Origin of the sequence: Arthrobacter jiangjiafuii (genome assembly GCF_018622995.1) — a bacterium.
Classification (GTDB): domain Bacteria; phylum Actinomycetota; class Actinomycetes; order Actinomycetales; family Micrococcaceae; genus Arthrobacter_B; species Arthrobacter_B jiangjiafuii.
In genome coordinates this window covers 1,812,159-1,869,829 of the sequence record NZ_CP076022.1, presented here as the reverse complement: position 1 = coordinate 1,869,829, position 57,671 = coordinate 1,812,159, and the positions used below count along the sequence as shown (strand labels likewise).

50 protein-coding genes, 1 pseudogene and 1 riboswitch (1 of these 52 only partly in view) are annotated in these 57,671 nt (G+C 65.3%); of the genes and pseudogenes, 26 read left to right on the top strand and 25 right to left on the bottom strand.

Annotated features, from left to right (window positions below; genetic code table 11):
• The 5 genes from KKR91_RS08835 to KKR91_RS08815 all read left to right on the top strand — a co-directional run.
• Nucleotides 1-172, top strand: the 3' portion of a protein-coding gene (locus tag KKR91_RS08835) for an AAA family ATPase (protein WP_210228753.1). It extends 563 nt beyond the left edge of the window; the window shows 172 of its 735 coding nt (coding positions 564-735); the start codon falls outside the window, past its left edge; the stop codon is at nt 170-172.
• A 7-nt stretch (nt 173-179) separates the two neighbouring features.
• Nucleotides 180-1,145, top strand: coding sequence for a DMT family transporter (locus KKR91_RS08830; protein ID WP_237687325.1), 966 nt, complete (start codon nt 180-182; stop codon nt 1,143-1,145).
• 53 nt (nt 1,146-1,198) lie between these two features.
• Nucleotides 1,199-2,224 (top strand): phosphotransferase, encoded by a 1,026-nt coding sequence (locus KKR91_RS08825; protein WP_210228752.1) that lies wholly within the window; start codon nt 1,199-1,201, stop codon nt 2,222-2,224.
• 55 nt (nt 2,225-2,279) lie between these two features.
• Nucleotides 2,280-3,359: a tartrate dehydrogenase gene (locus KKR91_RS08820; RefSeq protein ID WP_210228749.1), complete on the top strand. Its 1,080-nt coding sequence runs from the start codon at nt 2,280-2,282 to the stop codon at nt 3,357-3,359.
• A 130-nt stretch (nt 3,360-3,489) separates the two neighbouring features.
• Nucleotides 3,490-5,118, top strand: coding sequence for an SLC13 family permease (locus KKR91_RS08815; RefSeq protein ID WP_237687324.1), 1,629 nt, complete (start codon nt 3,490-3,492; stop codon nt 5,116-5,118).
• A 15-nt stretch (nt 5,119-5,133) separates the two neighbouring features.
• Here KKR91_RS08815 and KKR91_RS08810 read toward each other — a convergent pair whose 3' ends face one another.
• Nucleotides 5,134-6,126 carry a D-2-hydroxyacid dehydrogenase family protein gene (locus KKR91_RS08810; RefSeq protein WP_237687607.1) on the bottom strand — a complete coding sequence of 331 codons (993 nt, stop codon included), beginning with the start codon at nt 6,124-6,126 and terminating at the stop codon, nt 5,134-5,136.
• Between the two features lie 151 nt (nt 6,127-6,277).
• Between KKR91_RS08810 and KKR91_RS08805 the strand changes: the two genes are divergently transcribed.
• Nucleotides 6,278-7,120: an alpha/beta fold hydrolase gene (locus tag KKR91_RS08805; protein ID WP_210228745.1), complete on the top strand. Its 843-nt coding sequence runs from the start codon at nt 6,278-6,280 to the stop codon at nt 7,118-7,120.
• 46 nt (nt 7,121-7,166) lie between these two features.
• Here KKR91_RS08805 and KKR91_RS08800 read toward each other — a convergent pair whose 3' ends face one another.
• The gene (locus KKR91_RS08800; protein WP_210228743.1) at nt 7,167-7,982 is read right to left on the bottom strand and encodes a lysophospholipid acyltransferase family protein; all 816 of its coding nucleotides are present in this window, start codon (nt 7,980-7,982) and stop codon (nt 7,167-7,169) included.
• Nucleotides 7,983-8,120: 138 nt separating this feature from the next.
• Between KKR91_RS08800 and KKR91_RS08795 the strand changes: the two genes are divergently transcribed.
• The gene (locus tag KKR91_RS08795) at nt 8,121-9,092 is read left to right on the top strand and encodes an alpha/beta fold hydrolase (RefSeq protein WP_210228741.1); all 972 of its coding nucleotides are present in this window, start codon (nt 8,121-8,123) and stop codon (nt 9,090-9,092) included.
• On the opposite strand, the gene KKR91_RS08790 is transcribed toward KKR91_RS08795, so the two are convergent.
• Nucleotides 9,052-9,810, bottom strand: coding sequence for a glycosyltransferase family 2 protein (locus KKR91_RS08790; protein WP_237686355.1), 759 nt, complete (start codon nt 9,808-9,810; stop codon nt 9,052-9,054). The two genes, KKR91_RS08795 and KKR91_RS08790, sit on opposite strands and share 41 nt — an antisense overlap.
• Nucleotides 9,811-9,860: 50 nt before the next feature.
• Nucleotides 9,861-11,186, bottom strand: coding sequence for a Na+/H+ antiporter NhaA (gene nhaA, locus KKR91_RS08785; protein ID WP_210229722.1), 1,326 nt, complete (start codon nt 11,184-11,186; stop codon nt 9,861-9,863).
• Between the two features lie 455 nt (nt 11,187-11,641).
• On the opposite strand from nhaA, the gene KKR91_RS08780 reads away from it, so the two are divergent.
• Nucleotides 11,642-13,573: a hypothetical protein gene (locus KKR91_RS08780; RefSeq protein WP_210228740.1), complete on the top strand. Its 1,932-nt coding sequence runs from the start codon at nt 11,642-11,644 to the stop codon at nt 13,571-13,573.
• A 36-nt stretch (nt 13,574-13,609) separates the two neighbouring features.
• Here the strand turns inward: KKR91_RS08780 and ligD are convergent, their stop codons facing one another.
• A complete protein-coding gene (ligD, locus tag KKR91_RS08775) occupies nt 13,610-14,632 on the bottom strand; it encodes a non-homologous end-joining DNA ligase (protein WP_210228738.1) in 1,023 nt (340 codons plus the stop codon).
• 89 nt (nt 14,633-14,721) lie between these two features.
• On the bottom strand, nt 14,722-15,951 hold the full coding sequence (locus KKR91_RS08770; protein ID WP_237687323.1) for an MFS transporter: 1,230 nt from the start codon (nt 15,949-15,951) through the stop codon (nt 14,722-14,724).
• Between the two features lie 215 nt (nt 15,952-16,166).
• Here KKR91_RS08770 and KKR91_RS08765 point away from each other — a divergent pair, with 215 nt between their 5' ends.
• Nucleotides 16,167-17,861 (top strand): glycoside hydrolase family 13 protein, encoded by a 1,695-nt coding sequence (locus KKR91_RS08765; RefSeq protein ID WP_210228736.1) that lies wholly within the window; start codon nt 16,167-16,169, stop codon nt 17,859-17,861.
• 219 nt (nt 17,862-18,080) lie between these two features.
• Here the strand turns inward: KKR91_RS08765 and KKR91_RS08760 are convergent, their stop codons facing one another.
• The 4 genes from KKR91_RS08760 to KKR91_RS08745 form a co-directional block, all read right to left on the bottom strand.
• Complete coding sequence (locus KKR91_RS08760) at nt 18,081-18,347, bottom strand: GlsB/YeaQ/YmgE family stress response membrane protein (protein ID WP_210228734.1); 267 nt, start codon at nt 18,345-18,347, stop codon at nt 18,081-18,083.
• Between the two features lie 114 nt (nt 18,348-18,461).
• A complete protein-coding gene (locus tag KKR91_RS08755; protein WP_210228731.1) occupies nt 18,462-19,832 on the bottom strand; it encodes an aspartate aminotransferase family protein in 1,371 nt (456 codons plus the stop codon).
• Nucleotides 19,833-19,958: 126 nt separating this feature from the next.
• Complete coding sequence (locus tag KKR91_RS08750) at nt 19,959-20,114, bottom strand: hypothetical protein (protein ID WP_210228729.1); 156 nt, start codon at nt 20,112-20,114, stop codon at nt 19,959-19,961.
• A gap of 350 nt (nt 20,115-20,464) precedes the next feature.
• Entirely contained in the window at nt 20,465-22,813 is a 2,349-nt protein-coding gene (locus KKR91_RS08745) for a transglycosylase domain-containing protein (RefSeq protein ID WP_237687322.1), read from the bottom strand.
• Between the two features lie 201 nt (nt 22,814-23,014).
• Between KKR91_RS08745 and KKR91_RS08740 the strand changes: the two genes are divergently transcribed.
• The 6 genes and pseudogenes from KKR91_RS08740 (at nt 23,015) to KKR91_RS08715 (ending at nt 28,334) form a co-directional block, all read left to right on the top strand.
• A complete protein-coding gene (locus KKR91_RS08740; RefSeq protein WP_210228727.1) occupies nt 23,015-23,722 on the top strand; it encodes a TetR/AcrR family transcriptional regulator in 708 nt (235 codons plus the stop codon).
• A gap of 14 nt (nt 23,723-23,736) precedes the next feature.
• A complete protein-coding gene (locus KKR91_RS08735; RefSeq protein WP_210228725.1) occupies nt 23,737-24,486 on the top strand; it encodes an SDR family NAD(P)-dependent oxidoreductase in 750 nt (249 codons plus the stop codon).
• A gap of 150 nt (nt 24,487-24,636) precedes the next feature.
• Nucleotides 24,637-25,170 carry a GNAT family N-acetyltransferase gene (locus tag KKR91_RS08730; RefSeq protein WP_237687321.1) on the top strand — a complete coding sequence of 178 codons (534 nt, stop codon included), beginning with the start codon at nt 24,637-24,639 and terminating at the stop codon, nt 25,168-25,170.
• 147 nt (nt 25,171-25,317) lie between these two features.
• The gene (locus KKR91_RS08725) at nt 25,318-26,883 is read left to right on the top strand and encodes an HNH endonuclease signature motif containing protein (protein WP_210228721.1); all 1,566 of its coding nucleotides are present in this window, start codon (nt 25,318-25,320) and stop codon (nt 26,881-26,883) included.
• 74 nt (nt 26,884-26,957) lie between these two features.
• On the top strand, nt 26,958-27,578 hold the full coding sequence (locus tag KKR91_RS08720) for an L-threonylcarbamoyladenylate synthase (RefSeq protein WP_210228718.1): 621 nt from the start codon (nt 26,958-26,960) through the stop codon (nt 27,576-27,578).
• Nucleotides 27,579-27,592: 14 nt separating this feature from the next.
• A pseudogene (locus tag KKR91_RS08715) lies at nt 27,593-28,334 on the top strand (DUF72 domain-containing protein).
• Nucleotides 28,335-28,431: 97 nt separating this feature from the next.
• Here the strand turns inward: KKR91_RS08715 and KKR91_RS08710 are convergent.
• Nucleotides 28,432-28,683 (bottom strand): maltose acetyltransferase domain-containing protein, encoded by a 252-nt coding sequence (locus KKR91_RS08710; protein WP_237687320.1) that lies wholly within the window; start codon nt 28,681-28,683, stop codon nt 28,432-28,434.
• A 123-nt stretch (nt 28,684-28,806) separates the two neighbouring features.
• On the opposite strand from KKR91_RS08710, the gene KKR91_RS17030 reads away from it, so the two are divergent.
• Nucleotides 28,807-31,266 (top strand): alkaline phosphatase, encoded by a 2,460-nt coding sequence (locus KKR91_RS17030; protein ID WP_237687319.1) that lies wholly within the window; start codon nt 28,807-28,809, stop codon nt 31,264-31,266.
• 19 nt (nt 31,267-31,285) lie between these two features.
• Here the strand turns inward: KKR91_RS17030 and KKR91_RS08695 are convergent, their stop codons facing one another.
• The 7 genes from KKR91_RS08695 to KKR91_RS08665 form a co-directional block, all read right to left on the bottom strand.
• Nucleotides 31,286-31,975, bottom strand: a complete 690-nt coding sequence (locus KKR91_RS08695; protein WP_210228716.1) for a response regulator — start codon at nt 31,973-31,975, stop codon at nt 31,286-31,288.
• Entirely contained in the window at nt 31,972-34,533 is a 2,562-nt protein-coding gene (locus KKR91_RS08690; RefSeq protein WP_210228714.1) for a DUF4118 domain-containing protein, read from the bottom strand. The genes KKR91_RS08695 and KKR91_RS08690 overlap by 4 nt, the downstream gene beginning before the upstream one ends.
• Before the next feature lie 3 nt (nt 34,534-34,536).
• Entirely contained in the window at nt 34,537-35,145 is a 609-nt protein-coding gene (gene kdpC / locus KKR91_RS08685) for a potassium-transporting ATPase subunit KdpC (RefSeq protein WP_210228712.1), read from the bottom strand.
• A 67-nt stretch (nt 35,146-35,212) separates the two neighbouring features.
• The gene (kdpB, locus tag KKR91_RS08680) at nt 35,213-37,438 is read right to left on the bottom strand and encodes a potassium-transporting ATPase subunit KdpB (protein WP_210228710.1); all 2,226 of its coding nucleotides are present in this window, start codon (nt 37,436-37,438) and stop codon (nt 35,213-35,215) included.
• 2 nt (nt 37,439-37,440) lie between these two features.
• Entirely contained in the window at nt 37,441-39,102 is a 1,662-nt protein-coding gene (kdpA, locus tag KKR91_RS08675) for a potassium-transporting ATPase subunit KdpA (protein ID WP_210228708.1), read from the bottom strand.
• Complete coding sequence (locus KKR91_RS08670; RefSeq protein ID WP_210228706.1) at nt 39,102-39,191, bottom strand: potassium-transporting ATPase subunit F; 90 nt, start codon at nt 39,189-39,191, stop codon at nt 39,102-39,104. Before KKR91_RS08670 ends, kdpA begins: the two co-directional genes overlap by 1 nt.
• A gap of 228 nt (nt 39,192-39,419) precedes the next feature.
• Nucleotides 39,420-39,926, bottom strand: coding sequence for a hypothetical protein (locus tag KKR91_RS08665; RefSeq protein WP_210228704.1), 507 nt, complete (start codon nt 39,924-39,926; stop codon nt 39,420-39,422).
• 523 nt (nt 39,927-40,449) lie between these two features.
• Between KKR91_RS08665 and KKR91_RS08660 the strand changes: the two genes are divergently transcribed.
• Nucleotides 40,450-41,286, top strand: a complete 837-nt coding sequence (locus tag KKR91_RS08660) for a lantibiotic dehydratase C-terminal domain-containing protein (RefSeq protein WP_210228703.1) — start codon at nt 40,450-40,452, stop codon at nt 41,284-41,286.
• A 171-nt stretch (nt 41,287-41,457) separates the two neighbouring features.
• Here KKR91_RS08660 and KKR91_RS08655 read toward each other — a convergent pair whose 3' ends face one another.
• Nucleotides 41,458-43,086 carry a ribonuclease J gene (locus KKR91_RS08655; protein ID WP_210229714.1) on the bottom strand — a complete coding sequence of 543 codons (1,629 nt, stop codon included), beginning with the start codon at nt 43,084-43,086 and terminating at the stop codon, nt 41,458-41,460.
• Between the two features lie 548 nt (nt 43,087-43,634).
• Between KKR91_RS08655 and KKR91_RS08650 the strand changes: the two genes are divergently transcribed.
• Nucleotides 43,635-44,360, top strand: a complete 726-nt coding sequence (locus KKR91_RS08650; protein WP_210228701.1) for a class I SAM-dependent methyltransferase — start codon at nt 43,635-43,637, stop codon at nt 44,358-44,360.
• Nucleotides 44,361-44,365: 5 nt separating this feature from the next.
• Here the strand turns inward: KKR91_RS08650 and KKR91_RS08645 are convergent, their stop codons facing one another.
• Nucleotides 44,366-45,958, bottom strand: coding sequence for an ABC-F family ATP-binding cassette domain-containing protein (locus tag KKR91_RS08645; RefSeq protein ID WP_210228699.1), 1,593 nt, complete (start codon nt 45,956-45,958; stop codon nt 44,366-44,368).
• Between the two features lie 279 nt (nt 45,959-46,237).
• On the opposite strand from KKR91_RS08645, the gene KKR91_RS08640 reads away from it, so the two are divergent.
• Complete coding sequence (locus tag KKR91_RS08640) at nt 46,238-47,059, top strand: SMP-30/gluconolactonase/LRE family protein (RefSeq protein ID WP_210228697.1); 822 nt, start codon at nt 46,238-46,240, stop codon at nt 47,057-47,059.
• A 76-nt stretch (nt 47,060-47,135) separates the two neighbouring features.
• Nucleotides 47,136-47,705: a TetR/AcrR family transcriptional regulator gene (locus KKR91_RS08635; protein ID WP_210228696.1), complete on the top strand. Its 570-nt coding sequence runs from the start codon at nt 47,136-47,138 to the stop codon at nt 47,703-47,705.
• Nucleotides 47,706-47,739: 34 nt separating this feature from the next.
• Here the strand turns inward: KKR91_RS08635 and KKR91_RS08630 are convergent, their stop codons facing one another.
• The 5 genes from KKR91_RS08630 to mftR form a co-directional block, all read right to left on the bottom strand.
• A complete protein-coding gene (locus KKR91_RS08630) occupies nt 47,740-48,972 on the bottom strand; it encodes an acyl-CoA dehydrogenase family protein (protein WP_210228694.1) in 1,233 nt (410 codons plus the stop codon).
• Between the two features lie 131 nt (nt 48,973-49,103).
• Nucleotides 49,104-50,336, bottom strand: coding sequence for a cobalamin-independent methionine synthase II family protein (locus KKR91_RS08625; RefSeq protein ID WP_210228692.1), 1,233 nt, complete (start codon nt 50,334-50,336; stop codon nt 49,104-49,106).
• 9 nt (nt 50,337-50,345) lie between these two features.
• Nucleotides 50,346-50,442: riboswitch (SAM riboswitch) on the bottom strand.
• A 239-nt stretch (nt 50,443-50,681) separates the two neighbouring features.
• Entirely contained in the window at nt 50,682-51,014 is a 333-nt protein-coding gene (locus KKR91_RS08620) for a histone-like nucleoid-structuring protein Lsr2 (RefSeq protein WP_210228690.1), read from the bottom strand.
• Between the two features lie 230 nt (nt 51,015-51,244).
• Entirely contained in the window at nt 51,245-52,531 is a 1,287-nt protein-coding gene (locus KKR91_RS08615; RefSeq protein WP_210228688.1) for an ion channel protein, read from the bottom strand.
• A 57-nt stretch (nt 52,532-52,588) separates the two neighbouring features.
• Nucleotides 52,589-53,227: a mycofactocin system transcriptional regulator gene (mftR, locus tag KKR91_RS08610; protein WP_210228686.1), complete on the bottom strand. Its 639-nt coding sequence runs from the start codon at nt 53,225-53,227 to the stop codon at nt 52,589-52,591.
• Nucleotides 53,228-53,319: 92 nt separating this feature from the next.
• On the opposite strand from mftR, the gene mftA reads away from it, so the two are divergent.
• From mftA to KKR91_RS08580, 6 genes are read left to right on the top strand one after another with little or no spacing between them, the layout of a single operon-like run.
• Nucleotides 53,320-53,454, top strand: a complete 135-nt coding sequence (gene mftA, locus KKR91_RS08605; RefSeq protein ID WP_210228684.1) for a mycofactocin precursor MftA — start codon at nt 53,320-53,322, stop codon at nt 53,452-53,454.
• Between the two features lie 11 nt (nt 53,455-53,465).
• The gene (gene mftB / locus KKR91_RS08600; protein ID WP_210228683.1) at nt 53,466-53,744 is read left to right on the top strand and encodes a mycofactocin biosynthesis chaperone MftB; all 279 of its coding nucleotides are present in this window, start codon (nt 53,466-53,468) and stop codon (nt 53,742-53,744) included.
• On the top strand, nt 53,741-55,024 hold the full coding sequence (mftC, locus tag KKR91_RS08595) for a mycofactocin radical SAM maturase (RefSeq protein ID WP_210228680.1): 1,284 nt from the start codon (nt 53,741-53,743) through the stop codon (nt 55,022-55,024). The genes mftB and mftC overlap by 4 nt, the downstream gene beginning before the upstream one ends.
• 50 nt (nt 55,025-55,074) lie before the next feature.
• The gene (locus tag KKR91_RS08590; RefSeq protein WP_210228678.1) at nt 55,075-55,905 is read left to right on the top strand and encodes a mycofactocin-coupled SDR family oxidoreductase; all 831 of its coding nucleotides are present in this window, start codon (nt 55,075-55,077) and stop codon (nt 55,903-55,905) included.
• A gap of 55 nt (nt 55,906-55,960) precedes the next feature.
• A complete protein-coding gene (locus KKR91_RS08585; RefSeq protein ID WP_210228676.1) occupies nt 55,961-56,773 on the top strand; it encodes a mycofactocin-coupled SDR family oxidoreductase in 813 nt (270 codons plus the stop codon).
• 49 nt (nt 56,774-56,822) lie between these two features.
• Entirely contained in the window at nt 56,823-57,653 is an 831-nt protein-coding gene (locus tag KKR91_RS08580) for a mycofactocin-coupled SDR family oxidoreductase (RefSeq protein WP_210228674.1), read from the top strand.
• The last annotated feature ends 18 nt before the right edge of the window (nt 57,654-57,671 follow it).

The window sequence follows — 57,671 nt, the reverse complement described above, 5'->3', positions numbered from 1 at the left end:
CCTCTGCGCCACGCACTCCCCTGTGCTGGCATCATTGCCCGGCGCCACCATTTACGAGACGGGTGAGCATGGGATAGCCCGCCGTGAATGGGACGAGCTGGACCTGGTGACCAACTGGCGGTCCTATTTGAACGAGCCGGGCCGCTACCTGCGCCACATCCTGGATCGATGAGCGCTCCGTGACACCGCCGCCGGCGAGTCGTACGGCCGTCCCGGAAAGCCGCCGGGCGGCGCTGGGCACGCTTCTGGTGCTGGCGGCAGCAGTGCTGTGGGGCACCACGGGGACGGCTGCGACCTTTGCGCCGGGTGTCGGCCCGCTTGCCATCGGGGCTGCGGCGATGGGAATCGGCGGGCTGCTCCAGGCGCTGACCGCGGCGCCGCTGCTGGGTGCGGCCCGGCGCCAACTGGCGTCCAGCCGGTGGACGGTGGGACTGGGCGGGGCTGCGGTGGCGGCGTATCCACTGGCCTTCTACTCCTCCATGCATCTGGCCGGCGTGGCCGTAGGCACCGTGGTCAGTATCGGTTCGGCTCCCCTGGCCTCGGCAGCGATCGAGCGCGTGGCGGACGGCCGGCGGCTGAGCTCCCGATGGATGGCAGGGGCAGGCGTGGCGCTGGCAGGGACGGTGCTGCTGTGCGTGGCCGAAGCCGCAGCAGCGGGCGACGACGGCGGCCGCCAGCCGGGCGCCGTCGCCGCCGGGGTGCTGCTCGGGCTGGTGGCCGGGGTTACATACGCACTCTATTCGTGGACCGCGCACCGCCTGATGCAGCGCGGTATTCCGGCGCGGGCGGCAATGGGGGCCACCTTTGGCGTGGGCGGAGCGGCGCTGATGCCGGTGCTGGTGCTCACCGGGGCTCCGCTGCTGGAGTCCTCAACCAATGCCGCCGTCGGGCTCTATATGGCGCTGGTGCCGATGTTCGCCGGTTACCTGTTCTTTGGCTGGGGGCTGGCACGGGTGCTGCCGAGCACTGCCACCACACTCTCGCTGGTGGAGCCAGTGGTGGCGGCGGTGCTGGCCGGCCTGATCCTCGGCGAGCGCCTGCCGGTTGCGGGCTGGATCGGTGCCGGGCTGGTTTTGGCCGGGCTGCTGGTCCTGACACTTCCGTCACCGCACAGGCCGGGCAGGCGTGGACAGCGGCACGGGTAAGAAACCATGCCTGCCTGCCTGCATCCTCCGTCCGCGGGCCCTAGGCTGTCCTGATGCTGGAAAACAACGCCCTGGAGGAACGCGCCGTTCCGGATTACCGCATGCCCGTGGATTACCGCACTACTGCGCTGCGCCGCACCTGGGCCGAGCTGCCCGCTCTCCTGCAGGACCGGCTCACCGTGCATGCGGGCGGGAGGATCGTGTCGGTCCAGCTGGCCGGCGGCGGGTTCACTCCGGGCTTCGCAGCCGTGCTCGAAGGTGACACAGGAACCCGGATATTTGCCAAGGCGGCGCCGGCGTCGGAAGCCTTCATCTATCCGCAGTATCAGCGGGAGGCCCAGGTGGTACCGCTGATGCCTGCGGGCATGCCCATGCCCGGACTGCTGGCTGCCGAGGAAGTGGCTGTGCCCGGCGACAGCTGGGAACTGCTGGTCTACGAAGCAGTGGATGGAACAATGCCCGGCCACCCCTGGACGGAGACAGACCTGCAGGCTGTGGAGGCCTCCTGCGTCGAAGCGGTATCCCGGATGCAGGGCTTCCCCCGCCAGGACTCCGGCGCTCCCATTGCCCAAGACCTGGCCGGGGTCCCGTCGCAGTTCCGTGCAGTGGCTGAGGGTGGGTCTGCCCCCTGGTTCCTGCCGGCTCTGACCCGCGCCGAGGCGGCTGCGTTCCAGCAGTCGCTGGACCTGTGCCCCGAGGCCTTGGCCGGTGACACCGTGCTGCACGGTGACCTGCGGCCGGACAACATCCTGCTGCAGGCCGGCCGGGCCCTCTTCTGCGACTGGAACTTCCTGGGGACCGGGGCACAGTGGATCGACTGGGTTTCGGTGCTGCCCTATGCCAGTGCAGGCGGGCTCGACGCCGACGCGTGGCTGCGCCGCTCGGAGCTCACCCGGGATGTCCCGGCCCCGGACATTGATGCCTTCCTGGCGGGGCTGCTCAACTACATGATCCACTGGGGCAGCCAGCCGGAGGTTTCCTCCAGCCCGCAGCTGCGCGCCCACGGGCGGCACACCGCGCGGCTGGTCTATGACTGGGCCGCCAGCCGCCGGGAGGCTGCACACCGCCCGGGCGTGTAGTCACCTTCTACCTGTCTGCTTTGACATCGAGGGCTGCTTACCGTGGGATTGCACCATGACCCAGACCTATCGCATTGCACTCATTCCCGGCGACGGCATCGGCCACGAGGTCCTGCCTCCCGCCCGGGCCGTGCTCGACGCCGTCGCTCCCCGGCACGGCATCAACCTGACCTACGACGAGTTCGACTGGTCGTGCCGCCGCTACCTGGAGACCGGCGCAATGATGCCCGCCGACGGACTGGACCAGATCCGCGGGCATGACTCGATCCTGTTGGGTGCGGTGGGGTGGCCCGGTGTGCCGGACCACGTCAGCCTGTGGGGGCTGCTTATTCCGATCCGGCGCGAGTTCCGGCAATACGTGAACCTGCGCCCCATCCGCGTCCTCAAGGGCGTGCCGAGTCCGCTGCGTACCGAACTGACGGACCCCGGCGTCGATTTCGTGGTGGTCCGGGAGAACAACGAGGGTGAGTATTCCGAGATCGGGGGCCGCTTGAACCGCGGACTGCCCTCGGAGATGGCCATCCAGGAATCGGTGTTCACCCGTCAGGGTGTCACCCGGATCCTGGACTATGCCTTCGATCTGGCCGGACAGCGGCGTGGAGTCCTGACCTCGGCCACGAAGTCCAACGGCATCATCCACACCATGCCGTTCTGGGATGAACTGGTGGAGGAACGTGCCGCGGACTATCCCAATGTGCAGTGGACCTCCGAACACATCGACGCGCTCGCCGCCAAAGTGGTCCTTAACCCGTCACGCTTTGACGTGATCGTCGGCTCCAACCTGTTCGGGGACATCCTCAGCGACCTGGCGGCCGCCATCGCCGGCAGCATCGGCATCGCCCCCTCGGCGAACCTGAACCCGGAACGGGAGTACCCCTCGATGTTCGAGCCGGTGCATGGATCCGCCCCGGATATCTTCGGCCAGGGGGTGGCCAACCCGCTGGGGGCCATCTGGTCGGCGTCCATGATGCTGGACCACCTGGGCCACCCCGAAGCCGGCGCAGAGGTCCTGGAGGCAGCCTTCGGGGTGCTGGCCGACTCCCCGGTGCGGACCCGGGACCTGGGCGGGACCGCCGGTACCGAGGAATTCACCCGGGAGATCCTGGCCCGGATCGGATCACGCGGCGCGGCATAGGCCGGCCCTGGTCCTTCCTCCGGCGTTCACACGCCCCGCACCCGGACCCAGCTGTGGAACAGCTGCAGGTCTGGACGCGGGAATGCCGCTGTTGCATAGTGAACGCATTCGACGAGGAAGGACCAGGATTGTGTATACCCAACAGCCGGCTCCAACTGACGATTCGAGTCCCCCGCAACGCACCGACGTCCGGGCAGCGCTCCTGGGCGGGACCACCTTCCGCAGCCTCAGCGAGCAGACCCTCTCCCCCCGCGAAGAGCGGTTTGAACGCACCCGGCAAACGATCGGCCTGTTCCTGGCGCCCGCCGTCGCCGTCATCTTTGCCCTGCTCCCCCTGAACCTGGAACGCCAGCAACACCTGCTCGCCGCGATCCTGCTCGGAGTGATCGTGCTGTGGATCTGCGAGCCGGTACCCATCCCGATCGGCGGACTCATCGGCGTCGCGGCGATCGTCATCCTGGGCGTTGCGCCGGCCAGCGCAGTCCTTGCACCGTTTGGATCGACGACCATCTTCACCTTCATCGGCGCCTTTATCCTGGCGCAGGCCATGCTCAAACACGGAATCGCGCAGCGGCTGGCACTGGCCGTGCTGTCACTGCCAGGGGTTGGAAAGTCCACCTACCGGGTGGTGATTGCGTTCGGCGTGATCACCTGCCTGCTCTCAGCCTTTGTGTCGAACACCGCCACGGTCGCGATGCTGATGCCGACGGCGCTGGGTGTGCTGGTGGTCATCGCCCAGCTCATGCAGGACCGCGGCGTGGTCAAGACAGACTTTGATCCCCTGCGGCTGCGGATCGGTGCCGCCCTGCTGCTGATGCTCGCCTACGGTGCCAGTGTGGGCGGCCTGCTCACACCGGTGGGCTCGCCTCCGAACCTGATCGGACGCGGCCTGATCGAGGAAGCCACCGGGGTCCGCATCTCCTTCGCACAGTGGATGGCCATCGCAGCGCCGGTGTGCCTGGCGATGTTCCTCGTGCTGGCGCTGGTGATGCTGTTGCTGAACCGGCCGGAAATCCGCCGGCTTGAAGGGGTCGAAGAGTACGTGCGGGAACAGCGGGAGGCCCAGGGAAAGATGTCCCGCGCCGAGGTCAATACGCTGGTTGCCTTCGGGGTGACCGTCACGCTCTGGCTGGCTCCCGCCGTCGCCTCCCTGATCGGCGGCACCGAATCCGAGGCGTACATCTTCCTGGATGACCGGCTGGATGAAGGCATCGTTGCCGTGCTCGGCGCTTCGCTGCTGTTCATCCTGCCGGTCAACTGGAAGCAGCGCCAGGCCACACTGACGTGGACCGACGCCGCGAAGATCGACTGGGGCACCATCCTGCTGTTCGGAACCGGCATCATCTTCGGTGCGCTGCTGGCGGAAACGGGACTGGCGGAAACCATCGGCAAGGGCGCCTCGGAAAACCTGAACATCACCAACATCGTTGCCATCACGGCATTCTCCGCGGTCCTGGCGATCCTGATTTCCGAAACCACGTCCAATACCGCCTCGGCGGCGGTGATCGTGCCGATCGTGATACCACTGTGCCAGGCGATCGGCGTTGATCCCTTCGTGCCCGCGCTGGCTGCTACCTTCGCTGCCTCGTTCGGGTTCATGCTGCCGGTTTCCACGCCGCAAAACGCCATCGTCTATGGAACCGGAGCAGTGCCCATCACCCGGATGATCCGCACCGGTCTGCTCTTCGACATCCTCGGAGCCATCCTGATCATCACCATTGTGCCGGTCATGATCGCGGTGGTCGGTATCGGCGGTTAACGGGGCGTTGTTGAGTCAGCCGTGGGCAGCACGGGTCCCGGAGGCCAGCACCCGGACCGGGGCGCCGTTGAGGTAGCCGGTGATGGCCTCGACTGCTCCACCGTAGAAAACCTCGTAATTTTGCCGGGTGACATATCCGAGGTGCGGGGTCAGCAGGGTATTCGGCGCGGACAGCAGTGGATGGCCGGCCGGCAGCGGTTCGGCGTCGAAGACGTCCAGCCCGGCGCCGGCTATCCCTCCCCGGTGAAGCGCTTGGAGCAGGGCCGCTTGGTCTACGATCCCGGCCCGCGACGTATTGATCAGGCGGGCCGTCGGTTTCATGGAGCGAAGTTCCGGCTCACCGACCAGGGATTCGGTACGGCCACTGAGGCGAAGATGGATGGAGAGCACATCCGCCCGCCGGAACAGTTCCGCTTTGGAAACCCGTTCGACGCCGTGGGCACGTGCTGTTTCCTCCGTGAGGTTCTGGCTCCAGGCTATGACCTGCATACCGAATGCCCTGCCGATGGCCGCCACCCGTGACCCCAGGCGTCCAAGGCCGAGGATCGCGAGCGTGGATCCCTCCAGGCCCTCCCCCAACCCCGCGCCCGGGCTCTGCCAGGTGCCGGCCCGCAGTGAAGCCGCCTCAGCCGGGACATTGCGCATCAGCCCGGTTATGAGGGCCCAGGTCAGTTCGGCGGTGGGAGAAGTGAGGGACGGCGTGCCACAGACCATTGGTCCGGCGTCCATATCGATGGAGGCATTCTGCATTCCAGTGGTCACGATCAGCTCCAGCCGGGGCAGCCGGGCGATCAGCCCTGCCCGCAGCGGGGTCCTTTCGCGCATGGCAACCACAATGTCGGTGTCCTTGAGCAGGTCCAGGAGGCCGGCGTCGTCGGCGATGTGGGTCGGGACAAAGGCCACCTCCAGTTCGTGGCCGGTGTCCCTCCAACCGGCCATGGAATGCGCCACGGACTGGTAGTCGTCCAGGACGGTGACACGGGTCGGGCCCTGGGGGCGGTGCTGCATCACGGCTGGTCTCTTTTCCCTGGCCCACGTGGCGTCGGAGTTCAAGATACCACCGGCCCCGGACCTGCCCGGCAAAGCGGCCATTGCCCTTGCGCTCCGCGGGGTGTCCAACAAGAATCTGCAGCACCCACCATCCACGAGAGGACCAGCCATGCCCCATGTCACTGTAGGTACGGAAAACACCGGGACCATCGACCTGTACTACGAGGACCACGGGTCCGGGCAACCGGTGGTGCTGATTCACGGCTATCCGCTGGACGGCGACTCCTGGGAGCGGCAGACACGCGCCCTGCTGGGCGGGGGTTACCGGGTCATTACCTACGACCGGCGGGGATTCGGGCGCTCGAGCCATCCCACCACCGGCTACGACTACGACACCTTTGCCGATGACCTCAATACGCTGTTGGTCGAGCTGGACGTCCGGGACGTGGTGCTTGCCGGTTTCTCCATGGGCACCGGGGAGCTTGCGCGCTATGTAAGCCGGCACGGCACCGACCGGATCAGCAGGCTCGCGTTCCTGGCCTCACTGGAACCCTTCCTGCTGCAAACCGATGACAACCCGGCAGGAGTGCCCGCCGAGGTCTTTGAAGGCATCGTCACAGCAGCCAGGGCTGACCGCTACGCCTGGTTCACCAGCTTCTTCTCCGACTTCTACAACCTGCCGGAAAACCTGGGAACCCGGGTCAGCGAAGAGGCCGTCCGTGGCAGCTGGAACGTTGCTGCCGGCAGTGCGCCCATGGCCTCGTACGCCGTCGTACCGTCCTGGACCACCGATTTCCGGGGTGATGTCCGGGCGGTGGCGGAATCCGGCCTTCCGGTGCTGATCCTGCACGGCACCGCCGACAACATCCTGCCGATCGACTCCACCGGCCGGCGGTTCCGCGAGGCACTGCCGGCGGCCACCTACGTGGAAATCGAGGGCGCGCCGCACGGGCTTCTGTGGACCCATACCGATGAGGTCAACGCCGCGCTGCTGGACTTCCTGAAGAGCTAGGTCCGGGCCCACTGGAACCGGGCCCTCTGAAGGCCCAGTGGCTTTCCTAGCCCGTGATCTTGTACTTCTCGCGGTCCTTTTCGTCCAGGATGACCTGCTCCTCCACGGTCATGGCGCCGCCGCCACGGCTGACGGGCATCCACCACGCGCCGGGCTCGGGCGTTTCAGGATAGGTGTCGATGCAATGGTCCATGCCCGCCTGCAGCGTTTTCTGCAGCGCTTCCGTTTCGGCGGTAACGGAGGCATCGGGAGCCACGCGGATCATCGGGCTCACATGCATGCGGACCGGTGTCTTCCAGACCGACTTCAGGCTCAGGCCGTGACCGCCGCGGGTGAGCATCCGGTGCCCGCCCCAGACCGAGACCGGGATGATCGGCACGCCGGCTTCGGCAGCCATCCGGACGGCACCGGTCTTGAGCTTGCGGACGCTGAAGCTGCGGCTGACCCCTGCCTCAGGGAGCACGGCAAGGTATTCACCCCGGCGCAGTGCCTCCACGGATTCGGCATAGGCGGCAGCGCCGTCGGACCGGTCCACGATGATGTGCTCGCACATCTGGCAGACGGCATTGACGAAGGCCTTCCGGGCCGCCTTTTTGGTCACCAGGAAACGCATATGGACCTTGATCTTCTTCCAGACAAGGTACTCGGCGAAAACGAAATCGAGATAGCCGAAGTGGGTGATGGCGACGACGGCGCCTTTGCCGGGGACCACCTTGCGGTTCAGGCCGTGAATCTCCTCGTCAGCGGGCAGGTTCTCCAACCCGGTGGGGAGAACAGGAACACGGAAAGCCTTGATCGCCGCCACTCCCGTCAGGACGATGCTGCGGTAGACGTACTTGTTGGGGGCAAACTTCAACGTCATCTCCTCGTGGCTAAACCTGGCAGGGCTCCGATTCTATCGGGTTGGCAGCCCGCGCGGACAACCGGCGTCCGCCTCTCTGTGGACCGTTTTCGACCGCCCCTCTGTCCCGGGAAACAGGGGGCACGGTTATGGTGGGGTATGGCATGGCGAAACGGGGCTCGAGCGCGCAACGGCAGCGGTACCGGGCCCGTGCCACTGGCCGGTCCGGCAGCGCCGGATGACCAGGCCGAGCAGGACCAGGCAGAGGCCCTTGACGCACAGCTGGGCGAACCGGACTGGGCGGTGCCGCCGGAAGGCTCACACTCGGGCTGGTTTGCCGCACCCAGCGGCCTGCTGGCGGTGCGGACCATGGGGGTGGAAACCAACCCTCCGGTAGTGCTGGTGCCAGGCGTCACGGGGTCGAAGGAGGACTTTTCCCTGATGATGCCCGTCCTGGCGGACGCCGGGTATTTTGTGCTCAGTTATGACATGGCAGGGCAATACGAATCGGCTGCGGCGGGACCGGAGTCCCTGACGCCTCCGCAGGATCACTACAGCTATGAGTTGTTCGTCGATGACCTGCTCGCCATCCTGGAGGATCGGGGCGCAGCATCCCACGTGCTGGGCTATTCGTTTGCAGGAATTGTGGCACAGATGGCCTTCGCAGAGCGCCCGGACCTGTTCCGCACGCTGGCCCTGCTGAGCTGTCCTCCCGTGCCGGGGCAGAGCTTCCGCGCCGTGAGCCGCATTGGCCGCTTCAGCCCGCTGGTCAGCGACAAGATTCACGCCGACCTGATTGTCTGGGGAATCCGCCGCAACTTCGTCCGGGTTCCCCCGCACCGCATGGCGTTCGTCCGGCACCGTTTCGAGTACACCCGGAAGCAGTCCCTGCAGGACATCGTGACCCTGATGAAACACTCCCCGGACCTGCGAGGCGTGCTCGCAGCCGCTCCGCAGCCCAAGCTGGTGGCTGTGGGCCGGGCGGATGTCTGGCCGCTGGAGCTGCACCGTGCCTTTGCCGCGTCCATTGGCGGACGTTTTGCCGTTTACGGTACCGGGCATGCCCCCTGTGAGGACGCCCCGCACCAGCTCAGCCGGGACCTGTTGGCCTTGTATGCGGAGGCCGGTTGATCCGGCGGGCACGCCGTCGGGCCAGGGGCGGCTCCCCCCGGAAGTCCAGGGCAAAGGTCTGCCAGGCCATGACCAGCCTGCGGCGGAGACCGGACAAGCTGTCAAACGGCCGGGCGGATACGCCCACCCGCAGCTTCGGATCGTAGAGCACGCTCATCCAGGGACGGATCTGGTAGCTCAGGTCCAGATCGTCATGGACCTGGGGCAGATCGCGGTTGACGAGCCCCCGCAGCTGCTCCCACATGGTTGCGGGCATGGCAAAGTTGGACCCGAAGAGCGGTGGATGGCCCAGAAGCGCACCGACCACCCGGATGTAGCCTCCGATGTAGATCGTCCGGCCCACCCACCGGGTGAAACGGTTTCCTCCGTAGAAGTCCCCCGGGCCGGTAACCGCTGTATACGGCCCCTGGGCGGTGAGGATTTTCTCGACCTGGGCCAGCCATTCCGGCGGCGGAACCGAGTCTGCATCCAGCCGGGCCAGCAGTTCCCCGGATGCGGCGTCCAGCCCGGCGGCCGTGGCTCCTGAGATGCCCGGAACCTCCAGATACACCCGGTGCACCCCGGCGGCAGCGCAGACGGCCGCCGTCTCATCGGTGCTGCCGTTGTCCACCACCACGATTTCCTCGGGCGGCCGGCTCTGGCAGGCCAGTGCGGCCAGGCAGGCGGCCAGCATCGGTGCATCGTTGCGGGCCGGGATCACCACCGAGATTGTAGTCATGGTGTTCGACTGTAGCGGCGCCGGTCCGCCGGGGCTATGCCGGGGCGCCGTTACTCCTTGCCGTGCGGACGGTCTGTCCCCGGCTGCTGGTAGACGTCGGGAATCCCGTCGGCATCGTCGTCGACGTCTTCCTCTGCCTCGACCGCGCGGTAATGGCGGTTCCGCGGCGTCAGCACCACTGCTGCCAGCATGGCCGCGAGGACCGAAGCCACCAGGATGCCCACCTTGGCATGGTCATTCGGGAGGGTGCCCTGGCCGAAGCTCAGGTCCGCCACCAGCAGGGACACAGTGAAGCCGATGCCGGCCAGCAGGGCAACACCGAAGAGGTCGATCCATTTGAACGAAGTATCGAGTTTGGCGCGGGTCAGCCTGGTGAGCAGCCAGGTGGTGCCCAGGATGCCGATCGGCTTGCCCAGCACCAGTCCGACAATGACGCCCAGCGACACGGGATCAGTCAGTGAGGACACAAAGCCGTCCCAGCCGCCCACGGCAACTCCCGCGGAGAAGAAGGCGAACACGGGCACGGCAAAGCCGGCCGACAGCGGGCGGAAACGGTGTTCGAAGATCTCCGAGAGTCCCGGGCCGGCCTCGGGTCCGCCGCTGGCCTGGCTGCGGATCACGGGAACCGCGAAGCCCAGCAGTACACCCGCGACGGTGGCGTGGATCCCGGAGGAATGGACCAGCGCCCAGACGACGACGCCGATGGGCAGCAGGATGAACCAGGCCGCAGAGGCCTTCAGGCCGAAGAAGCGCCGGTATTTCTGTGCAAGGAAGGTGTAGAGGGCCAGGCCGGCGATGGCGAGGAGCAGCGGCGTCACGTGGAGCTCTTCGGTGTAGAAGATGGCAATGATGGTGATGGCCAGCAGATCGTCAACCACTGCCAGGGTCAGCAGGAAGATCCGCAGGGCGGATGGCAGGTGCGAACCGATGATCGCCAGGACAGCGACGGCAAAGGCGATGTCCGTGGCGGTGGGGATGGCCCAACCGGTGAGGGTGTCGGGATTGCCGAGATTGACGACGGCGTAGATCGCCGCCGGGACAAGCACGCCGCCCGCGGCAGCCGCCACCGGCACCACGGCCTTGCTGATGTTCCGCAGATCGCCGGCAACGAATTCACGTTTCAGCTCCAGGCCGACGAGGAAGAAGAACACCGCCAGGAGTCCGTCTGCGGCCCACGCGCCCAGGCTGAGGTGCAGGTGCCAGGGTTCGTAGCCGATTTCGAAATCGCGCAGCGAGAAATAGCTGTCCGAGAAGGGCGAATTGGCCCAGACGATGCCGATGAGAGCTGCCGCCACCAGCAGCATCCCGCCGATGGTTTCCTTACGCAGGATCTCGCTGATGCGCAGCTTCTCGCTGTAGCTGCCGCGGCTGAACAGTCGGGGTCCGTCGTGGCCGGGGCCCGCGTGGGCGGTGCTGGTTTGAGGGGTTCCGGCTTGAGCGGTGCTGGGAGCGGAATCTGGTTCCGGAGACGAAGAGGAAGGCACGGTGGGCTCCTGAAAAAGCGGTCGACAATGTTATTGCCGACCAGACTTCCCGGCGCACCTTCGCTCCACCTTACGCGAATTCCGGTGCCGGTCCGAACCGGCCATGTCGGTTCCCGCGCCGAGGCGTGTTCACTGTCGACATAGCTACTGATGCTTTACCGCGATGTCCCGGCCTAAAGCGACGGCGCAACAGAGTATTATTCATTTCGCTACCTTGACGGGATTGCTCGTCGGATATACAACCCGGGGGGAACCGCATGACCATCCACGCCTTGAGCACGACTACAAGACGTCCGCCACGACACCTGCCCCCAAACCCTTCACGTTCTGCTTCGTCGCATGGTTTAGTGTGGCTCGCAGTTTTTGCAGCATCGTCAGCGGCCTTTACCGCGGTGGTTGCTATTCGCGCCCTCGGCGGCATGAGCGGCTGGGCGTACTTGGTGGTCCTGGCCCTGGTCCTGGTGCTTTTACCTCTCGGACGGACCTTTTCGCAACGGATCCTGCTTTCAGTGGTGGGGCTGGCAGGTTCGGCGCCGTTCATGTGGTGGGTCAAGTCCGATGTTCCATACCTCGATCGGGGTACGGTCACTCTGGGCCTAGCTGTGGCTGCTCTCGTGGGAACCCTGCTGTACACGCCCATGAGAGGCCTGTCCTTCCGGAGATTCCTGCCTGAATTCCGTGGCGTTGATATCCTGCCGCTGGTTGCTGCCGCAGTATCTGCCTGGGTTGTTCAAAGCCTTATCTTCACTAGGACCCTCGAGTCGACGCTGCTGATCCTCATACGGTCCTGGGATTACGCGCCCCACTTCAACATGTTCCAAATGATCCGAAATCACGGTGCAGTGATTGCTGTCCTTCCGCCCGCGGCAGACGGCAGCCAGTGGTCTGCCGCTTCTTATCCACAGGGGTACCATTCGCTGCTGGCCTCCCTAGCGGAAATAGTCGCTGGCAGCAGCAGCGGCGATACATCCCGAGAGCTCATGCTTTTCCTCAGGCTAGTCGGCGTCGTCACTGTACTCGGCACTGTGTTGGTCGTTTCGGCGATGACATCGCTTCCGGTATTTCGCCGGCGACTGCTGTCCACCCTCCCTTTTATGGCTCTCGCCGCCACCGCATGGACCGTGGGTCCTGGGGCCATCCCAGTATCAGGTGCTTTCCCGAACTTTGGCTTGGCTGTCGCCCTATGCATAGCCGTGGTCGCCTTGGTGCAACTGAGGGATGAACTGCACCCGGCAACAGCATCGGCGGCCCTAATCCTGGCGCTGACCGCGGTTGCGCACGGTTGGATTCTGCTGCTAGTCCTCTGCGCGCCGGCGGGGCTGATCTACGCGAGTCATCTTCTGTCGCTTCGGCCAGAAATAGTGTGGAAGCACGCCTTGGTCCAGATGCTGATGATCACGACGGGAATTGTGGGTATTTTGGCGGCCTTGTGGCAACTCCGTAAAATGTCACCCGGAGAAGTCCTTACCGCCGATGGTGGAATATCTGAGGCCGATCCCGGCGTAGCGGTGTTGGCGATCCTAGCCAATGTCGTCGTTGCTGGGGTCTTGTATGCGCGGAGTAGGCGGGACCTATCTGGGATCCGCCGAAAGACCGTGAGGTCAGCCCTTGTCCTAGCAACACCAATGTTCGCCGCCGCTTTCCTCATCGCGTTGGCGGCCTTCCAACTGGGGACTACGGGTGAGATTACTTACTACTTCCATAAGTCCTTCCTTGCCGTCGAACTCGTCGCGATCATGTGCACCGTTATCGGGGCCGGATCGCTGCTGATCCCGCGGAAGGAGTCGGTGGGAGGACACCGGGCATCCTTCGTCGGTGTCTCGCTCGTGGCATCACTTGCGGCCACCCATTGCTTCGGCCTCCCCTACACCTCGCTGGATCAACAAGGCATCAAGGCGACAGCCGTCGGGTCGGAACTGGTTCTACAACAGCGACAGGCACTCAGCGAACCCACTCCACCGCTGCTCAAAAAGCTGGTAGCCATGGTAGACCGGGAGACGGAGCACCCCTTTGTCTACGTAGGGCATGATGTCGGGTTCAATCCGCAGCTAAATGCTCAGTGGTCACTCTCGCTGCAGGGTGCGTGGACAGAAGGCATCCAACCGGCTATCTCCATGGTGAAACCCCTGTACACGGGACCCAACCGGGTTCCGGATGCCATCGCTCCCATACTGGCTGAACTGCCCGACGTCGACGTTATGGTTGATCCGGAATTCGTTGCGGACCTACAGGCCTGGAGACCCCAATACGCTGAGCGGATAATTACCTGGGCGCAATAGTCCCAAAGGGGAAGCCCGTCAGCCGGGAACCGGGAGCTAGTCCTGCTTCCGGGCGCGGCTTGGCTGCACCCGCATCGGCTCTCCGGGCATCTTGGGGTAATCCGGTGGAAACGGCATCTCCCCCAGCCCGTTGTCCAGGTCCCGCTGCCACCATTGCAGCAGCATCTCAATGCTGCCCGGGGCGGCGAACATGTCAGCCCAGGGATCACCTTCCGTGGCCAGCCGATCAGGGACCGTGAGGAGGGTGAATCGGCGCGGATCGGCGCCCTCCAGCTCGTCCCACGCCAAGGGTGTGGAGACCGGGGCATGCGGGAGCGCACGCGGGCTGTAGGCACCGGCAATGGTGCGGTCCCGGTTAGCCTGGTTGAAGTCGACGAAAATCTTCTCGCCCCGCTCCTCCTTCCACCAGGCCGTGGTGACCTGTTGGGGCATCCGCCGTTCCAACTCGCGAGCCGCGGCAATCACGGCGTGCCGGACGTCGAGGAATTCATGGTCCGGGGTAATCGGAGCGTAAACGTGCAGCCCGCGGTTGCCGGAGGTCTTAATGAAGGCCTCCAGGCCTGCCTCTGCCAGCACGGAACGCAGTTCGAAGGCGGCGGGGACGGCGTCGTCGAAGTCGGTGCCGGGCTGGGGGTCCAGATCGATCCGCAGCTGGTCCGGGCTGTCGGTGTCCTCAGCCCTCGACGGCCAGGGGTGGAAGACCACTGTGTTCATCTGCGCCGCCCAGACTGCTGCGGCCGGTTCATCCAGCACCAGCTGGGGATGGGCGCGGGCGCTGGGATACGTGACAGTCACTGCCCGGATGAACTCCGGGGCGCCCTTCGGCGGGTTCTTGGAGAAGAACTGTTCGCCGTCGATCCCTTCCGGAAACCGCTGGAGGGACACCGGGCGGTCGCCGTTTGCAGCGATAAATGCCGGCCCTACCTCGGACAGATACCGGGCGAGGTCCAGCTTGGTCAGTCCCAGCTCGGGCCACAGGACGCGGTCCGGGCTGGAAATGCGCATCTCGCGCTCGCCGTGCGGACCAGGGACAGTCAGGGAGGTTGCTTTGCCGGCCATGGCGATAACCTACTCCGGATTGGGCGGAGGGTCACGCGGCCGGGCGGGACGGCACCGGTGTGTGCAGGCGTGGTGCCAGGGGTTTGGTGCTAGGCGGGAACGCCGGGCTCCACGTCGGCGCTGCGGCGGTAGCGCTTATGCCCGTGGACAAAGTGGTACAGCACCGTGGTGGCGAGGACGCAGCCGGCCAGCAGCCAGTACATGCCCTGGAACCCGGTCAGTGACACCAGGGCTCCCAGTGCCAGCGGACCCAGGCCCACGCCGGCGTCCATCATGATGAAGAACGTGGACGTAGCCAGTCCGATGCGGTGCGGCGGGGCCATGGTGACGGCGATCGCCTGGGCGGTGGGCACCAGGGCGCCGAAGCCGACGCCCACAAACACGCCCGCGCCGGCCAGCACCAGGCCGTTCGGTGCCCACGCCAGCATGCCCAGACCGATGGCGAAGGACAGGAGCGTGGGATAGATGATGGCGTTGTCACCGTAGGTATCGTGCAGCCGGCCCATGAACAGACGCGACACCAGGACCACCGCGGCATAGACCAGGAAGAAGGCGCTGGCTGCAGCCACCAGGTTTTCCGACTGGGCGTAGGAATTCATGAACGTGAGGATTCCGGCGTACGCGGCACCGGCAATGAACATCACGGACGCAATGGCCAGGGCGGCCGGATCCAGGATGTCGGTGAAGCGCAGCCGCCACTTGCGGGCCTGTTCCGCCGCCGTCGGCGTCCGTTCCGGGAGCCGGAGCAACAGCGCGAAGACCAGTGCCAGCGCGGCGCAGCCGGCGCTGACCAGGAACAGGATGTCGTACGTCATGGTGTCCACGATCAGGACGGCCAGGAAGGGGCCGACGGCCGTGGCCAGCGTGGTGGAGATGCCGAAGTAGCCGGTGCCTTCGCCACGGCGGCGGACCGGAATCAGTCCCATGACCGAAGCGGAGATTGATGTGCTGGCGGCGCCAAAGGCGGCGCCGTGGACCATCCGGATCGTCAGCAGCAGTGCCAGGCTGTTGGCCAGCGGGTAGAGCAGCGCCGCGGCGGTGAACACCACGAGTCCGCTCAGCAGCAGCCTGCGGCGGCCAACGAAATCCAGGAACTTGCCACTGAAGATGCGAGCCACCAGGGCACCGATGACGAAGGATCCGGAAGCGAAGCCGGACGCACTGTCCGACGCGGAGAACTGCTCGACGGCGTACAGCGCCATGGTGGTCATCAGCAGGTAGAACACCAGCGAGAGGAAGAAGTTGGTGACTATGGCGAGAACAAACCCCTTGGTCCAGAGTTTCTGATTGGTCCCCTGTTGCTGACCGCCGCGCGTCACCGAATACTCCTATGGATTTTGTTGTGGGTGGATCGTGAGCCGGCTCCCGCGGTGCGTGGACCGGCCTAACTACGTTACGCCTGTTCGCCCTGCACCTACGAAACGTAGACTGCTGATACCTCCGGCACCGGCGCTCCATCGGCTGCCTGTTCGACGTCCACGCCGTCCCCGGCTCCGCCGCCGTCATCCCGCAGGGGAAAGGAAACGGTCTGCCCATGAGGAACCCGTACCAGCCAGCCTGGTGGACCAACGCCGTCGTTTATCAGGTCTACACCCGCAGTTTTGCGGATACTTCCGGAGACGGCGTGGGCGACCTGCCCGGCATCATCGAGCATCTGGACCATCTCAGCGAACTCGGGGTGGACGTGATCTGGCTCTCCCCGATCCACCAATCCCCCCAGTATGACAACGGCTACGACATCAGCAACTACCGCCGGATCGATGAGCGGTACGGGACAGAGGAGGAATTCGACCGGTTGCTGGCCGAGGTGCACCGGCGCGGCATGAAGCTGATCATGGACCTGGTGGTCAACCACACCTCTGATGAGCATTCGGCGTTCGTGGTTTCGGCTTCCTCGCGCAGCAATGTTTCCCGCGACTCCTACTTCTGGCGGGGTCCGCGGCGCGGGTTTGCCCCGGGTGAGCCGGGCGGTGAGCCCAACAACTGGGGTTCCATCTTCGGCGGGAGCGCGTGGACCTACCATCCAGGCACGGAGCAGTACTATCTTCACCTGTTCAGCCCGCATCAGCCGGATCTGAACTGGGAAAGCACAAGGGTCCGGCAGCGGGTTTTCGAGATGATGAACTGGTGGCTGGACCGTGGAATCGACGGTTTCCGGATGGACGCCATCAATTTCATCTCCAAGCGCCCTTCCCTGCCCGACAGTCCCGTGGGAGCCGGTGGCATGTTCGCCAACGGTGCCCCGTCCTTTGTCTCGGGCCCCCGGGTGCATGAGTTCATCCAGGAGATGATGCGGGCTGTTTTCGCCTATCGGGACGCCGACTATCTGGTGGTCGGGGAAACCGAAGGCGTGACGGTGGATGAGGCAGTGCTTTTCACTGACCCCCTGCGGGGTGAACTGGACATGGTGTTCCAGTTCGAACACATGCGCCTGGACCATGGCCCGGGTGGAAAATGGGACTATCTGCCGATGGATCCGGCGGACCTGAAGACCGTGGTGAACCGTTGGCAGCGTGCCTTGTCCGACCGTGGCTGGAACAGCCTGTACCTGGGCAACCACGACCAGCCCAGGGCCGTCTCCCGCTTCGGTGATGACGATAAATACCGCTACGAGTCAGCAACCCTGTTGGCCACTTTGCAGCACATGCAGCGCGGCACGCCCTTCATCTACCAGGGTGAAGAGATCGGGATGACCAATGCGGGATTTGCCTCGCTGGACCAGTACCGTGACCTGGAATCACTGGCTTACTACGGCATCGCCACTCGCCGGGGAATCAGCCCTGAACGTATCCTGGCCACGCTTAACCAGGTCAGCCGGGACAACGCCCGGACCCCTATGCAGTGGGACGACGGGCCCAACGGAGGCTTCACCACCGGAACACCCTGGATCGATGTGAACCCCAACTACCGGGACATCAATGTCCAGGCGGACCGGACGGCCGAAAAGTCGGTCTTCCGCTATTACCAGCAGCTCATCAATCTGCGGCACGGGTCCAAGGCGGTGTCGCTGGGTGACTTTGAGCTGATGGACCCGGGTGACCCAAAGCTGTTCGCTTTCCGCCGCCGGTTCGGGGATGAGGAACTGGCGGTGCTCTGCAATGTCTCCGGAGAGCCGTTGCCGGTACCGCAGTATGAGCCCCGGCACCGGCTGGTGCTCGGGAACTACTCCGATCCCGGTGATCCGGAGATGCTGCGGCCCTGGGAGGCGCGGATTCACCGCCTGTCCTGAGGGTCCTCGGGCCCTCAGAGCCTGCCGGGGGCGGCCCCGACGCTACCGTAAATCTGACCCGGGAGTTTGGGTTCGGCTGCGGCCTAGTGCAAGCCGCCCCCTCGACTTGCCTCCCGGACCCGCCTCATGGTGCTGCCCAGACGCGGCGGGGGCCGGTTCACGTGGGTGAACCGGCCCCCGCGGGGTTTATGCGTTGTTCTGTTCCTGCTGACCTGAACGTTAGGGGCGAACCTGCCCCTTGCCGCGGCCGGAGACGCTCTCTGCCACGCCGATCAGCAGGACGGCAGCCACAACCGCCACAATGAAGCCGAGCACGTTCAGCTCCCAGATATCCCCCGTGCCCAGCAGATTGGCAATGACGCCCCCGATCACTGATCCGACCAGACCGAGCAGCAGGGTGGCCAGCAGGCCGAGGTTCTGTTTTCCGGGCTTGATCAGGCGGGCCAGGGCGCCGATGACGAGACCGGCGATAATGAATCCAATCATGGGGAGTTCTCCTTCGAAATGGGTTGATTCTCTGCATTCGGAAGAATCAACGGCAGACAGTAAGCGTCCTTACCATCGTAGGTGACTGCAGGCATGTTCCGCGGCCCGGTATGCCTAGCCGACCATCCCGTCGGCAATATCAAGCACCTCGTCGAGGATGGCCAGGCCGGCCTCGGTGTCCGCGGTGCCGATATTGCAGGGCGGGACCACATGAATGCGGTTGAAGTTTGCGAAGGGCAGCAGCCCCCGTGACTTGCAGGCAGCCAGCAGCTGGTTCATTTCCCCGCTGGAGCTGCCGTACGGAGCCAGCGGTTCCCGGGTTTCCCGGTCCCGGACCAGTTCGATGGCCCAGAAGACTCCCGTCCCGCGCGCTTCACCCACCGATACATGCCGCTGCGCGAATCCGGCCAGCGCCGGGCCGATCACCGACCGGCCCAGTTCCGCGGCATGTTCCACCATCCCCTCGCGGTCCATCGCGTTGATGGTGGCCACGGCTGCCGCTGCGGCCAGCGGATGCCCCGAGTAGGTCAGCCCGCCCGGGTACACCCGGGTCCCGAAGGTAGCCGCAATTTCCGGGCTGATAGCCACGCCGCCCATGGGGACGTAGCCGGAGTTAACTCCCTTGGCGAAGGTGAGCAGGTCCGGCACCACGTTGAAATGTTCGACGGCGAACCACTTTCCGGTGCGGCCGAACCCGGACATGACCTCGTCGGCGATCATTACTATCCCGAACCGGGTGCAAAGCTCGCGGACCCCCTCGAGGTAGCCGGGTGGGGGCAGGTAGATTCCAGCGGTACCGGGGATGGACTCCAGGATGATCGCCGCGATGGTAGCCGGGCCCTCGTAGGCAATCAGCTGTTCCAGATGCTCCAGGGCGCGCTGGCTTTCCTCTTCCTGCGTGGTGGAGTGGAAGGCCGTGCGGTAGAGGTACGGCGGAAAGAAGTGCACGGTGCCGGTGCTTGCCGTGTCATTGGCCCAGCGTCGGGGATCCCCGGTGAGGTTCACAGCCAGCTGGGTGCCGCCATGATAGGACCGGTAGGCCGAGAGCACCTTTTGACGGCCGGTATGCAGGCGTGCCATGCGGACGGCGTGTTCGTTGGCATCGGCGCCGCCGTTGGTGAAGAAAATCCGGTTCAGTTCCCCGGGCGTGCGCTCGGCGATGAGCCGGGCAGCTTCGGAACGGGCGTCGTTGACGTAGCTGGGGGCGATGGTGCACAGCTTCGCGGCCTGCTCGGTGATGGCGGCGACGACGGCGGGATGCTGGTGGCCGATGTTGGTGTTCACCAGCTGCGACGAGAAGTCCAGGTACTTGTTCCCCTCCCCGTCCCAGACGTAGGAGCCCTGGGCTCCGGCAATCACCATGGGATCCAGCAGATCCTGGGCCGACCAGGAGTGGAAGACGTGCTTGCGGTCCAGTTCGTAGGCGCGGCGGGCGCCCTCGCTGTCCAGCAGCGGCGGAGCGCCGCCGTCGATCGTGGAAGTCATGTCCGTAACCTTTCAGATGCCGGGGGCGGTCCTTGAGGCCCACCCTACCGACCGTCACCTCCTTCCCGAAGCAGCGGCCCGCTCCGGGGTGTTTGTGAAGGCGTTGGGTTACGCTTCGGCGCTTGGCTAGACCTGCCGGGCTGGCGGATCTCCCGCTGCGGCGGTTTTGCGGCCAATGACCAGTTCATCCACCTGCAGCTTTCCCACGTGCAGGTCCTTGATCGTGGCGCGGCCAATGTTAAGCCGCCCGACGGCGAGGGCACCCACCGCCACTGCTCCCATGGCGAGGGCGCCGGTTGCAAAGGCCCCGATGGAAAGTGCGCCGACGGAGAGGGAACTGAACGAAACCGCGCGCTCAAAGGAAACCGGCCGGCCAAAGGAGACAGGAGCGGGGCTGTGCGCGTGTCCCCTGTGTTTCTGATTGCGGAGCCTAGGGTGTGCGTGCGTCGGGCGGGGGTGCATGAGGTGAGGGTGCATCGGATCCTCCAGGGCGGCATGAAAAAGGTGGGGTGCCGAAGCGTGCTTAGCCGATCAATGACTTTCGGCTTAACAGCTTCGGCACCCCACCCTGCCCGGTGTTCCTGGAAGGCACAAGCGCACCCTGCAGAAACTTTCCCGAAACCCGCGACCCGTTACTGGGAGGCCGGAGGGGCAATCACTGGAGGTGTGACAACCGTTCCCGGAGCGGGAGCCGGGGCTGGCGGCGCCGGCGCGGGCTTCTCGGGTGCAGGCTCCTCTGGAACGGCAGGCACCGGAGCCTGAACTGTAGGCACGGGCGCCGGAGCGACAGGAGCAGCGGGAGCGGGGGCCGACGGCTTCGGAGCGGCAGTCTCCTCAGTGTCCTCTTCCGTCTCTTCCGCCTCCTCAGTCTTCTCCGGCTGGGGTGTCACGGCCTTCATCCGGTTGCGGTCTACCAGTTCGCCGGTGTCGTAGAGCGGTGCGACGGCGCGCATGTAGTCCGCCCACTGGGCACCGGCAATGGTGGATCCATCCACATAGCTGCGGGTGACGCCGTTGATGGGCAGCCCGTTCAGGGTGGCGTAGGACGTCCAGTTACCCACCCAGGACGCGGTGGAGATGCCCTTTGTGTAGCCCACGGTCCAGGTCTGCTCGGAGACGTCGGTGGTACCGGTCTTGGCGGCAGCCGGAACGCCCAGCGGGGAAATTCCGCCGGGGCTGCTGTTCACGAGCTTCTGCAGCGGTTCGGAAACCTCCTTGGCAATCTCCTCCGAGATGGCCTGGGAGCACTCCTGCTCCGGTACCTCGTAGGCGTTGCCGCGCGAATCCGTGACCTCGGCCAGCGCAATGGGCTCGCAGTACTGGCCGCCGCTGGCAAAGGTTGCATAGGCCGCAGCCATGGTCAGCGGGGAGACTTCCTGGCCGCCCAGGACGAATGAGGGGTTGTTGACCTCCAGCGGTTCGCCGTCGACGGCGCGGTGCACGCCCATGCGGGTCGCGGCATCACGGATGCTGCACAGATCAAGCTGCGATGCCTGCGCCACCGTGGCCGAGTTGACTGACGATGTCAGGCCCTCGGCAACACTCATTTGCCGCTCGTAGCCCGGCGTTGCGTTCTTGAACTTCCACTCGTCAAAGTAAGCGTCATCCGGCAGGCAGCTGGCTTTCCAGTCGAACCCGGCCGGATAGGTGGTCCGGGTCGCATCGACGATGTCATCAACACTGCCGCCGTTCTCCAGCCATGCGACGGTGGTGAAGGGCTTCATGGTGGATCCGGGCTGGAATCCGTAGTCAGTTCCACCCATCTCGGAGTCCACGTTGAAGTTCAGCTGCGTATTGGCGGGACCCTCTTCGGGTGAGTATTTGGTGTTCTGCGCCATGGCGAGAATCTTGCCGGTTCCGGGTTCCACCGACACCATTGCCGAACCTGCACCGGAGGCGTCCCCGGCGGGCACCTGGGCGTTGATCTGGGCCTCCGCCTCTTCCTGCAGGCGGGAGTCCAGAGTGGTGACGATGTTCAGGCCGCCGCGCGCCAGCAGCTTGGCCCGCGCTTTCTCATCCACGCCGAATTCATCCGAGGCCAGGACAACCTCCTCCACGTAGCTGCAGAAGTAGTCGGCCATTTCAGCACCGATGCAGCCGGAGTCCGCGGCGGACTGGGGATTCAGCTGAAGATCGGTGGCGACGGCATCGTCATACTGTTGCTGGTCGATTTTGCCGTACTTGAGCATTGCTGACAGCACCATATTCCGGCGGTCCCGGGTGCCCTCGGGGTTGGCGATGGGATTGAAGGTGTTCGGGGACTGCACCATCCCGGCGAGCATTGCCGACTGGGCGACGTTGAGCTGCGAGGCGGGAATCCCGAAGTAGGCCTGAGCCGCCGCTTCCACGCCGTAGGTGCGGCCGCTGAACAGCACGATGTTCAGGTAGCCCTCCAGGATCTCGTCCTTGGAGAATTCCTTCTCCACAGCGAGGCTGAGCTTTGCCTCCCGGATCTTGTCCGTGATGTTCTTGGTGCCGCTCACAGTGAGTTCAGCGGCGCTTTTGCCCTCGGCGACGCCCTGATCAATCAGCACGTTGTTCACGTACTGCATCGTCAGCGTCGAGGCGCCCTGGGTGCTGTCGTTGGTCAGGTTCGAGGCCAGGGCGCGGGCCACGCCCTTGACGTCCACTCCCCCGTGGTCATAGAAGCGGTTGTCTTCGATAGCGACGATCGCATCCCGCATGGACGGGGATATGTTCTCCAGCTTCACCGGAATCCGGTTCTCGGCAAAGAAGGTGGCAAGAAGCTTCCCGTCTGCTGAGTAGATCTTGGACCCCACATCCAGCGGCCCCGTCTCGAGCTCGTCGGGCAGGTCCTCCATGGCATCGAACAGGGCGTTTGCGCCCGTGGCAGCCACTGCAGTAGTGGGGATGAAGATCCCGGCTACGAGTGCGCCGCAGAACGCGCTCACCACCAGGAACAAGACCAGCCGGCCCGAGGTGCCGAGTCTGCCCAGCAGGGAGGAGTTGTTTCTTCGCATCCGCCTAAGATACAACGGGTTTCTGTGTTCCACTCTTGACGGCACGGGCGCGGAGCAGTATTCATCGGCCCCGCGATCGCCGGGTGCCCGGCGATCAGCCGCACCCCGGAGACCGGCCGCCCTCCTTGACGGTGAGAACAACGTCACAGGCCTGCGCCGGAATATATCGCTGTCCTGCCACTCTAGGTATACGCTGTAAACATGACATTTCCGCCGTCGGGCCCCCAGGTGCGCGAGCCCCTTAACGCCGAAGCCATTGCCGCCTGCGCCGTGTCGCTGGCCGACGCCGGAGGGCTGGAAACCGTGTCGATGCGGCGCATCGCTGACTCCCTGGGAGTCTCCGCGATGGCCCTCTACCGGCATGTCGAAAGCCGTGAGGCCCTGCTGCTGGCGATGGCATCCCGGGTGGGCAGGCGCTCCGCCCTGCTTCCCGAGCCGCCCGCGACGTGGCAGGAAATGCTCCGCCATCTGGCGCTGGCACAGTGGGACAGTTTTACACGCCATCCGTGGCTGCTGCAGATTGTCCTGGGACCAAGCCGGCTTCTGGACATGGCTCCCACTTCCGGCCTCGAGCAGTTGCTGCGGGCGCTGCATGATGCCGGCCTGGCGGAGGACGAGTGTTTCGACTCCGTCATGGGTGTCTCGGCAGCAGTGATCGGTGCCTCCAGCCTCGCCTTGGCTGCCAATCCCGGCCCGGGGCGCCACCACCCCACCCGGCCCAACGCCGTCGTGCCCCTTGACGCCGGCGACGGCGCTCCGGCAGGCACCCTGGCCGCCCGGTTCCGGGAGCGCGGCATCACCATTGATGCCTCCCGCCAGTCGCTGGACTTTGCCGTGGACACCATCCTGCGCGGCCTCCAGGCGCGCATTTCCGATAATGTCCGGACGCAGCACCCGACGTCCGGTTGAGAGAAAGAAGAACCGTGAAGCTGAACAACAAGACCGCGATCATCACCGGCGGTGCCGGCGGCATCGGCCAGGGCATCGTCCGCCACTTCCTCTCTGAGGGGGCCAAAGTTGTCGTTGTGGACATCGACCAGGCCCAGGGCGACAAGCTAGTGGCCGATCTGTCGGACCGCGGCGAATTGATCTTCATCCGCAAGGACATTTCACTGCCGGAGAGTGCTGCGGAAATCGTTGCCGAAACCGTCGCCCGCTTCGGTGGCCTGGACATCCTGGTGAACAACGCCCACGCATCGAAGCAGGCTCCGATCCTGGAAACCACTCCGGAAATCTGGAACCTGTCCTTCGGCACCGGCACCATGGCCACGCTGTACCTGATGCAGGCAGCCCATCCGGAACTGAAGAAGACCCGCGGCAGCATCATCAACTTCGGTTCCGGCGCCGGCATCAAGGGCCTGCCGAACCAGGTCGCCTATGCAGCAGCCAAGGAAGCCATCCGCGCCATCAGCCGCACTGCTGCCAACGAATGGGCAGCGGACGGCATCCGCGTGAACGTCGTCAGTCCCATCGCGCTGACGCCTGGCATTGTGCAGTGGAGCAAGGCCTTCCCTGAGGCATACCAGGAAGTTGTCGACGGTGTGCCGCTGGGACGCCTGGGCGATCCTGAAACCGACATTGCTCCGATCGTGGCCTTCCTGGCCAGCGACGAGTCCCGCTACCTGACCGGCCAGACGCTGATGGCCGACGGCGGCAGCATCAAGCTCTACTAGTTCCCCCCCCCGTTCCCCTGGCTTCCTTGCCAGCACCGGTTCCGGCGTTTCGGCTGGGACCGGTGTTGTGGGCCTGTGCGGGCGCCTGGAGTCTGCATGGTGTGGAAGGGTGTGCCTATGGAAACCGCCGTCGAAATTCCGTCATGGCCAGTGCCTGACCCCCGCCATGCCGGCGTGCTGCTGCGCCGGTTTCACGATGACGACGCCGCGATGGCCATGGAACTTTCCACGGATCCCTATGTTCCGACGATCGGCACGCTTCCTCTCCGGGCGTCACGGGAGGAAGCTCTGGCTTGGGTGGAACGGCAGCGTCAGCACCACGTCCGCGGGACGGGATTCTCGTTTTCCATCGCCGAGGCCCGGACGGATCGATCGGTGGGACAGATCGGGTTCTGGACGCGTGAGTTGGGCCAGGGGCGTGCGCAGGCAGGGTACGGCGTGGTCGCCAGTGCCCGTGGTCAGCGCTTTGCCGCCTCGGCATTGCTGGCCCTCTTGGAGTTTGCCTGGACCATCCCTGAGCTCCACCGGGTTGAGCTCTACATTGAGCCGTGGAATCTTGCCTCCGTTCGTAGTGCCGACTATGCCGGGTTTCACCGTGAAGGGCTCCTCCGCAGCCATCAGGAAATCGCCGGAGAGCGGCGGGACATGCTGCTGTATGCCGCCGTTAGGGACCGCTCGGAGTAAGGCTGCGGGACCGCAGGTAACGACGCCGGAGGGCAGGTAATCGCTGCAGAAAGACGGGTATCGGTCGGGCCCGGAAAGGGGCTGTTTTGGCCTGTTTCGGGCTCTTTTCGGGCCGGAAATGTCAGAGGCAGATGAAAGCCTTAAGACATGGAAGAGGACAGCAGGTTTCCCGGCACCAACGCGGGCGGCGACGACGGCGGTCGTGTCGCGGGCGGTGGTGCGGCGGACGGTGGTGCGGTGGGTGAGGCTGCCGCGGCGCGCAGCCGGTCGGTTTTCGATGCTGGCCTGGATTCCTTCACCGGCTCTCTGGTCCTGCAGGGTGTCGAGGTCCTGGATCAGGACCAGGCCGGGGTGGTGTTGACGCGGCTGGATCAGCTGGGCCGGTGGGTGCAGGCGCAGCAGGCGAAAGTCCTGCACCGGATCGAGGGTATCTTCCGGGACGAGATGTTCTTTGCATCAGGGAAACTTGAGCCGGGTTTGGCGTTCAGTCTCGCCGCCGAGGAAGCCGCGACCATCCTCGGGATTCCCACGGGGACCGCGGCGATGCGGATGAACGAAGCCGGTACGCTTTGCGAAACTCACACCGCCACACTGGTGAAGCTCGAGTCCGGGGCGCTGAGCTACGGACACGTGCAGACGGTGCTGGATCAGTCGCAGAACATTCCCGCCGCTGAACTGCCGGGTTTTGAGGCGGAGCTGTTGGGTGTGGCGGTTGCGGGGCAGACGGGTTCCCAGTTTCGGGTCAAGGCCCGGCGGCTGCGGGAGAGCAAGTATCCGGAGACGATTCAGAAGCGGCAGCGCACGGCGTTTGAGAAGCGCCGTGTGGTGCTGGATCCGGGCTGTGACGGGATGTCCTGGCTCTCTGCGTCGTTGCCCGCGGAGAAGGCGCAAGCGATCTTCACTCAGCTTTCGAAGGCGGCCCGGGGTGAGCGGTCCGCCGGGGACCCGCGGATGGTGGATCAGTTGCGGGCAGACATTCTCGAGGATCTGCTGCTGGACCGTGGTGGCCGGGATACCTCGTGCGGACCATCCTGTGGTGAGAAGGGGGTTGGCGGCAGGAAGACTGGCAGCGGGACGACCGGCGGCAAGACAATCGGGCGGACCACCCGTAACAGGGCAAGGGCCCGCGCGCGGACCGAGATCCTGGTGCTGATTAATGCGGAAACCCTCTTCGGCGCCGACGAGCAGCCCGCGGAACTGCACGGTTACGGACCCATCAGCCCGGAAACCGCCCGCCGGATGGCTCGGGAGGCAGCGAAATGGACTCCGGTCGAGCGGGATCCGGTGACCGACGAGATCCTGCGGGTTGGTCGAAGGCGGAAAGTCCCCGCCGGGCTGCAGCGCTGGTTGCGGGCCAGGGATGGCACCTGCCGTTTCCCGGGCTGCCGGTCGAATGCTGTGATTTCCGAGATTGACCACACCCGGCCGTGGGCGCAGGGCGGGGCAACCGATCACGACAATCTCGAGCACCTCTGCCGGCGGCACCACATGTTCAAAACCGAAGGGTTCTGGAAGGCCTGCCAACCGGCAGCCGGAATTATCGAGTGGACCTCACCCGGCGGGCGGACCTACCGCACCGAACCGCACCTCACCTACAACTCGGAGACCTACAATTCGGAGCCTCCCGGAGAATTCAAGCCACCGATGTCGAACCCGGTCGGTTCAGGCGCAGCGGATCCCGATGATTACAGCGGAGATCCTCCACCCTTCTGACCGTTCGTCCGGCCGGGGTCCTGCACCAACCCCCGGGCCATATGGAAACAGCACCGCGGCGGTAAGCTCAAGACATGGCTCGCTACTTTGATATTCACCCGGAAAACCCGCAGCAACGCACCATTGGGCAGGTTGCCGCGATCCTGCGCTCCGGCGGGCTGATCGCCTACCCCACGGATTCCTGCTACGCCTTGGGGGCCCAGCTGAGCAACAAGGACGCCTTGGATCGGATCCGGTCCATTCGCCATTTGGACGACAAGCACCACTTCACCCTGATGTGCAGCGATTTCGCGCAGCTCGGACAGTTCGTACAGATGGACAACAACATTTTCCGCAGCATCAAGGCCGTCACTCCGGGCAGCTACACCTTTATCCTCCCGGCAGTGAAAGACGTGCCCCGCTGGCTGTCACAGCCAAAGAAAAAGACAGTGGGCGTGCGGATCCCCGAGAACAAGGTGGTTCAGGCGCTGCTGGCCGAACTCGGCGAGCCGATGATCTCCAGCACCCTGCTGCTGCCGGGCGAAGAGGACCCGCTGACTGATGGCTGGGAAATCAAGGAACGCCTCGATCATCAGGTGGACGCCGTGCTCGATTCAGGCTTCTGCGGCCCCGATCTCACCACGGTCATCGACTACTCCAGCGGCGAAGCCGAAATCGTGCGCCGCGGAACCGGCGATACCTCCCGGTTCGAGTAAACCCGGGCGGAACCGTGGCATTCCACATCGGCACCTCCGGTTGGAGCTACAACCACTGGCGCAACGTGCTGTATCCGCCGGGGGCTTCCGAACCGGAGGTGGCTGGAAACCTACGCTGCGGAATTCGACACCGTGGAGTACAACGGAAGCTTCTACCGCTGGCCACGGGAGCCGGCCTTCGCGGCTTACCCGGAGCGGCTGCCGGAGCACTACCGGTTCTCGGTGAAGGCGCCCCGCGGACTGACCCACGCCCGCAAACTGCGTGAGCCGGAGGAATGGATCGGGCGCATCAGCCGCTGCTGGAATGAGCTGGGCGACAAAGCCGGGGTCCTGATCGTGCAGCTGCCGCCGGATATGGAACGCGACGACGCGCGGCTGGACTACTTCCTGGCCACACTCCCCCGCGGGATCAAGACCGCCGTCGAGTTCCGTCATCCCAGCTGGGAAACCCAGGACGTCTACGACCTCCTGGCCCGGCACGACACCGCCTACACCGTCATGAGCGGTGCCCATCTGCCCTGCAACCTCGTAGCCACCGCATCGTTCGTCTATGTCCGTATGCACGGACCGGACCATGAGCACCTCTACGCGGGTTCTTACAGCGACGCAGATCTGCGCTGGTGGGCCGAGAGGATCCGTGAATGGCAGTCCCACGCCAAGGACATCTATGTGTATTTCAACAACGACGGCGAGGGGCATGCCGTCCGCAATGCGCGGACACTGCGCACGCTGCTGGACCAGGAGCCGGACGGCTAGAGGTCCTTCACAACGCGCACCGGATTTCCCACGACCACCACGTTTGCCGGTACGCCCCGGGCGACAACGGCACCGGCGCCGATGACCGAGTTTCGCCCTACGGTGAGTTGTTGCCGATGGCGATCGGCTTCGCCGCCTCCAGCTTGTCCCGCCGATACAGCGGCGCTCTGATTTCGCTGTCCTCACCCAGTCCGATAAGCAGCTCGCGGAGTATCCCTGCCGCCCCGCTGCGGTCCTGCGCCCAGATCCGGTTGTACCGGTCAGCCAGACCGATCGCCCGAAGACTGTCACGGGCCAGCTCAGGATCGTCGGCTATATGGAGGTTTGGATTGGAGACGACGCCGGGCAAGGTCGCACTCCACGGTTGACACCCCTGAGACGGGTGCAGACTGTGGGGCCCACGGAGGACGCCCGGGGGTGCCCAAACGGCCAGGACACTGCTGGCCGCATCGCACTCTGAAGGGATTCCACTGTGAAACAGACAATCACGGGCAACACCCTGCGGGCGGTGACGACGGCGGCAATTGCCGCCGTCGTCGTCGTATCGGGAACTGGACCGGTCACCGGCATGCAGCAGGCCGGCCGGCACCCGGCTACCCTCACACACGAGAACGCGGAAGGCGGGGGCGGAGGGCAGGACGACGACTCCCCCGCGGCCCGAAACGTGATCCTGATGGTCGGGGACGGTATGGGCCCGGGGCAGCGCGAACTGATCCGGCTGGCCCTGGTGGGACTGACCGGCGAACTGGCGATGGACTCGCTGCCCGCCGTCGGCCGTGCGCATACGAACTCAGCGGATCCGGGGACCTTCGTGACGGATTCGGCGGCCGCAGCCACTTCCATGGCTACCGGGGTAAAGACCTACAACGGGGCCGTAGGCGTGGACCTCAATCAGCAACCCGTCACCTCCGCACTGGAAGTGGCGGAACAGCTGGGCATGTCCACCGGTCTGGTGACCACGAGCAACGTCACCGACGCGACGCCGGCGGCCTTCGGATCCCATGTGCTGGACCGGGATGAGCAGAGCGCGATCGCCCGCCAGTTCCTGGAGAGCAGCCGGCCCGAGGTGATCCTCGGCGGCGGTGAGGACTACTGGTATCCGGCCGGGAACCCGGGCAAGTATCCCGATAATCCCACTGAGGATCCCACTGAGCAGAGTGCCGGCACGGAGGGAAACCTGGTGGAGCAGGCCCAGTCCCTGGGTTATGAATACGTATGGGACCGCGAGGGACTGCTGTCGGCGGAAGGACCGCAGGTGCTGGGACTGTTCGCCAACCAGGAGATGTTCCAATACGGCGAAGGGACCCAGGAGCAGTACGCCCCGACCGTTCCGCTGACGGACATGACAGCCAAGGCACTGGAAATCCTCAGTGGCGGGGCTGGGGATTCCGGTGATGCCGGAGATACCGGAGTTGCCGACGCAGCCCGCCACGGCGGAGGAAATCCCGGGAACGGCGGCGGGGAAAACGGAACAGCCGGCGAGGGCTTCTTCCTGATGGTGGAGGAAGAAGGCATCGATGCCTTCAGTCACGTCAACAATGCCCAGCTCACCATTGATTCCGGTATTGAGTTTGACCGTTCGGTGGCACTGGCCAAGGAATTCGCAGAGCAGGACGGCGATACCCTGCTGATCGTGGTCGGCGATCACCAGACCGGCGGCCTGACCATCGAATCGGTAGATACGCCCGAACCCGGGGAAGAACCGGATGAATCCGGCGACGGCCAGTCCGCAGAGGACGGACCGCTGCCCGTGGCCAACTCCACCCAGCAGTTCATGGTCGACTGGACCACCGACGGCCACACGGCTTTGGATGTGCCCCTGACAGCAACCGGACCGGGTTCGGAACTGCTGACCGGGGTTTATGAGAACACGCACATCTTCGACGTGATGGTGCAGCTGATGCGGGCCGGCGCAGGTGACGGCGAAGGCGGTGATGGCAACGGACATGGCCACGGCAACGGCCACGGCAACGGCAACGGACATGGCCACGGAGATGGCGTGTGGCAGGGCAATATGAACCGCTTTGACCTGCAGTCACACCGGGGCGGGCGCGGCGAATACACGGAGGAATCCCTCACCGCCTTTGCCCGCTCCCTGGAACTGGGGGTCACCACTCTGGAGCTGGATACACATCTGACCGAGGACGGCAGGGTGGTGGTGTGGCATGACGACACGATCATGCCCCAGAAATGCCGGGACACCGCGCCGGCGACCACGGCCGACCCCGAGTTTCCCTATGTAGGTGACCGGGTGGCCGACCTGACCCTGGCACAGGTCGCGACACTGGACTGCGGCTTCCAGCAGCTGCCGGGCTACCCCGAGCAGCAAGTGGTGCAGGGCAACCGGATTGCCGAACTCCGGGATGTCTATGCACTCGCCGATAGCTACGACGCACGGAAGATCCGGTTCAATGTGGAAACCAAAGTCGAAGATGGGCTGGAAGGCGGTCCGGGTATGGAGGCCCTGGTCCGGGCCGTGGTCGCGGAAGTGGAGGCTCCCGGACGGGAGCACCGCACCACGATCCAGTCTTTTGACTGGTCCGCTTTGAACCTGGTCGCCGAGATCGCGCCGCAGCTGACACTCGTGGCGCTGGCCGAGGACGCCGTTGCCCTGCAGGTGGGCCAGCCGGGGGCAGCACCCCAGCTGGGCGGCATCGACATCGACGATTACAACGGTTCGGTGGCGCTGGCTGCCGCGGCGGCGGGGTACGACGTCCTCTCCCCCATTGCCACGACGGTGACGCCTGAGCTGATCCGGCAGGCGCATGATGCAGGGCTCAAAGTCATCCCCTGGACGGTGAACGAGGAGGCCGACATGAACACGCTGATCGAACTGGGCGTGGACGGCATCATCACCGACTACCCGAGCAGGCTGCGGTCGGTCATGGAGGAACGCGGGATGAAGCTCCCGCGGGCCTACAGCCTTTCCTAACTACAGCCTCTCGTAGCGGCTACCGGGCCTGCCCGGCAGGTACGAAGCGGTACCCCATGCCGTGTTCGGTGACGAAGTGCACCGGCGCGGCTGGGTCCGCTTCGAGCTTGCGCCGCAGCTGCCCCATATAGAGGCGGAGGTAGCCGGTGTCGGTGGTGCCTGGACCCCAGACATCGGCCAGCAGCGAGGGCTGGCTGATCAGCCGGCCCGGATGCTGGAGCAGTGCCTCCATCAGCCGCCATTCGGTGGGTGTCAGGTGGATGGCTGAGCCGTCGGAAACCCGGGCCACCGCCTTGGCAGCCAGGTCCACCCGGACATCTCCAAAGAGCACTTCGCTCTGTTCCGGAGCGACAGGGGTGCGGCGGGTCAGGGCGCGGATCCGGGCCATCAGTTCCTCGGTGGAAAAGGGCTTGGTGACGTAATCGTCTGCACCGAGGTCCAGTGCGCGGACCTTGTCGGCGGAGTCGGTCCGGCCGGAGATGACCAGGATCGGCGCCCGGCTCCAGCCCCGCACGGCCTCGATAACCTCCATCCCGCTGAGCCGGGGCATGCCCAGATCCAGCACGATCAGGTCCGGATGGGCCTCCACGGCCTTGCGGACCGCTGCAGCGCCGTCGGCCGCGGTGACCACGTCGTAGCCGTAGGCGGAGAGAGTGATCCGCAGGGCGCGGAGGATCTGGACGTCGTCGTCGGCCACCAGGATCTTCACGGTGTTCCTGCCGTCACGGGTGCCCCGGCAGCGACGGGCAGCGACAGCACCATGGTCAGGCCGCCGCCGGGGGTGTCCTCGGTTTCCAGCGTTCCCATCATTCCCTCCATGAAGCCCTTGGCCAGGGCGAGTCCCAGGCCCAGGCCGGTCAGGTTGTCCGTGTCCCCCAGGCGCTGGAACGGCACAAAAACATCCTGCAGGCGTTCCGGAGCAATTCCCGGCCCACAGTCTATGACCCGCACTTCCACGCGGCCGGCAAACGCGCTGGCGGCCAGCACCACTTTGCTTCCCGGCGGGGAGAACCGGACGGCGTTCGCCAGCAGGTTCACCAGGACGCGCTGCAGCAGTACGGAATCGGCCAGTACCGGCGGCAGGTCCGCCGGAATCTCCAGCTCCACTTCGGCCGGGCCCAGATTGAGTTCTTCCAGGGCGGGCAGCACTGCTTCGGCGGTTTCCAGCGGGGCCAGGCTGATGCCCAGCACCCCGGCCTGCAGCCGGCTGACGTCCAGCAGGCTCGTGACCAGGTCCGAGAGCGTGGCCAGGGATTCCTCAGCGGTGGCCAGCAGCTCACTGCGGTCCTGCTCGCTCCACTGCACATCGGGCGCGCGCAGCCCGGTGACTGCCGCTGTGGCGGCGGTGAGCGGACGGCGCAGGTCGTGCCCGACGGCGGCCAGCAGGGCGGTGCGGACTTTGTCGGTGGCGGCGAGGGAACCCAGCCCTTCGGCGGTTTGGGTGAGGTCGCCAAAGTCCATGGCCGCCTCGAGCTGTGCCGTGATGACTGCCAGCAGCCGGCGGTCCGCCGCCTCCAGGTCGCGGCCGTACAGTTCCAGCTCGGCCCGGTCACCGACCGGCAGGCGCGTCGGCTTAGCGCCCGCATTCCCCGCCGGCCCATTGCCGGCAGATCCGGCCGGTTCGTTGTCGCCAGTTCCGGCCGGCGGACGCGTGCCCGCAGCGGCCAGCTCCACGCCGTCGGCCAGCAGGCGCACGGACGTGAGGTTGAACGCTTCCCGGGTACGGCTCACGAGGGCGGCCAGCGCGTCCTCGCCGCGCAGCACGTTGCCGGCCACTGAAGCGAGCAGCTCCGATTCGGCGGCGGCGCGCCGGGCGGTGCGGGACCGCCGGGCCGCGCGGTCCACCACAAAGCTCACCAGCACGGCGTTGACGATATACAGGATCAGGGCCAGCGCATGCTCGGGGGTGGCAACGGTGACGGTGTAGAGGGGTTGGATGAAGAAATAGTCCAGGGTGATCCCGGAGAGCAGGGCGGCAAACAATGCCGGCCAGATGCCGCCGGCCAGCGCCACCAGGATGACCAGCAACTGGTAGCTGAGGACGTCTCCGGTGATGGAGGACGGCGTGCTCATCGCCACCAGGAACCAGGTCAGCAGGGGTCCGCCGGCCAGGGCCAGGGCCATGCCCCAGAGCCGGCGGCGCATCGTCAGCGCGCCGCCGAGCCGGGGCAGCACTGCCCGGCCGCCGGCAGCGGCATGGTTGACGATGTGCACGTCGATGTCCCCGGACTCGCGCACCACGGTCGCCCCAATGCCGGGACCGGTCAGCAGCGCCGCCAGCCGGGGCCGCCGGCTGACGCCGATGACCAGCTGGGTGGCGTTCACCCCGCGGGCAAAGTCCACCAGGGCATGCGGAACGTCCCCGCCCACCACCTGGTGGAACGTGCCGCCGAGCTTCTCCACCAGGGCCCGCTGGGCCGAGAGCTCGCCGGGATGGGCGTCCCGCAGCCCGTCGGGACTGGTCACATGCACGGCCAGCAGCTCGCCGCCAGCGGACCGGGCGGCGATCCGCGCGCCCCGGCGCAGCAGGGTCTGTCCCTCGGGGCCGCCGGTCAGCGTGACCACCACCCGTTCCCGGGCTTCCCACTTGTTGGAGATCCCGTTTTCGGCCCGGTAGCGCTTGAGGGAGCTGTCCACCTCGTCGGCCAGCCACAGCAGCGCCAGTTCCCGGAGGGCGGTCAGGTTTCCCAGCCGGAAATAGTTCGACAGCGCCGCGTCCACCCGCCCCGAGGGATAGATGATGCCCTGCGAGAGCCGCCCGCGCAGCAGTTGCGGGGCAATGTCCACCAGCTCCACCTGGTCGGCCGCCCGGAGCACCGAGTCCGGCACCGTTTCCCGCTGCACGGTACCGGTGATCTGCTCGATGACGTCGTTCAGGGATTCAATGTGCTGGATGTTCACCGTGGACAGGACGTTGATGCCGGCGTCGAGCAGTGCCTGCACATCCTGCCAGCGCTTCGCGTGGGCCAGGCCGGGGGCGTTGGTGTGAGCCAGCTCGTCCACCAGCGCGTAGTCCGGCCTCCGGTCCAGGACCCCGGCCAGGTCCAGCTCGGACAGGACCAGTCCGCGGTGGTCCACCACAACCGGTGGCACCGTTTCCAGGCCCTCGGCCATGGCGGCCGTGGCGGCGCGGCCGTGGGTTTCCACCACCGCCACCGCCACGTCATATCCCTCGCTGCGGAGCCTGCGCCCCTCTTCGAGCATGGTGTACGTCTTGCCGACTCCGGGCGCAGCGCCCAGGAATACCCGGAGTTGTCCTCGTGTCATCTCCTAAGTGTCCAGCTCCGAGAGCGCAAAGTTCAGCTTCAACACGTTGACCACGGGCTCGCCCAGCACTCCCCCGGCCCGGCCCTGGACAGCTGATTCGACCAGGGCGAGCACCTCGTCCGGGTCCAGCCCGCGCTCGGCGGCCACCCGGTTCACCTGGAGCCGGGCGTATGCGGGGCTGATGTGGGGATCCAGGCCCGACGACGACGCAGTCACGGCGTCCGCGGGCACCTCATCCGGGCTGACCCCCTCCAATTCAGCAACCGCCGAACGTCGTTCCTCGATGGCCGCCGCCAGGTCGGGGTTGGTGGGGCCGAGGTTGGAGCCGCTGGAGGCACCGCCGTCGTATCCGTCACCGGCAGCGGAGGGCCGGGACTGGAACCACTGGGGCAGGGCGGCGCCGTTGTCATCGGTGAAGTCCTGGCCGATCAGGGCCGAACCGACGGTGGTTCCGTCAGCGGACACTGGGGACCCATTGGCCTGGGAATTTGCCACCGCCTGCCCGATGCCGGTGACTGCCAGCGGATAGACGATGCCCAGGGCCAGGGTCAGGACAGCGACAGCGCGGATGGCCACTCCCAACTGCCGGGCGGAGGTGCGTGCGGTACTCATGATGCTGCTCCATGGTTGAGGGAATTAGTCGGTTGGTTGGTTGGATTTCCTGCGTGCGGCTGCTGCATCAGAACCCCGGAATCAGGGACACGGCGAGGTCGATGAGCTTGATCCCGATGAAGGGTGCCACCACCCCGCCCACACCGAAGACCAGCAGGTTCCGGGTCAGGATCCCGGAGGCGTTCGCCGCGCGGTACTTCACGCCGCGCAGTGCCAGCGGAATCAACGCGATGATCACCAGTGCGTTGAAGATCACCGCGGAGAGGATGGCCGAGGCCGGCGAGTGCAGGTCCATGACGTTCAGGACGGCCAGTCCCGGAAACACGCCCATGAACATGGCGGGAATGATCGCGAAGTACTTGGCCACGTCATTGGCGATCGAGAACGTGGTCAGGGCGCCGCGGGTGATCAGCAGCTGCTTGCCGATCCGGACAATGTCGATCAGCTTGGTGGGATCCGAATCCAGGTCCACCATGTTGCCGGCTTCCTTCGCGGCGGACGTTCCGGTATTCATGGCCACGCCGACGTCGGCCTGCGCCAGTGCCGGGGCGTCGTTGGTGCCGTCCCCGGTCATGGCGACCAGCTGGCCGCTGGCCTGTTCCCTGCGGATCAGGGCCATCTTGTCCTCCGGGGTGGCTTCGGCCAGGAAATCATCCACACCGGCCTCGGCGGCGATCGCCTTGGCGGTGCGCGGATTGTCTCCGGTGATCATGACCGTGCGGATGCCCATCAGGCGCAGCTGGGCGAAGCGTTCCTTCAGCCCGTCCTTGACCACGTCCTTCAGGTGCACGACGCCGAGAATCCGGCTGCCGCCGTCGGCGTCGCGGACCGCAACCACCAGCGGGGTGCCGCCACCGGCAGAGATCTTATCCACCTGGTAGGTCAGGTCGGCCAGGACATCCACCTCGATACCGCCGCTTTCCGAGCACCAGTCCAGGACGGCCGACCCGGCGCCCTTGCGGATCTGGGACCCGTCCGCAGAGTCCAGTCCGCTCATCCGGGTCTGGGCGGTGAACGGGACGCTGACGGCGTCGGCGTCCTTGACGGGCATCGACTGGCCGGCACCGTTCCCGGCCAGCATTCCGGCGGCGAGGTCCACGATGGACTTGCCTTCCGGCGTCGGATCCTCGGCCGAGGACAGGACGGCGGCCCGGATGAGTTCGTTCCGGTCCTCCCCGGCCACCGGGATGAAGGCGGCAGCCTGCCGGTTGCCGTAGGTGATGGTGCCGGTCTTATCCAGCAGCAGGGTGGTGACGTCCCCGGCGGCCTCGACGGCGCGGCCGGACATGGCCAGCACATTGTGCTGGACCAGCCGGTCCATGCCGGCGATGCCGATGGCCGAGAGCAGCGCCCCGATGGTGGTGGGGATCAGGCAGACCAGCAGCGCCACCAGGACGGGAATGCTGACGGCGGCACCGGCGTAGCCGGCCAGCGGGTTCAGCGTCACGACCACCACCAGGAAGATCAGCGACAGGGTGGCCAGCAGGATGTCCAGGGCGATCTCGTTCGGCGTTTTCTGCCGGGCTGCCCCTTCCACCAGGCGGATCATCCGGTCCACAAAGGTTTCTCCGGGCTTGCTGGTGATACGCACGACGATGCGGTCCGAGAGGACCCGGGTGCCGCCGGTGACGGCCGAGCGGTCGCCGCCGGATTCGCGGACCACCGGGGCGGATTCGCCGGTGATGGCTGATTCGTCCACGGAGGCAATGCCGTCGATGATGTCGCCGTCGCCGGGAATGATCCCGCCGGCGGTGACCACTACGACGTCGTCGAGCACCAGGTCAGCGGAGGCCACTTCCTCGACCGTGGCGCGGGAGGCCGAGGGGTCCCCGGCCGGGTCATAGCCGGCCACGCGCCGGGCGGGGGTGGTGGTGCGGGTGGCACGCAGCGAGGCGGCCTGCGCCTTGCCTCGGCCTTCGGCTACGGCTTCGGCGAGGTTGGCGAAGATGACGGTCAGCCAGAGCCAGGCTGCGATCAGCCAGGTAAAGGCACCCGGGACGGCGCTGCCGCCGGAGGTCCCGGCGCCGCCGGTGAAGGATTCCACCACGGCAATGGCGGTAATCAGCGCCGCCCCGACCTCCACGATGAACATCACCGGGGTGTGCCACATGACGCGGGGATCGAGCTTGCGCAGCGCGCCGGGGAATGCGGCAGTCAGCTGCGCGGCGGAAAAGCCGCTGCCGGATGTCCGCTCTGGCGCATCGGGTCCGTGGGAGTTGGGGCCGTCACCGGACGGCTCGGAGGCCGTTCCGCCGATTTGGTTGGGATGGGAGTGTTTTGTCACTGTGGACATGGTCAGAGCAACCCTTCCGCCAGGGGACCCAGCGTGAGTACGGGAAAGAAGGTCAGGGCAGTCACGATGACGGTGACGCCGCACAGCATGACTACTGCCTGCGGGCGGTGTGTCGGCAGTGTTCCGGCGGAGACCGGGACGCGGTCCTGGGCGGCGAGTGAGCCGGCCAGCGCCAACACGAAGATCATCGGCAGGAACCGGCCCAGCAGCATCGCCAGGCCCAGGGCGGTGTTCAGCCACGGCGTGTTGGCGGTCAGCCCGGCGAACGCCGAGCCGTTGTTGTTGGCCGCGGATGTGAAGGCGTAGAGCACTTCGCTGAAGCCGTGCAGGCCGGGATTGAGGATAGAGGTGTCCTGCACATCCTCGCGGATGCCCGGAACAGCAAAGCTCAGTGCCGTTCCGGCCAGGACGAGGGTGGGCATGGTCAGCAGATAGAGGCTGGCCAGCTTGATTTCGCGCGGGCCGATCTTCTTGCCGAGGTATTCCGGCGTGCGTCCGACCAGCAGGCCGGCGATGAAGGAGGTCACCAGGGCCAGGATCAGCATGCCGTAGAGGCCCGAGCCCACGCCGCCGGGTGCAACTTCGCCGAGCATCATGTTGAGCATGGCCATCATCCCGCCCAGCGGACTGAAGCTGTCATGCATGGAGTTCACAGCCCCGGTGGAGGTGGCGGTGCTGGTGGTGGCGAACAACGTGGAGCCGGCAATGCCGAAGCGCTGCTCCTTGCCTTCCATGGAGCCCGCGCCGCCGGAGGCTGCGGAGAATTCCAGTGCCGTCATGATTGCGGTCGAAACGGTGAAGATCACGCCCATCGCGGCCAGGATGGCATAGCCCTGCTTCCGGTCGCCCAGCATGGTGCCGAAGGTGCGAGGCAGGCTGAACGGAATGGCGAGCATCAGCACAATCTGGACCAGGTTCGTCCAGGCCGAGGGGTTTTCGAACGGATGGGAGGAGTTCGCATTGAAGAACCCGCCGCCGTTGGTGCCCAGGAGCTTGATGGCCTCCTGTGAGGCCACCGGACCGCCCGGGAGGGTCTGCATGCCGCCGCTGAGAGTCACCACTTCGGTGAAGCCGCTGAAGTTCTGGATCACCCCGCCAATCAGCAGCACCAGCGCGCCGAGGAACGCGCCCGGAAGGAGCAGGCGCAGCACCGAGCGGGTCATGTCGGTCCAGAAGTTGCCGATCGTGTCTTCCCTGCGCGCCGCGAAAGCCCGCACCAGGGCCATTGCAACGGCCAGGCCGACGGCGGCGGAGAGGAAGTTCTGCACCGCCAGTCCGGCGAGTTGCACCGCGTAGCCCATGGTTACTTCCGGTGAATAGGACTGCCAGTTGGTGTTGGCGACGAACGAAGCAGCGGTGTTGAAGGCGAGCCCCTGTGGCACCGGCGGCAGGCCCAGAGAGCCCGGCAGCAGGTGCTGGGTGCGCTGCAGCGCGTACAGGAGCAGCATGCCGACGGCGGAGAAGGCCAGGACGCTGCGCAGGTACGACTGCCAGGACTGCCGGGAACCGGAGTTGACGCCGATGACGCGGTAGAAACCCCGCTCAATGGCGAGATCCTTGGTGGAGGTATAGAAACGGGCCATGTAATCGCCCAGGGGGCGGTGGAGCGCCGCCAGCAGCAGGGCAACAATGAGGAAAGAGGCCACTGCGGGCCAGACCCCCATCAGAACCGCTCCGGCCGGATCAATGCCACCAACAGGTAGAAGGCGGCTGCCGCTGCCAAGGCCAGGGCCAGGAAATCGAAGAAGATCACAGCTTCTCCACCGCCCGGATGCTCAGGAACAATGCGGCAAAAAACGCCGCAATGCCCAGCACGAATACTGCATCTTGCAAGGGGACCCCCAAGGATCAAATCGTTCTCAAACCACCGGACAGGCGGCATGGGCGCATGTTGCGCCTTGACGATTAGAGCCCTTGTCAGGGGTGCTGTTCCGGATCCTTACGGATTCCTAACGGTCCCGGGGCCGACCATAACGGAAACTCAGCGCGGGGAGCGGATTTTGATGCAGGGACACAGCACATTTCCGCCCGAGGTGGGAGCGGGGCATTCCCGGCAAAAGGTCATTTGCTCAAAGAGACGGTCCAGGAATTCCGGGAGCGTTCCCATTTCGCAACGGTCATCCTGCAGAGTCAGGAGCGGCGGGGTTGGATGGACCTGCTCGGCATCCAGTTCATGCGTTCCCAGGGCATCCGCCAGCAAACTCAGGATCTTTGCCTCGGCGTGCGGGCTCATAGTGCGCCTTTTGGTCACGATGCCCGCGACCTGACAAGTCTGGACGCCCCAATGAAGCAGCTCGAACCGGCAGGCCGACCGGGCCACGACGATTTCGACGGCATAGAGGGGCGGTCCGTCGGTCCAGGACACGGCGATGCCGGAGCTCGCAAAGTCCTGTGACGGTGCAATCTGAAACTCAACCCCGCCGAAAGAACTGCTGAGGTCGCTGCTGAGAAATGCAGCGGCGTCCGGAACCCATGAGCCTGCTGTCATCCGGTTTTCACCGATCGAACCTGAGTCGACGGCGGCCTGGTTGGCGTGTGATTACACTTGCTTTGTTTGGGCAATTGACCTCTCGATCTTTGAGTTATTCCCTCCGGGAAAGCTGGCGCATCCGGCTGCGACGCATCCATTGGGAGCATATAACAAGGTGGCAAGGGCTTGGCCGTCCTTGACCTTCCCACCCATCCACAAGGAATCCTGGGAAGCGGTGGTGCCTCATCCAAGAACCCGGCAGCCGAGCACACGTGGATTACTTTGGCAATTTGTTTCACAATCTTCACCTGATTGCAGTCGTAAATCAGCCGTATCTGTCGAATGCGTGTGACGCTGATTACAGCGGAAAGGTTATCCATCGCCGGCAACGTCAGCGGCAGATCCGCCCAAAGTTGGGAGAACGATGAGTCAGTTGATTGCCCGCACCGGTTCCAGGCGGCTAAACGACGAAACCGTGTGGTGCTTGCTGACGATTCAGCCTGAAACGAGGGAACTCTGTGACGCGGTGGTTTGTCGTATTGTGACGCCGCTCGCTGCGCAGGCCCAGGTCTGGGGTGCCGAACGGTGGGCGTATACCCGCTCCTTAAACCTGGCTGCGCCATCCGTAAATTTCGGCGCCCTTGCTCCGCCGGCCGCTTTTGACCGCCTGCGGTCATTCGCCCAGGCGCTGGTTGACCAGTCCCATGGGGAGATGGGTGCGATCGTCATTTCCGACCATCCGCCTGCTCCCCCTCCCACCCGCTGGGGAAAGACGACCGACACACCAGGTTTTGAGGCTGCGCTGGCCAAATACGGCGGAGTGGAGGGCCTTCACCTGGCAGCGGAAATCTGCGAGGTGTCCTCCGCCCTTGCCGCCTGGGCGCTGTCCCGCTTTCCCGCCGTCAACAGCCGTGCCACTCTGGCGTCGCTGCTGCTCTTTGATACCTGCCACGCAATGATGTCCGGGCCGCATTCGGCCGGTTGGCCTGACCGCAGAGGCATCTCCTGGGACTACTACTGGGACAGCCACCTGCGCAGGAGTACCGGGCACTTCGGCCCGCAGGCTGCACAAAGACGCGAGGCCCTTATCACCCGTCTGGCTCCCCGGACCGTTTCTGCCCACCGTCTGATGGCGGCAACCGCTTCGGAACCGGCGGTGGAAAACTGGCGGAAAAAGTGGTCCCGGGCCATCGACGCATACTTGTACCGCGCGGACAAGGAACGAGTCAGTCGAAGTGCCCAGCAGCTGACCATGTATCAGAGCAGCGAGCTGCTCAACCGCCTTGGCTTTGCGGTACCGGACGAGGCCACCCTTGGCCTCTATGCCCGCTCCTGGAGCAAAGACCGGGAGGCCGACCTGCTCCAGGAGCGTCCGTAGCGCCCGCAGCCTCGTATTATTGGCGTCGCTCAGCCGTTCCGCACTGCCTGGCTGTCCATGAAAAGAAGAGGCACAAAAAGGAGGAGCCGACGTCGTACTTCCGACGTCGGCTCCTCCCTGTGCGGCTGCGGGGCTATCCCCCGGCAGCCGCTCTAGCCATGCACGGGTGCTTTAGGCATCCACAACAATGGCGGTGACAGCCGGGGTGCGGTTGTAGAAGCGGCGCATCCAGTTGGCGGTGGCGCGCTCAATGATGGCCTCGGGGTCTTCCTTGCGGCCGCGGCCGGACGCTGCATCATTGATCGCCTTTTCGACGACGGCCTCGGCCTTCTTGACATCGCTGTCGCTGCAGGCGAAGCCCTTGATGAAGAACTCCGGCGGCTCGGCAACCGTGTTGGTGTCCGGATCGATGAGGGCCAGGACCACAACGGAGCCCTGTTCGGAGAGCTGCAGGCGCTCCTTGAGGTCATCCTCGGTGGTGTGGCCGACGCTGTCGCCGTCCACGAAGACCAGGCCCACGGGGATCTTGCCGGAAATCGAAGCCCGGCCGCGGCGCAGGTCAACGGTCACGCCGTCTTCTGCAATGACGACGTCGCGCGGGTCCATGCCCGTGGCGACGGCGATCGCTGCGTTGGCCCTCAGATGGCGCCATTCGCCGTGGACCGGCATAACGTTGCGCGGCTTGACGATGTTGTAGCAGTAGGCCAGTTCACCGGCGCTGGCGTGGCCGGAGACATGGACCTTGGCGTTGCCCTTGTGGACCACGTTGGCGCCCAGCTGCGTCAGGGCGTTGATGACGCCGTAGATGGCGTTCTCGTTGCCCGGGATCAGCGAGCTGGCCAGCAGCACGGTGTCGTTTTCCTGGATGCGGATCGGGTGGTCCTTGTTGGCCATGCGGGACAGCGCGGCCAGCGGCTCGCCCTGCGAACCGGTGCAGATCAGTACCACCTTGGGATCATCGGAGCGCTGGAGCGCCTTGAAGTCCACCAGGAGGCCCTTGGGGATATTCAGGTAGCCCAGTTCCTCGGCGATGGTCATGTTCCGGATCATCGACCGGCCCACGAAGGCAACCTTGCGCTTGTAGCGGTCGGCGGCGTCGATGACCTGCTGGATGCGGTGGATGTGGCTGGCGAAGCTGGAGACGATGATCCGGCGCGGCGCGGTGCGGAACACCTGGTCGATGGCGGGAGCAAGTTCCTTTTCGGAAGCCATGAAGCCCGGAACGTCGGCGTTGGTGGAGTCGGTGAGGAACAGGTCCACGCCTTCGGCGCCAAGGCGGGCGAAACCGGCCAGGTCGGTGATGCGGCGGTCCAGCGGGAACTGGTCCATCTTGAAGTCACCGGTGTGCAGGACCATGCCGGCCGGGGTGCGGATGGCGACGGCGAGGCTGTCAGGGATGGAGTGGTTGACGGCCACGAATTCGAGGTCGAATCCGCCCATGGTGCGGCGGTCGCCTTCCTTGACCTGGATCAGCTTCGGGGTGATGCGGTGTTCCTTGAGCTTGGCTTCAATAAACGCCAGGGTCAGCTTGGAGCCGATCAGGGGAATGTCCGCACGCTCGCGCAGCAGGTAGGGAATGCCGCCGATGTGGTCCTCGTGGCCGTGGGTCAGTACGACGCCCACGACGTCGTGCAGGCGGTCACGGATGTAGGAGAAGTCGGGCAGGATCAGGTTGACGCCGGGGTGGATTTCCTCGGGGAAAAGCACACCGCAGTCAACGATCAGCAGCTTGCCGTCGAATTCGAAGACGGTCATGTTCCTGCCGATTTCGCCAATGCCGCCCAGCGCAACGATGCGCATGGTTCCTTTGGCGAGTTCCCGGGGGGCTTTTAGTGCGGCAGCTGTTCTATTCACGGATGAAGTTTCTTTCGTCGGGTACGGATTTACTACGGGGGTGCTGCAGCTTTTCGCCGCTGCACCAGGAGGTCAAGGGTCCGTTCCGGAGCCGACTCCCCCGGACCCGCGCGCAGATACGCGCATCCTGGGCCACCGGGCTGCCACCGCTTTGATCCCCTTTGGATGCTTCAGCGGCGTCGAGCCCACACGGGCAGAGTCGTCCAAAACCTATGGACATCCCTTATTCTCTCATTTTCTTGCCCTATTACCGCATTTGCCTCCCTGAGCCTGCAGATTCAGGGCCTGCAGCCGCCTCATTGTGGGTCATTTCACGGCGGGTGGAGGGCTTTACGACGACGGCCGGCAGTTCACGACGACGGCGGTGGCTGCGCCGCCGCAGCCATGATGAGGCGGACCCCTGCAGGCGGCCGGGCCGTAACATGTAGGGGCAACACCGGGCCCGGCGGAAGCATCAACACCGTGCGTCGACTCTGGAACGAAACGAGGGAACCATGCACGACCATCCACACGACGACGTTCCGACCCACAGTTTCGACAGACAGTATTGGGAGCAGCACTGGGAACAGGCTCCCTCGGAGGTGACCCCGGCGGCGACCCCGGCGGCTGAAGCAGCAGTGGCAGGCAGTGTGCCGAATCCCTACCTTGTCCGGGCGGCGGCGGCATTGGCCCCGGGCACCGCACTGGATGCCGGCTGTGGAACGGGTGCCGAGGCAGTGTGGTTGGCCGGCCGCGGCTGGCACGTCACCGGAGCCGACATTTCGGACACGGCGCTGGCCCAGGCCGCTGAACGCGCCGTCGGACAGGCTGTCCCGGGAGGCCGGATCAGCTGGATCCAGGCCGACCTGGTGTCCTGGGAGCCGGGCCGGCGGTTCGACCTCGTCATCACCAACTACGCCCACCCCGCGATGCCGCAGCTGGCGTTCTACGAGCGGATCCTGGACTGGGTGGCTCCCGGGGGAACGCTGCTGATTGTCGGACACGGCACCGGACACGAGGCTCACGGCGGCGGACACGAGGCAGCCCTAACCGGCTCCGACGAGGGCAGCGGGCATCCCCCGGCGGAGGCCACCGTCACCCTGGGCGACATCCAGCGCATCCTCGACCCGGAGGACTGGGCCATCCAGGTTGCGCAGGAGCAGGACCGCACCCTCACCGGACCGGACGGACGCGCCCATGTCCTGGCCGACGTCGTTGTGCAGGCAACCCGCAGGCCCTGAAACTGCTAGGCGACCCGGAGGTCGATCTCGCCGGGGGCCGCGCCGTCGGCGCCGAACACCAGATGCCGGTTGGCGATCTTGTCGGTGAAGAAGCGGTCATGGCTGACCACCACCACGGCTCCCGGGAAGTGCAGCAGCGCCCGTTCCATCACCTGGGTGCTGGAAAGGTCAAGGTGGTTGGTGGGCTCATCGAGCAGCAGTACGGAGGCGCCGGACAGCAGGCACTGGGCCATTGCCACGCGGGCTTTCTGGCCACCGGAGAGATTGCCGATCTTCTGCTTCAGGTCCGCTTCGGAGAACTGGAACATGGTCAGGAACCGGTTGACCGACTTCTTGGTGGCAGTCAGGGCCAGGGAATCAGGCATCGCGTTGACGGCGTGGGTGACGGTGTCGGCGTCGTCGAGCTCTGCCAGGACCTGGTTGTAGGAGACCATCCTGGCCCCGTTCGCCCAGGCGACCTTGCCGGCGTCGGCCTTCTCCTCACCCGTCAGGACGCGCAGCAGCGTGGTCTTGCCGCTGCCGTTCGAGCCCAGGACCACCAGGCGGTCACCGCGCCGGATCTCGAAGCTCAATCCGCTGAACAGGGTCTTCTCGCCGTAGGACTTTTCCAGCGACTCCACCCGGCACAGGTTGTCCTTGACGTGCAGGCCGCCGTAGATCTCGGTAATAATCTGGTCCACGGGCCGCGGGGCGCGGGCCTTCTTGATCTTGGCGAGCTTGCCGTCCAGGGCACCGCTGCCAGCCTTGGCTGCCTCGCGCCGGTCCGAAATGCCCTCGGCTTCGAAGGCGAGCAGCTCGGACTCATGCACAAACTGGGACTCCAGCGCCTTAAGCCGGAACTGCTTCTGGATCACGTATTCGGCGAAGTTCCCGGGGTATTCATGCAGGTGGTAGTTCTCCACCTCGATGATGCGGGTCACCACGGCGTCCAGGAACTTCCGGTCGTGGGAGACGACGACGGCGGCGCCGCGGAAGTCGCGGAACCAGGTTTCCAGCCACTCCACGCCGGCCACGTCAAGGTAGTTGGTGGGCTCATCGAGCAGCAGAACGTCCGGAGCCTCGAGCAGGATCTTGGCCAGGGCCGCACGGTTGCGCCAGCCGCCGGAGAGGGCGTCGATGGGGCAGACGCGGTGCGCTTCGCTGAACCCGAGGGTGGTCAGCGCTGCGTCGATGCGGCGTGGATAGTCCCAGCCGTCGAGCCGGTCCATGGCCTCGAACAGTTCAGCCTGCCGGTTGATCAGCTTATCCAGCACCTTGGGCTCCGGATCCGCGGCGATGGTCTCGTCTATGGAGGCCAGTTCGGCTTCGACGGCCTTGATTTCGACGAACAGGGCGTCAAGCACCTCGGTGATCGTCGACTCCCCGTTCAGCTCGGAGAACTGCGAGAAGTAGCCGATCTTCAGGCCCTGATCCAGGGTGACAGTGCCGGAATCGGGAACAACCTGTTCAAGGATCAGCTTCAGCAGTGTTGACTTGCCCGAACCGTTCTTGCCGATCAGCCCCACCCGGTCCTTCGGTTCCAGGCGGAAGAAGGCCTCGCGCAGGATCGGTGTCTTGTCGAAGCCGACGTTGACGTCCTGCAGCCGGATCAGGCTCATACGGGGTGTCCTCTGTGTTGATGTGAATGCTGTGTTGATGTCAATGCTGTGGCGAATCAGTGCCGTACAGAAATGTTCCGGCCTGGAAACGTGCCGGCGTGCAATGGTGCCGGCCAGCCACTCATCTTATCCGCTGCCCGCCGCCGCTCCGTTCCGTCGAAAACCGCCAACCCTGTTCCCGGACGCGGTGGCAGTTGCATACTGAAACCGCAGGAAATACCCGAACACTCCGGGTCCAACCCGGAAACCCCGCTTCTGCACAGGAAAGAGGTGCCCGCGATGACTGAGGCGACAACATTGCTCACCGGCCTCGGAATGGGTGAGTCAGCCCGCTGGCATGGTGGTGAACTGTACTTCGCCGACTGGATTGCAGGCACCATTTCGGCGTTGGATAGCGCGGGAAACGTTCGGCGCGTGGCATCTGTTCCAACGTTTCCCATCGCTTTTGACTGGCTGCCGGACGGCCGGATGACCGTGGTCTCCGGAGCCGATGCCACCGTCCTGCTCGAGGTGCCGAACGCCGGTTTGGTTCCGGTGGCGGATTTACGCGGCATTTCCGAGTTCCCGTGGAATGAGATCGCCGTCCATCCCTCGGGCAACGTCTATGTGAACGGCATCGGCTACGACTACTCCGGTGAACCGGCGGACAACGGTGTTATCGCCGTCATCCGCACCGACGGAACCATCGAGAAGGTGGCCGACGGGCTGGCCTTCCCCAACGGCATGCTCGTCTCGGAGGACGGCAGCACCCTGGTGGTGGCGGAGTCCAATGCCGGACGCCTGACCTCGTTCCAGGTGCGCGACGACGGCGGGCTGGAACCCGGGCAGCTCTGGGCCGGGGTGGCGGGCAGCGCGCCGGACGGCATTTGCTGGGACGGAACCGGCGGGATCTGGTTTGCCGAAGTGCCCGGGGAACGTTGTGTCCGGGTTGACCAGGGCGGCACGGTGCTGGACACGGTGGAGCTGGAACAGGGCTGCTTTTCCTGCGCGGCAGGGGGCGACGACGGTGGCCTGCTGTTCATGATGACGGCGCAGTGGCCCGAGGTCATGGACCCTGCCGCCGAACATACCGGACGGGTGATGGCGCAGCGGGTGAGGTAACCGGCATACCGTGTTATCCGCCGCTGTTACGCTTTGACTGATCGCTTAGTCAGCACCCCGGATGGAGCACAAACCTATGACCGATACCGCCCAACGGCTGTTGGACTCTGCAACCGCGGCCTTCGCGGCCAAGGGATTCCACGGGACGACGACGCGGGACATCGCCACGGGCGCCGGTGTCACCCCCGGTGCGGTGTACGTCCACCACAAGTCCAAGGAAGACCTGTTGTACAGCATTTCGAAGGTGGGCCACGAGCGCACCTTGGAACTGGTGCGCAGCAGCGCCGCCTCCGCCGACGAACCGGTGGAGCAGATAACGGCGCTGGTGCGCAACCTGGCCCAGTGGCAGGCAGCCAACCACACCCGGTCCCATGTGGTGAACTTCGAGCTGCCGGCCCTCTCCGATGAGCACCGGGCAGATGTCCTGAGGATGCGGCACCAGGTCGAGGACGAGTTCCGCCAGGTTGTGGAGGACGGACTGAAGCAGGGCGTTTTCGATGTGCCCGACTCCAACATGGCCGTGGTTACCCTGCTCTCGATGTGTATTGACGTCGGCCGGTGGTACCGCGGCAACGGCCGGCTCAGCGCTGAGGAAATCGGAGAACACCACAGCCAGATGGCGCTGCGCCTGCTCGGGGTCCGCTAGCCCTTCCCGCGTTGCCGGGCCCCTCCCCCGTGGGTTAGGCGAACGCCGAGAACCCGGTGATGTGCCGCCCAAGGATCAGCGACTGCATCGTATCGGTGCCCTCGTAGGTGAAGACAACCTCCATATCAGTGAGGTGCCGGGCCACATGGTTCTCCAGGAGCAGGCCGTTCCCGCCCATGATGTCCCGTGCCTCGGAGCAGATCCAACGGCCCTGGCGGGCGGCAAACATTTTCGCCATCGACGCCATCGGACTGGTCATGGCACCCTCGTCCGCGAGCTGGTTCAACCGGAAGCAGGTCAGCTTGATGGCGGTGAGCTGGGCCAGCATGTTGGCCAGCTTGTTCTGCACCAGCTGGAACCGGCCGATCTCCTTGCCGAACTGCACGCGTGTCTTGGCGTACGCCACCGCAATCTCGTACGCGGCCACCGCGTGCCCCAGCGCCTCCCAGGCGACTCCTCCGCGCGTGGCAGCCAGGACCTTGTTGACGTCCTTGAAGGAGCTGCAGTTTTCCAGCCGGTTTTCTGCGGGAATCCTCAGGTCCTCGATCACGATGTTCGGCTGCAGCACGGCACGCTTGCCCATCTTCCCGGTAATGACCGTGGCGTTGTAACCGGCCGGGTGGTTGCCGTTGGCATCCTTTTCCATCACGAATCCCTTGACCGAGTCGTCGGCTTCATCGCGGGCAAAGATGATGACGACGTCGGCGAAGCTTGCGTTTCCGATCCAGCGCTTGCTGCCGTTGAGGACGTAGGTCTCCCCTTCGCGGCGGGCGGTGGTTTCCAACGAGACGGAATCGGAGCCGTGGCTGGGTTCGGTCAGGGCAAAGGCGCCGATTTTGTCGAACCGGGCCATGGCGGGCAGCCACCGCTGCTTCTGCTCTTCGCTGCCGAGCATGTCGATGCTGCCCATGGCCAGGCCGGAATGCACGCCGAAGAAGGTGTTGATGGAACCGTCGCCGCGGGCGAGTTCTGCTGCCGCGGTGGATGCGGCCAGCCGGGTCAGGCCGGGGCAGCCGTAACCCTGGATGGTGCCGCCGGCGATGTTCAGCGCGGCCAGTTTGGGGATCAGTTCGTAGGGAACCTCGGCCCGCTCCCAATAGTCGTTGATGACCGGCAGCAGGTCGTTGTCCACAAACGCCCGCACCCGCGCCTGGACGTCCCTGGCCTGGTCATCGAGGAGGTTGTCGAGCAGGTACAAGTCGCTGTCGACGTCGTTCCCGGCGGCCGGATCAAAGGTAAAGGGAAGGGGCTGCGTGGTGGTAGTCATCTCGGCTCCGTTGGGTAAATGATCGTTTAGTAACCGAGTATGCGGGCGCTGACGGCCTCCGTCAAGGGTGCGGGCAAAGGGGTATCAGGACGGAGGCCGCATCGCTGCGGAGAACCGGCGCGGACGTCAGTTCAGTGCCGTGATCCGGTGAAGAGACGGCTGGCAGCGATCTCGGCGCCGCGGCCCAGTGATTCCAGCTTGGCAAATGCGATGTCCGGATGCAGCCGTCCACCCAGGCCGCAATCGGTGCCGGCAATGACATTCCCGCTGCCCACAAGCCCGGCAAAGCGCTCTATCCGCTGGGCCACAAGTTCAGGATGTTCCACCACATTGGTCGCGTGGGACACCACGCCCGGAACGAGGACCTTCCCCTCCGGCAGCGCCACGTCCCGCCAGATCGTCCACTCGTGCTCGTGCCGCGCGTTGCCGGCTTCGAAGGCGTAGAAACCGGCGTTGATCCCCAGCACGAGATCCACGATATTGGCGAACTCGATGTCGGTGGTGTGCGGACCATGCCAGGATCCCCAGCAGACATGGAACCGGACCTGCTCCTGCGGGATCCCCCGCAGTGCGTAGTTCAGGGCGTCGATCCGGATCTGCGTGAAGCGCCGGTAGTCCTCGACGCTGGGTTCGGGATTGATCTGGTCCCAGTTCTCGGCGATCGAGGGGTCATCGATCTGAACCGTCAGCCCTGCGTCCGTGATGGCCTTGTATTCCTCACGCAGGACATCTGCCCAGGCGTAAATGAACTCCTCTTCGCTCTTGTAATAGTCGTTGCCGATCCGGCTGGCCGATCCCGGGGACAGCGCCGTGATGAAGCCGGTGGGCAGGTCGGCAGCCGCCAGCCCGGCCTTGAGGTTTGCGATGTCTGTAGCCAGGGCATCGTGGCCGGTGTAAGTGATGGGTCCGGTGGCCGTGGGAAAGGCCGTGGCATTGCGGCCCAGTTGGATCCCGCTTTCCGGATCGGAATAGGCAGCTGCAAATCGGGTCCAGTCGCGGCGGTCTGCAAAAGAGGTCAGCCGGATATTCCCGGCTTCGCTGCGAACGGGTCCGGTAGTGATGGGATTAAAGTCAGTCAGCTCCAGGCCCGCCGTGCGTTGGAAGCTGTAGGTCCACCATGCCCCGTAGTCCACCGGGCTGGACATGGCCTTGCCGTACTCCCCATCGCCGGGAATGGTAATGCCGAGGCTCTTTTGGCGCTGCACCAGGTCAATTACCGCGTCGGTCAGAAGCAGTTCAAACTCCGGGGTGCGTTCGAGGGTAAAACCATCGTCGGCGAAGGTCCGGGCTGCATTGGCGCTTATGAGTTCCGGTGTCCGGGGCAGCGAACCGGCATGGGTGGTGGAAATCTGGTCGAACGTCATGGTGTATTCCTTCCATCGGTCCTGCCATTAGCACCTTTCCGGAAGGAATGTCCGGGGGAAGCTGCAGCGTCACGGAGGCAGGTCTCTCAGCTGCTCTGGATGGGTAGTTGCGGGACGAAAAACCAGCATGCGCCCGTCGGCAGCAAAACTCCAGCGGCACGAAATATGAAGCCGGGGCGTCGAAATATGGCGAGGCAGGAGACGCGCATCTGGCGCAGACGCCCCCGCCAGGCGGGGTAAGAGTAAACCCGGAAGATCTCATACCGGTGGTCAGGCGCCCCCCTGCGCCCGGTACCAGTTGCCCGGATCCTTCCCGCTGTGCCAGGCAGGAAAGAAGGGCGGGGATTACTTTTGGGCGGAGCTGTACGCTTCGCGGATTTCCTGGCTGATCCGCCCCCGTGCGCTGGGCTGGAAGCCATTGGCTACCGCCCATTCACGGATTTTCCGGCTCTCGCCGCTGCGGGGAACCGTTTCCCGTTTCGCAGCACGGCCGGTTGAGCCGCCGCGCAAACGCCTGGCATTGGAGAGATACGGTTCCAGTCTCCCGCGGAGTTCCGCGGCATGGTCGGCCGTCAGATCGATTTCGTATTGTGCGCCGTCCAGCGCCAACTTCACAGTTTCCTGTGCGTCTTCACCGGTTAGGTCGTCAATCAGGAGAACTTGTCTTTTCTGAGCCACGGGGCTTTTTCCTCATTCATAGTATTTTGGACCACCCCCCAAAACAGTTTAGCGGAAGTGGGGCTGTGCAATAGAGCTGCACAGGCATTTCTCTTTCCCAATCCAAAGATGATTGGGCTCTGCCCCTGCTTCATCACTAGCTGCCTCGCAGCGCGGGGACCGCAGGAAGCATTTGCGCATAAGGGTACCCAACAATGCACGCTTTTCAATCGAACAGGGAGATTCCCTGCCTAGGCAGGACGAGAGGCGGTGCCGCCGTCGGGCGCTGCCAGCATGTGCGGAGCATTGGTGACCACCAGCCAGGCCGGCAGTACTGCCAGGCAGAGTACTGCCGTTACGCTCACGTCCCCCGTAATAAGGACCGCGATGAACAGGGCCATCCAGCCGTCGCGGGCCACTGCGAGGACTACGCCGAGCACGGCTGCCGACACGGCCAGGCTCACCGGCACGGAGGGTACGAAGGCCACCGCGGCAAGCCCCGCAGCCACGCCGACAAAGACGGCCGGGAAGATCCTGCCCCCGCGGAAGCCGGCCGCTGCGGCGATCACCAGGGCAACCAGCTTGACCGCCGCGAGGAACACCAGTGTCCAGGCCGATTCGCTGCCGCGCTGCGCCAGCAGCGCGGCGGATTCCTCCGCTCCCTTGAACAGGGTCAGCGGTCCGCCGATGACACCCAGCAGGCCAAGCAGCGCTCCGCCCAGCGTCGTGAAGAGCACCGGGTTGCCGAGCCGGTGGAACGTATGGTGAACCCGGGTGAAGACGCCAACGCCCAACAGGGCAAAGCCCGCCGCGAGCGGAGCAATGATGAATCCTGCCAGCACATCCCACCCGTCAGGGCTGCCCATGGCGGGCAGCCCGACGGTCAGCAGGGTTCCGCCCAGCAGGGTCATGGTCACCGCCCCCGCCCCGGCGGCGGCGAGCGGCAGGAAGAGCCTGTCGAACAGGGCTCCGCCGCCCGCCATTGAGCCGGCGAGTCCGGTGAAGAGCAGTGCTGCGGCGACGGGGGTCCCGAACAGCGCCCCCACAGTTCCGGCGACTGTCAGTCCCACGACCAGCTGTGCCGGAACGCGGGAGAACAGCCGGCCGATCAGCACTGTGAGGATGGCCGTGTTGATCGCGATGATCGGATTCTCCGGACCGAGGCTGACGCCGCCGGCCAGTCCGAGCACTGCTGCGGCCGCCACGCCAGGAACCGTGCCCAGTGGAAGGGCGGATCCACCGAGTTCCACCGCCGCCGAATCCGGGCCGGCGTGCCCGGGAACGAAGCGCACAATGAGCCCGACGGCGAGTCCCGTAAGGGTCAGGGTGCCGAAGATCCACCAGCCGCCGTCGGGATCTGCACCAACAGCATGCGGCAGGTTCTCCCAGATCAGGTGCTGCAGCAGGCGGCTGAGTTCATCCAGCGCGAAAAGCACCAGGGCGGAGACCACGCCGATCAGGATGGCCGGCAGGGCGAGCATGATCAGGGTCCGGACGCGGTTTCGGTCCAGCGCACCTTCTGGTGCAGGTTCGGACATGGCGCCTCATCCCTGGAATCAGCTGCCCTCGAGACGGTTCACACGTGGCCTTTAAAACTACTGGCTCCCGCCCGCAAGGAACAGGGAGCCGGGTTCATCCGGCACGCCGTGGATGAGCTGGAGTGACTGCAAAAGCACATCGGTCAGGACCAGGTCCTCGGACCGCAGCCACTGTTCATAGGCTGCCAGGCACAGGCCGAGCAGGGCCCATGCGATGGCCTGGGGCTGCAGGCTGTCCACCGGTACGTCCAGCCTCCGGGCGGCATGGGCGGCAACGACCTGCCGCCAGGCGGCATAGCGCAGGGTTGAGTGCGCCAGCAGAGTGGGCACATGCAGCAGCAGTTCCATGCGTTGCCGGTGATACGGGGCCTCTGAAGCAGGAAACCGGTTGAACTCGATCACGGCACTGCACAGTCCGGTTTCCAGCGGCATGTCTTCGGGAAGCCCGCGCAGATAGCCGGACATCCTGGCCAGCAGGTCTTCGAAGTCCCCCCAGGGGAGGTCGTTCTTGGACGGAAAGTAGCGGAAGAACGTCCGGCGGCCGATTCCCGCGGCAGCCGCAATGTCATCCACGGTGACCCGGTCAAAGCCGTCGCGCTGGAAGAGGGCCAGCGCCACGTGGCTGAGCTCGGCCTTGGAGGTGACCGGTTTCCGCCCGCTCCTGGCTGGGCCGGATGGCCCTTCCGTCGTGTCCAAAAACTACCCCTTCCCAATGGCACTGGGTGCCGTTAGCCTCGTCCGCACAGAGTATCGCCATCGACGCCGGTTTCTGCCGCAAGGAGCACAAAATGACCATGGATCGCACCGCCACTCCCCCGGCCACTGAAATGACTGCACCGTCTGCCGCCCCCGCGGGGCCGGACGCTGACGATGAACTGCTGGTGGAGGAAGTCTCCATCGACGGCATGTGCGGCGTGTACTAGGACCGCCGGCCATGCCGAGCTTTGACCTCAACCGTCCCTGGCGCCTCCATCCCCAGGTGTCCGTCCGCCCCGAGCCCTTCGGAGCCCTGCTCTACCACTTCGGAACCCGCCGGCTGTCCTTCCTCAAGGACCGGACCCTGCTGGACCTGGTGCGGAAGCTCGGAACCGAGCCCACCGCGCGCGCTGCCTGCACCGCCGCCGGCATCACCGACGACGCGGGTCTGGCCCGTTACCAGAAGGCCCTGGGCACCCTGGCTACCTCCGCAATGGTGATCGAGAGGAAACCATGACCCTGATCCAGGATGTTCCCGCCCGCCAGGCAGCGACCCACAAACCGACCACACTGGTGGACCTGTTCGAGACCGGTCTGGACGCCCCGATCTGCCTGACCTGGGAGCTGACCTACGCCTGCAACCTGTCCTGCGTCCACTGCCTGTCCAGCTCCGGCCGCCGGGATCCTCGAGAACTGAGTACCGAGGAGTGCAAGGCCGTCATCGACGAGCTGCAGCGGATGCAGGTGTTCTACGTCAATATCGGCGGCGGAGAACCGACGGTCCGCTCCGACTTCTGGGAGCTCGTGGACTACGCGACGGCGCATCAGGTGGGCGTGAAGTTCTCCACCAACGGCGTGAAGATCACTCCGCAGGTAGCGCAGCGCCTGGCGGCCAGCGACTACGTCGACGTGCAGATCTCGTTGGACGGCGCCACCGCCGAAGTCAATGACCACGTGCGCGGTCCCGGATCCTTCGACACCGCGATGCGGGCGATGCAGAACATGGCGGATGCGGGCTTCACCGGCTTCAAGATCTCCGTGGTCTGCACCAGGCAGAACATCCCGCAACTCGATGAATTCAAGGCCATCGCCGACCGGTACAAGGCCCAGCTGCGGCTGACCCGGCTGCGTCCGTCAGGCCGCGGCGCCGATGTCTGGGACGAACTGCATCCCACCGCCGATCAGCAGCGCGAACTCTACGACTGGCTGGTGGCCCACGGCGAGGACGTCCTGACCGGCGACTCGTTCTTCCACCTCTCCGCGTACGGCGGCGCCCTGCCGGGCCTGAACATGTGCGGCGCCGGGAGGGTGGTGTGCCTGATCGACCCGGTCGGCGATGTGTACGCCTGCCCGTTCGCCATTGCCGACGAATTCCTCGCCGGCAACGTCCGCAGCCCCGGCGGATTCACCGAAGTGTGGCGGCACTCGGAGTTGTTCACCGAACTGCGCAGCCCGCAAACCGGCGGAGCCTGCGCATCCTGTGCCTTTTACGATTCGTGCCGCGGCGGCTGCATGGCCGCCAAGTTCTTCACCGGTCTGCCGCTGGATGGTCCGGACCCCGAATGTGTCCGCGGCCTGGGCGCCGAGGCGCTGGATAACCGCACGGCTGCCGCGCCCCGCTCCGGCGTCGACCACTCCCACCGGACCTCTCCCCCGCGGCCGCGCTCCGGTCCGGTGCCCGTGACCATTTCCCGGCGCCGTGTGGAGCAACCGCCCGTCAGCGCCTGCGCGGAAAACCCGCTGGCCGGGTTCTCCCCCGATACGCCGGGTTCCGGCGGCTGCGGCTGCAGCAACTAAACAGCTAACCCGCATCGAACGAAGCAACTATCCAGAAAGAGGTACACACCATGGGACGTGTAGAAGGAAAAGTCGCATTCATCACCGGAGCAGCCCGCGGACAGGGACGGAGCCACGCATTGAGGCTTGCGCAGGAAGGTGCCGACATCATCGCCGTCGACATCTGCAGCCAGATGGACACCGTGCACTATCCAATGGCCACTTCCGAGGACCTGCAGCAGACGGTAAAGGAAGTTGAAGCACTGGACCGCCGGATCGTGGCCATCGAAGCGGACGTTCGGGATTATGCCGCGCTCAAAGCTGCGGTTGACGACGGCGTCGCGCAGCTGGGCCGGCTGGACATCGTCTGCGGTAACGCTGGAATTGCCGGGTTCGGGCGTGCGGAGGAACTCTCGGCCGGCGAATGGGGCGACATGATTGACGTCAACCTCACCGGGGTATGGCACACCGTGAAGGCGGCCATTCCCCATCTGAAGGCCGGCGGCAACGGCGGGTCAATCATCCTGACCAGCTCCACCGCAGGGCTGATGGGAATCGAAAACTCTGCGCACTACGTGGCGGCCAAGCATGGCGTGGTCGGGCTGATGCGGACCCTGGCGCTGGAACTGGCTCAGGACATGATCCGTGTCAACACCGTCCATCCCACCGGCGTGGACACGGACATGATCCAGAACAGCACCATCTACGAGCTGTTCGCACCTGATTTGGACAGCCCGACGCGGGAGCAGATCGGCGAGCGCTTCCAGGCACTCAACGTCTTGCCCATCCCCTGGGTCGAAGCCGTGGATATCTCCAACGCCGTCCTCTTCCTCGCCTCGGACGAGGCCCGCTACATCACCGGCGTGACCCTGCCCATCGATGCCGGGTCCACCGCAAAGTAGTCCCGCTCGCCAACAGCTATCCGTTATCCGTTATCCGCTAACCAGGAGGTACGCCATGGGGCGTGTAGAAGGAAAAGTCGCATTTATTACCGGGGCAGCCCGGGGACAGGGCCGCAGCCACGCTATCCGGCTGGCGCAGGAAGGGGCGGACATCATCGCCGTCGACCTCTGCGACACCATCCCGGGGATCGGCTATCCCTCGGCCACCGAGGAGGACCTGGCGCAGACCGTCAAGGAAGTGGAGGCCCTGGACCGTCGGATCATCGCCACCAAGGCCGACGTCAGGGACCGGGCCGCGCTGCAGCAGGCCGTCGATGCCGGAGTGGCGGAACTGGGCAGGCTGGATATCGTCGTCGCCAATGCCGGAATCTGCATCATGAAGCCCTGGGACGAGGTGACCCCGGAGATCTGGGAGGAAACCGTGGGCACCAACCTCACCGGAGTGTGGAATACCGTCCAGCTGGCAGCACCGCACCTGGTCACGGCCGGAGGCGGCTCCATCATCCTGACCAGCTCGGCTGCGGGGTTGAAGGGACTGCCGTTCCTGACACCGTACGTTGCCGCAAAGCACGGGGTGGTTGGCCTGATGCATGCGTTCGCCACGGAGCTCGCCGAGCATCATATCCGGGTGAACTCCGTCCATCCCACGGGCGTGGACACCCCCATGGCATCCGGCGACGGCATGGCAGAGATGGGCGCAATGCTGGCGGCCCATCCCCGCGTTGGGGCCATGATGACCAACCTGCTGCCGGTGGAGATGACCGAGCCCGTGGATATCTCCAATGCGGTCCTCTTCCTTGCCTCGGACGAGGCACGGTACGTCACGTCGCTGACGATGACGGTCGACGCCGGAAACACGCAGTACTAGGAGCAGTAGCCGCCGAAAGCGGAACCACAACCACCGAGAGGAGCACGCGATGGGGCGTGTAGAAGGAAAAGTCGCATTCATTACCGGAGCAGCGCGGGGGCAGGGCCGAAGCCACGCCATCCGGCTGGCCCAGGAGGGCGCAGACATCATCGCGGTCGACATTTGCCGGCAGGTTGGCAGCGTCCCCTACGGAATGGCAACCGCGGAGGACCTGCAGCAAACCGTCAAAGAGGTTGAAGCATTGGACCGCCGGATCGTGGCTGTTGAGGCGGATGTGCGCGATTACAACGGGCTGAAGGCTGCAGTGGACGAGGGCGTGGCGCAGCTCGGCCGGCTGGACATCGTCAGCGCCAATGCCGGGATCTTTTCCCTGGGCCGGACGGAAGAGCTCAGTGAAGAGTCCTGGCAGGACATGATGGACATCAACCTCACCGGTGTGTGGCATACGGCCAAGGCAGCCATTCCGCACCTGAAGGCCGGAGGCAACGGCGGATCCATCATCCTGACCAGCTCCGCAGCCGGTCTTACGGGCTCGGAGAACATCGGCCACTATGTCGCAGCGAAACACGGCGTGGTCGGGCTTATGCGGACGCTGGCCCTGGAACTGGCTCCAAACATGATCCGGGTGAACTCACTGCACCCCACCACGGTGTCCACGGACATGATCCTCAATGACGCCGCTTACCGCCTGTTCCGGCCGGATCTGGAAAACCCAACCAAGGACGATGCCCGCGAAGCCTTCGCCACCATCAATGCCCTGCCTATCGAATGGGTAGAGGCAGCCGATATCAGCAACGCCCTGCTGTTCCTCGCCTCGGACGAGGCACGGTACGTCACCGGCGTCACCCTGCCCGTCGACGCGGGTGTTCTGCTCAAATGACCTGCCCGTGCAGCAAGC

Coding starts and splice junctions, on each gene's coding strand:
- KKR91_RS08825 (WP_210228752.1), top strand. CDS start 1,199: ATGCTGGAAAACAACGCCCTGGAGGAACGCGCCGTTCCGGATTACCGC.
- KKR91_RS08820 (WP_210228749.1), top strand. CDS start 2,280: ATGACCCAGACCTATCGCATTGCACTCATTCCCGGCGACGGCATCGGC.
- KKR91_RS08810 (WP_237687607.1), bottom strand. CDS start 6,126: ATGCAGCACCGCCCCCAGGGCCCGACCCGTGTCACCGTCCTGGACGAC.
- KKR91_RS08805 (WP_210228745.1), top strand. CDS start 6,278: ATGCCCCATGTCACTGTAGGTACGGAAAACACCGGGACCATCGACCTG.
- KKR91_RS08800 (WP_210228743.1), bottom strand. CDS start 7,982: ATGACGTTGAAGTTTGCCCCCAACAAGTACGTCTACCGCAGCATCGTC.
- KKR91_RS08795 (WP_210228741.1), top strand. CDS start 8,121: ATGGCATGGCGAAACGGGGCTCGAGCGCGCAACGGCAGCGGTACCGGG.
- KKR91_RS08790 (WP_237686355.1), bottom strand. CDS start 9,810: ATGACTACAATCTCGGTGGTGATCCCGGCCCGCAACGATGCACCGATG.
- ligD (WP_210228738.1), bottom strand. CDS start 14,632: ATGGCCGGCAAAGCAACCTCCCTGACTGTCCCTGGTCCGCACGGCGAG.
- KKR91_RS08765 (WP_210228736.1), top strand. CDS start 16,167: ATGAGGAACCCGTACCAGCCAGCCTGGTGGACCAACGCCGTCGTTTAT.
- KKR91_RS08760 (WP_210228734.1), bottom strand. CDS start 18,347: ATGATTGGATTCATTATCGCCGGTCTCGTCATCGGCGCCCTGGCCCGC.
- KKR91_RS08755 (WP_210228731.1), bottom strand. CDS start 19,832: ATGACTTCCACGATCGACGGCGGCGCTCCGCCGCTGCTGGACAGCGAG.
- KKR91_RS08750 (WP_210228729.1), bottom strand. CDS start 20,114: ATGGGAGCAGTGGCGGTGGGTGCCCTCGCCGTCGGGCGGCTTAACATT.
- KKR91_RS08745 (WP_237687322.1), bottom strand. CDS start 22,813: ATGCGAAGAAACAACTCCTCCCTGCTGGGCAGACTCGGCACCTCGGGC.
- KKR91_RS08740 (WP_210228727.1), top strand. CDS start 23,015: ATGACATTTCCGCCGTCGGGCCCCCAGGTGCGCGAGCCCCTTAACGCC.
- KKR91_RS08725 (WP_210228721.1), top strand. CDS start 25,318: ATGGAAGAGGACAGCAGGTTTCCCGGCACCAACGCGGGCGGCGACGAC.
- KKR91_RS08720 (WP_210228718.1), top strand. CDS start 26,958: ATGGCTCGCTACTTTGATATTCACCCGGAAAACCCGCAGCAACGCACC.
- KKR91_RS08690 (WP_210228714.1), bottom strand. CDS start 34,533: ATGACACGAGGACAACTCCGGGTATTCCTGGGCGCTGCGCCCGGAGTC.
- kdpC (WP_210228712.1), bottom strand. CDS start 35,145: ATGAGTACCGCACGCACCTCCGCCCGGCAGTTGGGAGTGGCCATCCGC.
- kdpB (WP_210228710.1), bottom strand. CDS start 37,438: ATGTCCACAGTGACAAAACACTCCCATCCCAACCAAATCGGCGGAACG.
- kdpA (WP_210228708.1), bottom strand. CDS start 39,102: ATGGGGGTCTGGCCCGCAGTGGCCTCTTTCCTCATTGTTGCCCTGCTG.
- KKR91_RS08665 (WP_210228704.1), bottom strand. CDS start 39,926: ATGACAGCAGGCTCATGGGTTCCGGACGCCGCTGCATTTCTCAGCAGC.
- KKR91_RS08655 (WP_210229714.1), bottom strand. CDS start 43,086: ATGCGCATCGTTGCGCTGGGCGGCATTGGCGAAATCGGCAGGAACATG.
- KKR91_RS08650 (WP_210228701.1), top strand. CDS start 43,635: ATGCACGACCATCCACACGACGACGTTCCGACCCACAGTTTCGACAGA.
- KKR91_RS08645 (WP_210228699.1), bottom strand. CDS start 45,958: ATGAGCCTGATCCGGCTGCAGGACGTCAACGTCGGCTTCGACAAGACA.
- KKR91_RS08640 (WP_210228697.1), top strand. CDS start 46,238: ATGACTGAGGCGACAACATTGCTCACCGGCCTCGGAATGGGTGAGTCA.
- KKR91_RS08635 (WP_210228696.1), top strand. CDS start 47,136: ATGACCGATACCGCCCAACGGCTGTTGGACTCTGCAACCGCGGCCTTC.
- KKR91_RS08630 (WP_210228694.1), bottom strand. CDS start 48,972: ATGACTACCACCACGCAGCCCCTTCCCTTTACCTTTGATCCGGCCGCC.
- KKR91_RS08625 (WP_210228692.1), bottom strand. CDS start 50,336: ATGACGTTCGACCAGATTTCCACCACCCATGCCGGTTCGCTGCCCCGG.
- KKR91_RS08615 (WP_210228688.1), bottom strand. CDS start 52,531: ATGTCCGAACCTGCACCAGAAGGTGCGCTGGACCGAAACCGCGTCCGG.
- mftA (WP_210228684.1), top strand. CDS start 53,320: ATGACCATGGATCGCACCGCCACTCCCCCGGCCACTGAAATGACTGCA.
- mftB (WP_210228683.1), top strand. CDS start 53,466: ATGCCGAGCTTTGACCTCAACCGTCCCTGGCGCCTCCATCCCCAGGTG.
- mftC (WP_210228680.1), top strand. CDS start 53,741: ATGACCCTGATCCAGGATGTTCCCGCCCGCCAGGCAGCGACCCACAAA.
- KKR91_RS08590 (WP_210228678.1), top strand. CDS start 55,075: ATGGGACGTGTAGAAGGAAAAGTCGCATTCATCACCGGAGCAGCCCGC.
- KKR91_RS08585 (WP_210228676.1), top strand. CDS start 55,961: ATGGGGCGTGTAGAAGGAAAAGTCGCATTTATTACCGGGGCAGCCCGG.
- KKR91_RS08580 (WP_210228674.1), top strand. CDS start 56,823: ATGGGGCGTGTAGAAGGAAAAGTCGCATTCATTACCGGAGCAGCGCGG.